The sequence below is a fragment of the Marinobacter alkaliphilus genome, from assembly GCF_055394375.1.
Map to the genome: position 1 here is coordinate 1661839 of NZ_AP043751.1, position 57671 is coordinate 1719509.

Here is a 57671-nt window from a genome sequence, read left to right on the forward strand (position 1 = left end):
GGCCTCATTGGTAATATCCCGGCCTTCCAGGATAACCCGCCCGGCGCTGGCCTGGGGGTTGCCGCAAACGGTCATCAACAGGGTGGTTTTGCCCGCGCCGTTGGCGCCGATCAGCGAGACGATCTCGCCTTTGTTCACTTCAACCGATACCCCGTGCAAGGCCTCGATCTTGCCGTAGTGGGTGTGCACGTTTTCCAGTACTAGCATGGTGTTTCCTCAGGCCTCGCCCAGATAAGCTTTGATAACGTCATCGTTCTGGCGCACTTCGTCCGGTGTGCCTGCAGCCAGGGGGCGGCCCTGATTGATCACGGTAATCCGGTCGGAGATGTCCATCACCAGGCTCATGTCGTGCTCGATCAACAGTACCGAGACGTTGTAGTCCTCTTTGAGGCTGACAATCAGTTGATTGAGGTCTTTGGTTTCTGCCGGGTTCAGGCCGGCGGCCGGTTCATCCAGCATCAGCAGTTTGGGCTCGGTCACCATGCAGCGGGCAATCTCCAGGCGCCGTTGCTGGCCGTAGGCCAGATTGCCGGCATCCCGGTTGGCAAGATCAAGCAGACCCACCCGCTCCAGCCAGTAGGCCGCCCGGTCCAGGGATTTCTGCTCCCGTGAACGGTAGTTGGGGGTTTTAATCAGTCCGGACAGCAGGTTGGTGTTCAGATGCCGATGCTGGGCCACCAGCAGGTTTTCCACCACGGTCATTTTGTTGAACAAGCGAACGTGCTGAAAGGTCCGCACCATGCCCAGCCGCGAGATTTTGTAGTCGGGCTTGCCTTGCACCTCTTTGCCTTCGAACAAGATCTTGCCACCACTGGGCTTGTAGAACCCGCTGATGCAGTTAAATACCGTGGTTTTGCCGGCACCGTTTGGCCCGATGATGGAAACGATTTCGTGTTCCTGCACATCCAGGCTCACCTGATCGACGGCCAGCAGGCCGCCGAAGCGCATGGACAGATTTTTTACATCCAGCATGTCTGTCACTCCTGCCGTTTCAGTTCAATGTGAATCCGCCGCATGGGCATCAGGCCCTGTGGTCGCCACACCATCATCAACACCATGGCTGCACCGAACACCAGCATGCGGTAGTCGGCAAACTCACGGGCGAGCTCCGGCAGTATGGTGACCGCAATGGCGGCGAGTATGACGCCGATTTGCGAGCCCATGCCGCCGAGCACAACAATGGCCAGAATGATGGCGGATTCAAGGAACACGAACGACTCCGGGCTGATAAAGCCCTGCTTGGAGGCAAACACGGTGCCGGCAAAGCCGGCAAAGAACGCGCCGATGGTGAACGCTGAAAGCTTCACCGCGGTGCGGCTGAGGCCCAGTGAGCGGGCGGCAATTTCATCTTCCCGCAGGGCTTCCCAGGCCCGGCCCACTGGCATGCGCATCAGTCGGCGAATCACCAGAGCGGTGATCACCGCCAGTACCAGGGCTATCAGGTACAGGAAAATCACTTTGTGCTCGCCGCTGTAGGCAATACCAAAGGTTTCGTGGAACGAGGTATTGCCTTCTTCCTTAACGCGCCGGCCGAATTCCATTCCGAACAAGGTGGGTTCGGGAATGCCGCCGATGCCGTTGGGGCCGCCGGTAATGGAGGTCCAGTTATTCAGCAGAATCCGGATAATCTCCCCGAAACCAAGGGTCACGATGGCCAGGTAATCGCCCCGCAATCGCAGTACGGGAAAACCCAGTACCAGACCGAACAGGGCGGCGAGCAGGGCACCGATGGGCAGGGCCATCCAGAACGAAATGCCCATGTACTGGGACAGCAGGGCAAAGGTATAGGCGCCCACGGCATAGAAGGCGACGTAGCCAAGATCGAGCAGGCCGGCAAGACCAACCACCACGTTCAAGCCCAGCGCCAGCATGACGTAGATCAGCACCAGAGTCGCCAGATCCACCGAGCCCCTGGACACGAAAAACGGCCAGAACAGGGCCAGCACAATGATGCCGGTCAGTGCCCAGGACTCCAGTTTTACCCGCTTGGCCTGGGGCATGGGTTCACGGCCTGCCAGTGGGTTCAGCGCTGGCAGTTTGCCGAGATTTCCCATGATGGTGTCGCGATACAGCTGGAAGAAAAACACTATGGCGGCGGCTACGAACACCGAGATAATGGTGCTGGCATCGGCGCCTTCCAGGCCGACCCGGGTGCCCCGGGCAACCAGGTTAAGGCCCAGGATGGGGAAGGCGATGACCATGGTGACCACCGCGCAGAACAAGGCATGTTTGAAGTTGTGTGCTGCCATCAGATCTTCTCAACCTCCGGTTTGCCCAGCAGTCCGGTGGGTTTGAACAGCAGAATCAGAATCAGAAGGCTGAACGACACCACGTCTTTGTACTCTCCGCTCAGATAGCCGGAGGTCATGCTTTCGGCAACGCCCAGAATCAGCCCGCCCAGCATGGCGCCGGGGATGCTGCCGATGCCGCCGAGCACCGCCGCAGTAAAGGCTTTCAGGCCGGCGATAAAACCGAACAAGGGGTCCACCGAGCCGTAGTACATGCCCAACAGCAGGCCGGCCACCGCAGCCAGCGCGGCGCCAATCACGAAGGTGGCGGAGATGATGCGGTTGGTATCAATACCCAGCAGGTTGGCCATGCCCAGATCCTGGGACACGGCCCGGCAGGCGCGGCCGATGCGCGAACGGGAAATAAACAGCGAAAGGATGGTCATGCAGACCAGGGTGGTGATGAAGATGGTGATCTGCATATAGGAAATCGACAGCTGGAAACCTTCGCCCGTACCAAAACGGAAGCTGCCATCAATCAACGCCGGGAAGCCAACGTTGCGTGAGCCCTGCGCCAGGTGCACGTAGTTTTGCAGGAAAATAGACATACCGATAGCGGAGATCAGTGGAATCAGTCTGTGCCGGCCGCGCACTGGCCGGTAGGCTACCCTTTCCACAGCCCAGCCCATGGAGCTTGAAACAATCATGGCGCAGATCAGCGCGACGATCAGCACCAGCGGTAACCAGGCAATGCCCAGGGTGGCGAGGCCGGTGATGGCGATCAGCGCGGTGTAGGCACCGATCATGTAGATCTCACCATGGGCGAAGTTGATCATGCCGATGATGCCGTAAACCATCGTATAGCCGATGGCGATCAGGGCATAGGTGCTGCCGATCGTCAGCCCGTTGATGAGCTGCTGCGAGAAATAAAGGAGGTCTTGCATCTGTGTGGAACTCCGAATGCCTGCTGCCCGCACTCCTTGTCCCTTTGACGGGGTGTCCGTCAGGTAGCCAAGCGGGTCAGCAGAAGCCCAGAAAAACACCTTCCCCCGGGTTACGGCGAGAAGGTGTTCTCATAATGACCGTCTGTAAACGATGTTGGCTCAGTTGACCGGAGTCTTGCTGCCGTCGGAGTGCCATTCGTAGACGACAAACTCGAAGGACTCCATATCGCCCGCCTGGTTGTACTGAACGGTACCGATGGGCGTTTCGAAAGTGCCGGCGCGCAGGGCCTTGGCTACTTCAAACGGATCTTTGGTACCAGCCTGCTCGATGCCATCGGCAACCAGCTGAACAGCTGTATAGGAGGTGAGAACAAATGGGCCGGATGGGTCTTCACCCTTGTCAGCGAAGGCGGCTACCAGATCCTGGTTCTCTTCTTTCTCGTCAAAGCTGGGTGGCAGGGTAACCAGCAGGCCTTCGGCGGCTTCGCCGGCAATGGTGTTGATGTCTTTGTTGCCAACGCCTTCAGGCCCCATGAACTTCGCGTTCACGTCCGCCTGGCGTGCCTGGCGAAGGATCAAGCCAAGCTCCGGGTGGTAGCCGCCGTAGTAGACGAAATCCACGTTGGCCTGCTTGATTTTGGTAACCAGTGACGAGAAGTCTTTGTCACCGGCGGTGATGCCTTCAAACATGGCCACTTCCACGCCGGCATTGCGCAGGGTGTCACGCACCGCCGTGGCAATGCCTTCACCGTACTGCTGTTTGTCGTGGATGACAGCGACCTTATTCGGGTTCTGGCTGACGATGTACTCACCGGCGACCGGGCCCTGCATGCTGTCCAGGCCGATGGTGCGGAATACCAGCTCATAACCACGCTGGGTAATTTCCGGGCTGGTTGATGCCGGGGTAATCATCAGAATGCCTTCGTCTTCATAGATATCAGACGCCGGCTGGGTGGAGCTGGAACACAGGTGGCCCACCACGTATTGAACACCTTGGTTGACCAGGCGGTTGGCAACGGTGACGGCCTGCTTGGGGTCGCACACGTCATCCACTTCCACGCCTACCAGTTGTTCGCCCATGACGCCGCCGGCAGCATTGATGCGTTCAATGGCCATGCGTGCGCCAGAAAACTGCATATCACCATACTGGGCAACGGGGCCGGTCATCGGGCCGGCAATACCAATTCGGATTTCAGCGGCGGCCTGGCCGGCGGCCATCAGAGCAACAGAAGCGCCTACAGCGGTAGCGAGTTTCTTAACGGACATGTTCATCGTGATGTTCCTGTTTGTTCAGGGTTATTGTTATGTTCTCAGAGACTTAAACAAACACCACAGCCAGCTGCTTGTCAAGCAGATCGGGCCAGGGTTTGCTCTGGAACACAGCGTCGCTTTCCAGAGTGGGATTAGCAAGCTCTGTGCCGGTATCTTCGATGCTATGCGTCTGTGCTGTCGTCCTGATCGCTGAAGACCAGAGTCCTGTAACTTTCGTGATCGTGCAGTGGCTCGAAACTGGGGTCGACGGAGGCATCGTCCCGGTAGGCTTCAGAGATGTCGATGGCCTTCTCCAGGGTGCTGACGGCGTCTTCCCAGCGGCCAATCTCCGCGTAGGCGCAGGCCAGCTGGTAATGGGCGTGGCCGTTATCCGGGGCCAGCTTCAGTGCCCGTTGGCACAAGCTGATGGCCCACAGGGGTTCACGCATTTCCAGCACGGCGTCGGCTTTGTAGCTCAGGGCTTCCACATCATCAGGGCGTAGATCCAGAATCTGGTCGTAGGCGGAGATCTTGTTTTGCTGGGAGGTCTCCTGGCTTGCCTTCAACCAGAGCGCGTGCACCTCGTTAGTGCGTTCAATTTCTGCCTGGTTCTGGTGAATAATCTCGGATTTCTGCTGCAGCTGCTCTTCGATGGACTTCAGGCGCTTCTCGTACTCCACCACCAGTTCATTCACCCGTTTCTCTGCCAGGCTGGTGAGCTGGTTGCGCATGTCGCGGATCGAGTTCCAGCCAATCACCACCAGAATGGAGGTGGCGCCGGCGATCAGATAGAAGAAGTAGGTAACAGTGTCGGTGGCGTACGACATGGTCTTATCGGCAACCGACAATTCCTTTTCGACCACCTTTTCGATCAACTCGGCCCGGGTGTCCTGCATTTCCTTTCGCAAGGCTTTGGATTCGTCCAGTAGGTACAGCTCCACAAACGGGGTGTACATGGGTTTTTCAAGGGTTCTGATGCTTTCCTCGACATCTTCTGCTGTCAGTTCCTTATCCGGCCCAAGTTGTTCCTGCTGGGCCTGAGTGGCGCTGGCGAATGTAATGGCAAGAGCGAATGCGAGGTAGAACCTGATCATCAACCGTTTCCGTATTGTGTGTGAGTTGCAAGCTGCTGACCATAGCATAGTGGCTGGCGGAAATAATGCTGCATTGGTGGTTGGTGCGTGAGCGTCCGCCTCGGAAGCAAGCTAGGTAATACTGCCCACTTGCAATCGGCAGTGCAAAGACCTCTAATATTTAGAGGCATAAATAACGGGCACATTCTGGAGCAGTCGTGTGAATAATTACGAGCAGGTGTTGGTAGCGCTTCGGCGGGTTATCCGGGCGACGGATCTTCATTCCAAGCGGTTAAGCAAGCACGCCGGGCTGACCGGCCCGCAGCTGCTGATCATGCGCACCATCCGGGATATGGGGGAAGTGACTATCGGCACCATCGCCGAAAATGTCAGCCTCAGCCAGGCTACCGTAACCACCATCCTGGACCGCCTTGAACTTCGCAAGCTGGTATACCGCGTGCGCAGCACTCAGGACAAACGCAAAGTACACGCGCACCTGACCGAAGAAGGCGCCGAGATACTCGCCCGCGCCCCCAACCCGCTGCAGGAAGACTTCATCGCCAAGTTCCAGAGCCTGGCCGAATGGGAGCAGACCATGATCCTGGCCTCATTGCAGCGAGTAGCGAACATGATGGATGCCGACGACATTGATGCGTCGCCGGTGCTGACCGTTGGCTCTGTGCTCAAGGATGATGGCTGGAAGGAAAAAGCCTGACTGGGGCTTGTCCTAAGGGTCTGTCCCCGAATGGGGACTGACCCATTTTGGACCCATGGGTTTGAGTTTGGCTAGGGGTCTGTCCCCGAATGGGGACTGACCCATCTTGGAACCAATGGGTTCTAGTTTGGCGGCATGGACGGGCAAAAGTGGGTCAGTCCCCTTTGGGGACAGACCCCTGAGACAGCCCAAAAACCTAATGCACACTAGACCCCTGCCTCGGCTTATTCCCAAAACACACCTGAAACACATCGTTGTAGTGCTTGGCAAAATTCACCGATATCCCTTCCTTCAGGTACTCCGGCAATTCCTCATAATCCCCGCGGTTTGCTTCCGGCAGTATCAGGTTATTGATCTTCTGCCGCCGCGCCGCGATCACCTTCTCCCGAATGCCACCCACCGGCAACACCTGCCCGGTTAGTGTCAGCTCTCCGGTCATGGCGATGTTCTGCTGCGGGGCTTCTTTGCGGGCGATGGAGAGCAGGGCGGTGGCCATGGTGACGCCGGCGCTCGGGCCGTCTTTCGGGGTGGCGCCCTCCGGTACGTGCAGGTGCACGAAGGATTTATCGAAGAAGGTCGGGTCTCCCTTGAAACGCTTCAGGTTGGAAGACACAAAGCTGTAAGCAATCTCTGCCGATTCCTTCATCACATCCCCCAATTGCCCGGTGAGCTTGAAGCCCCGTTGGCTGGTGTGAATGCGGGAGGCTTCGATACTCAGTGTGGCGCCGCCCATGGCGGTCCAGGCCAGGCCGGTGACCACGCCGGTGCCTTTCAGAGATTTCTCTTTCTTGAACGCCGGTTGTCCCAGGTAACTCACCAGATCAGACACCCCTACTTTCACTGGCTCATCCGGGTTTTCCAGCAGCCTCACAATGCCCTTGCGGATAATCTTATGCAGCAGTTTTTCCAGGTTCCGCACACCGGCTTCCCGGGCGTAACCTTCAATCACCTGGCGGATCGCCGCATCGGTAATGTTCAGCTGTTTTTTCAGCAGCCCGGCCCGTTTCAGCAGGCGTGGCAGCAAGTGATGCTTGGCGATGGCCAGCTTCTCTTCACCGATGTAGCCAGACAGGCGAATCACATCCATCCGGTCCAGCAGGGGCCGGGGAATGGTGTCCAACTGGTTGGCGGTGCACACGAACAGCACCTTGGACAGGTCCATGCGCACGTCCAGGTAATGGTCCAGGAATTCCCTGTTCTGTTCCGGGTCCAGTGTTTCCAGCAGGGCAGAGGCCGGGTCGCCTTGATAGGAACTGCCGATCTTGTCGATCTCATCCAGCATGATGACCGGGTTGGCCACCTTGCTGTCTTTCAGGGCCTGAACGAACTTGCCGGGCATGGCGCCGATGTAGGTGCGGCGGTGGCCCTTGATCTCGGCTTCATCGCGCATGCCGCCTACACTGAACCGGTAAAACTCCCGGCCCAGGGCGTCTGCCACCGAATGGCCAATGGAGGTTTTGCCTACGCCCGGCGGGCCTACCAACAACAGTATGGAACCACTCACTTCACCCTTGAAGGTGCCTTCGGCCAGGAACTCAATGATGCGATCCTTAACATCGTCCAGACCATCGTGGTCTCGGTCCAAAATGCGGCGGGCTTCGGCCAGGTCAAAATGGTCTTCGGAATGCACACCCCAGGGCACCTGGGTAATCCAGTCCAGATAATTGCGGGTAACGCCGTATTCCGGGGAGCCCTGTTCCAGTACCTGCAGTTTCTGGATTTCATCCTTGAACCGCTCTTGCACCGCCTCCGGTGGATTCAGCTTGGCCATGCGCTCTTCAAAACGCTCCACGTCCGCGGTCTTATCGTCCTTGGCGATGCCCAGCTCCCGCTGGATGACCTTCAGCTGCTCCCGCAGGAAGAATTCCCGCTGGTGCTTCTGCACCTTCTCGTTCACTTCTTCGTTGATCTCGGATTGCAGGCGGGCCACTTCCTGCTCCTTGCGCATCAGTAAAAGAACCTTCTCCATGCGCCGGAGCAGGGGGACGGTATCCAGCACATCCTGCAATTCGCGACCCGGGGCGCTGGTCATGGAGGCGCCGAAATCCGCCAGGGGTGAACTGTCTTCCGGGCCAAAGCGGGACAGGTACTGCTTCACTTCCTCACCATACAGAGGGTTGGTGCGCAGCAGCTCCTTGATGGCCGCAATGATGGCCAGAGTGTAGGCCTTGAGCTCATCCGCCGGCTCCTCTGGCTCTTCAGGGTATTCCACTTCCACCAGGTAGGGTGGGCGGCGGCGCAGCCACTGAACAATCCTGAACCGCTGCATGCCCTGGGCAATAAACTGCACCTTGCCACCTTCGCTCTGGGCGTGGTGAACCTTCACCGCACACCCCATGGTCTCAAGGTCATCGCTGGCGGGAATGCCGGTGTCGGACTCCGGATCTTCCACAAAGCAGATGCCCAGAACCTTGTGGTCGGTTTCACCCACCCGCTTCAGGGTTTCCTGCCCGGGGGTCCTGGTTCACCACCACGGGCTGTACCTGGGCTGGAAAGAACGGCCGGTTCGACACCGGCAACACATACATACGCCGCGGCCTGGCCTGTTGAGGCAAGACCAGGCTTTTGCTGTTCTCGTCTTTGCCGATGTACTCGGTCACATCTTCTTCAAATTCTTCCAGGGAGTCTGTGCGGTTCTCGTCATTCATACCGTGCTGCTCTCAAGGCTGAGTGGTTAAAGACCTATGTGACGACGAAAGCCAGGTTTTCAAGCTTTCAGGCGTTGCTAGAAAGCTTGGAATGTAATTACAATGTAGTTATCCATGGAGGGTGAATATGAATTTTGAATGGGACGAAAGGAAGGCGCTGATCAACCAGGATAAGCATGGCGTCAGTTTTCAGGAGGCGCGTACTGTTTTCTATGATGAGTATGGCTTGATTATTCCTGATCCTGACCACTCTGAGTTGGAGGATCGGTTTCTGATTCTGGGGCGCAGTGAGTCGCTCCGGTTGCTTGTGGATTGTCATTGTTATCGACAGGATGATCAAACCATCAGGTTGATTTCTGCACGCAAAGCGACGAAGCATGAGTCTGGCTATTACAGGGCCGGGAGGCGAGGACTATGAGAGACGAATACGACTTTTCAGAGGCGAAAAGAAAGGTTCATCGCGGGTTAGCGTGAAAAAGTAGGAGACGGCGGTCAAACCGGTTAGTTTTGAGTTCGCCAAAACAACAAACCTGACCGACTCACCGCCGTCCCTATGAATGCTAATCCTCTTGCCCTGTTCTGGGAAGGATTCACGATAGAATCGTATGCCCAGATTGACGCTCAATCTCTGCTCATCCGACTGCAACCTGCCGACGATTACTTGCCATGCTGCAGTGGTTGTAATCAGCACACGCTTGCCATCCATGACATCAGCACCCGACGAGTCCGAGAACGCGACCTGTTCCAATACCGCGTCTGGCTGGACGTGCCAGTTCGCCGAGTTCGTTGTACGACCTGTGGCCCCAAGCTTGAACAGATTCGCTGGTTACCAGGGCGACAGCGTCTGACGGCAGGCATGGTCAGTTGGATTGAATCCCTGGTACGACTGATGCCGATCCAACATGTGGCAACGCTGCTAGGGTTGCATTGGCATACGGTCAAGGCCATCGACCATCGGCGCCTCAAACGAGAAGTGACTGAGCCAGATAAACGCCGGATTCGTCGACTGATCATGGATGAGTTCGCCTTGTTCAAGGGACACCGCTACGCCACCGTGGCGATTGATGCGGATACTCAACAAGTCCTCTGGGTTGGAGAAGGCCGCAGTCGAGCAGCGGTACGCCCCTTCTTTGAATGGCTGGGGCCGGAAACCTGTGGCCAGATCGAAGCCGTGGCGATGGATATGAATACCGCCATGGACCTGGAAGTTCAGCACCACTGCCCACAAGCACGGGTGGTCTATGACCTGTTCCACGTTGTAGCAAAGTTCGGACGGGAAGTGATTGACCGTGTCCGGGTCGATCAGGCCAATCAGCTTCGACACGACAAGCCGGCTCGCAAAGTAGTGAAACGAAGTCGCTGGCTGTTGCTCAGAAACCGAGGCAACCTCAAGGACGAGCAGGCTCTGAAGCTCGAAGAACTGCTGCAAGCCAACCAGCCCCTGATGACTGTCTACGTCCTGAAAGACCAGCTCAAAGAGCTCTGGTACGCTCCCTCAGAGGCCGATGCCAGACAACGCTGGCAAGACTGGCTAAATCTGGCTATGAGTAGTGGGCTGGCCCCCGTGCAGCAGTTTGCCAGGCGCCTCAAGGGCTACGTCGACGGCATTATCGCCAGCGCGGTCTACCGGTTGAACACCAGTGTGTTGGAGGGAATGAACAACAAGATCAAGGTGATCAAGCGGGTGGCCTACGGCTACCGGGATAACGACTACTTCTTTCTGAAGATAAAAGCAGCATTTCCCGGTAAAGCGCGATGAACCAAAAGAAACCCCTACGCCAAGGCGTTGAAAAAGCAGATCACAATTCGGGTGGACGAAGATGCGTTGGGATACTTCAAGGCATTGGCCGAAGAATTGGGCGTGCCTTATCAGAGCCTGATCAATCTTTATCTGCGGGACTGCGCGCAGGCTCGAAGGAAGCCGGATCTGCACTGGAAATGAAGCTGGTGACTTGATTTTGTGCTCCTCGCCCCAATACCGGACGTATCAAATTCATTTCAGCTTCGGGTAACTGTATGACCGCTTCGCCGTACATCTTCGACGCCACCGCCGACAACTTTCAGCAGAAAGTAATGGAAGCCTCCGCCACCACCCCAATCCTGGTGGACGTATGGGCCGAATGGTGCGCGCCTTGTAAGCAGCTGATGCCGATTCTGCAGAAGCTGGCGGAGGAGTATCAGGGGAATTTCCAGCTGGCCAAGGTGAATGCAGACGAACAGCAGGAGCTGACGGCTTCCCTGGGTGTGCGCAGCCTGCCCACGGTGATTCTGGTGAAGAATGGCCAGGCGGTGGATGGTTTTAACGGTGCCCTGCCGGAAAGTGAGATCCGCAAGGTGCTGGAAAAGCACATCGACGCGCCGTCTGAAGACCCCTACGAGAAAGCCCACGCCCTGTGGGAAGCCGGTGATGTAGACGGTGCCCTGGCCATCCTCACCGAGATGAACCAGAAAGACCCGGAAAACCTGGATGTGCTGATCGACCTGGCCCAGCTGAAAGCCGAGCAGGGCGATCTCGACACCGCCGAGCAGGTGCTCAACAGCCTGCCGCCGGAAGAGAAGCTGCAGCACAAGGCCAAACAGCTGGCGGCCAGGGTGAAGTTTTTGAAGCAGTCCGGTGAACTGCCGGCGCAGTCGGAACTGGAGGCAAAGCTGGAAGCCAATCCGAAAGACCCGGAAGCCCTGCACCAATTGTCCCTGCACAAGGTACTGCAGGACAAAAACGCCGAAGCCATGGATCTGCTGATTCGCCTGATGCAGTCAGACAGCACCTACAAAGACGGTATCGCCAAGACTACGCTGGTGGAACTGTTCGAGAAGCTGGGGAACAACAATCCGGATGTGCGTACCTACCGCCGTAAACTCTACACCCTGATGCACTGACAAAGGATGGCTGGCCTGGCTGTCAAGGTCAGGCCAGCAACGCCACCGATTTGATCAGCGCGTACACCTGCTTGCCCGTTGCCAGCCCCAGTTGCTGGACCGCCCGGGCGGTGATTTCCGCCAACAGCAATTGACCGTCCGCCGTTCGGCAGGCCACCACGCAACGGTTGTCCCTGGGCGGGTCTATGCGTTCGATGGTCACCGGCAGGTGGTTCTGAATGCTGATGTGTTGAGGGTCTACCAGAGACAAACTGACGTCCCGGGCAAGAATGCTAATCCGGGTTCTGTCCATCCCGGCTGCCGGCGCAGAACTTGTTAACCACAGCCGAGCCTCCGGCGGGCCAAAAGGCCGGGCGTTGTCTTCCCCCGCCTCACCTAGAGTTCCCTCCAGCACTGAAGCCGCACCCGCATCATCGAACAACGGGGAGTCTGGCCGGGCCAGGGCCTCCCGCAAGGTTTCCACGTTTTGAATCTGGCCGTTCTGCATGAACACCACCCGGTCTGCCAGCCGGGTGACCTCATCCGGGGAATGGCTGACCATGATAATCGGCACCCCGGATTCCGCCGCCATGCGAGACAGAAACGGCATGATTTCCCGTTTGGTCTGGGTATCCAGCGCCGCCATAGGTTCGTCCAGTAGCAGCAACTGGGGGCTGATCAACAACGCACGGCCAAGGGAAAACCGCTGGCGCTGGCCCCCGGAGAGCTGATCAATCCGCCGGTCCAGCAGGTGCTCAATTCCCAGCATGGCGGTTACTTCATCCGGGTGAAGCCGACGTTGCTCCGTCGGTGTTCGTTGGTATCCGTAAAGCAGGTTTTCCCGAGCGGACAGGTGAGGGAGCAAGCTGTGTTCCTGAAACACCAGGCCAATCCTGCGCTTGTGCAGGGGAAGAAACTGCCGGCCCCGTTGCCAGTGCTGCCCGCCAAAGCGCACCACCGCACCCCGTGGCCGTTCCAGGCCGGCGATAATGCGCAGCAGGGTGGTTTTGCCACAACCGGAGCGGCCAAACAGCGCGGTGACACCCTCCAGCGGTAGCTCATGGTTAACCTTGAGCTCAAAGTCCTTGCCGTGGCGAAGGTGTCCCTGCAGGTACAGGGTCATAGCTTGGCGACCTCGAACCGGCGGTTAATGCTGTACACCACAAACAAAGTGGCAAAGGCGAAGATTAATAACATCAGCGACAGGCTGTGGGCGGCATCGTAGTTCATGGCCTCGGCGTGATCGTAGATCAAAACCGACAGCACCTTGGTTTCACCCGGAATGCTGCCGCCGAGCATCAAAATAACGCCGAACTCTCCCAGGGTGTGGGCGAAGGTCAGGGTGGCTGCCACCACAAAACCGCCCCGACTGAGGGGGAAGATCACCGTTCGGAACCGGTCCCAGGCGCCGGCGCCCAGGCTGCTGGCCACCTCGACCGGGCGCCGGCCCAGGTTGCGAAAGGCTTCGGTCAGCGGTTGCACGGCAAAGGGCATGGAATAGATAACCGAGGCAATCAGAATCCCCTCAAACGAAAACGCCAGGTGCTGAAAACCCAAGTCCTGAAGGGTTTGACCCACTACGCCCCGGGGCCCAAGAGTGATCAGCAGATAGAACCCCAGCACGGTGGGCGGCAGCACCAATGGCAGCGCCACAATGGCCTGCACAACGGTACGAAATTGAGTGCGCCCCTGCGCCAGCCACCAGGACAAAGGTGTGGCCAGCAATAACAGAATGATGGTGGTGTACAGGCAGAGCTTGAAGGTGACTTCAATGGCCTGCCACTCTGCGGGGCCGAGTTGAAACATTGGGGTCCTTTCAGGTGAAGATGCCGGTTGGCCGTGCGCCGGTCAGGGCATCACAAATCCGTATTGCTCCATTATAGAGTGTGCCTGCTCGGTGGCCATGAAATCAGCAAAGTGCATGGCCTCTGGCTTATTGCCGCCACGCCGGGTAACCACATAGCCCTGGGTCAGTGGGTTGTGCAGGTTGTCGTCGATCAGGTAGTGGTTGTGGGTGGCCAGTTCCGGAAACTTCGCCAGAGACAGTGCAATCACACCCACCTGAGCGGCACCGGACGCGGCCATCTGCGCCGCGTGGGCAATGTTCTCACCAAACACCAGCTTGGGTTGCACCACCTCCCATACGCCGGCCGCCTGCATGGCTTCCCTGGCACGCAGCCCGTAAGGTGCATGGGCCGGCTGGGCGATGGCGATGCGGGTAATGGAATCTGAAGTCAGGTCGTTGAGGGTCAGGCTGCCGGCGTCCAGGGTGTTGCTCCAGAGCACAATCCGGCCAATGGCGTAGACCGCTGGCGGGGTAGCCGTCAGCCCCTCTTGCTCAAGCCGCTTGGGAAACGCAATGTCGGCCGAAAAGAAAATGTCGTAGGGCGCACCGTTAATGATCTGCGTAGTCATTTTGCCGGAGGAACCATACACCACCTGCACATTGGCGGCCGGGTTGGCTTCGCGATACAGCTCAATGATGTCGTCCAGGGCATACCGCAAATCTGAAGCCGCCGCGATACGCACCAGTTCGCCCGCCTGGAGACTGGACGTAAACAGCAAAGCGGCCAGCAGGGCCAGCATTCGCCACGCTTTGAACCATTGATACATCCCGAATCCCCCAAACAACGTATTCTGGTTTAGAGCAGCGCAACCGTTTTACCGCAGCGAACCAAGTGACATGCTAAAACTCCCGCCCCAACCTGACAACTGTGAACTCTGCGAACGCGCCGTACCCAAGCTCACCCGCCACCACCTTATACCCAAACACCTGCACCGCAAAAAGCGGTTTCAGAAGCTGTTCAGTAAAGAGGAGCTGATCACCCGCACCTTGTGGGTGTGCCGGCCATGCCATAACGCGATTCATCGGGCGCGTTCGGAGTACGAGCTGGGGTTGCGTTACAACACGAGGGACCGGTTGCTGGAACTGGAGGAGGTGAAGGCGTTTGTGGCGTGGATTCGGGATAAGCCGGCGGGGTTTGTGCCGAAGAAGGGGAGATGAACAGGCCCGCCGCAGCGGGCCTGTTGCCAGGGGGCTACGCCTTCCCCTGCTTCATCGCCTCAAACTCATCCTCAAAGAAGAACTTCTCTTCCCCGAAGGCGGGCTCCAGCTCATGCAGCCAGGTGGCGGTTTCGCTGTACTTGGCAAAGAACGGGCGCTGCACCCAGTCCGGGTTGCGGCCTTGCAGGAAGCGCAGCACGAACACCTTTTCGCCTTTGACCTCGGTGATGCCCTGGATCTCTACTTTGCCGGGGCCTGCGCTCATGCTGGGACCGCGGGCGGTTCGGGCAAGGCCGCTGACCTGCTTCATGGCTTCGCGGTAGATGTGGTAAGCCTCGGCCAGGGGCACCTCGAAGTAGTTCTTGGCACCGGTGTCCCGCTCTACGAACATGTAGTAGGGGATGATGCCCAGCTTCACTTCTTTCTTCCACAGCTTGGCCCAGGCATCGGCATCGTCGTTCACGTGTTTGATCAGTGGGCCCTGGGCGCGGATCTCGGCACCGGTGGCACGGATGCGGCGGATGGCTTCTTCCGCGATGTCGGTGGTGATTTCCTGCCAGTGGTTGTAGTGGGCCATGATGGCCACGTGCTTGCCGCCATCAACCAGTTTGGCGAACAGTTCGATCAGCTCGTCGGCATCCTTGTCGGTCACGAAACGGTACGGCCAGAAGGTGAGGGCCTTGGTGCCAATGCGGATGGTCTGGATGTGATCGAACTCCGGCTGCAGCAGGGGTTCCAGGTACTGCACCAGGTTCTTGGTCTTCATCACCATGGGGTCGCCACCGGTGACCAGCAGGTCGGTCACTTCGGTGTGCTCCTGCAGGTAGCCGTGCAGCTTCTCGGCATCAGTGCTGGCCATTTTCAGGTCTTTGTCGCCCACAAACTGCGCCCAGCGGAAGCAGAAGGTGCAGTAGCTGTGGCAGGTCTGGCCCTGGGACGGGAAGAACAGCACGGTTTCGCGGTACTTGTGCTGCACGCCGTCCAGCACTTCGCCGTCCAGCTCCGGCATGTTCATTTCCATCTGGCCCGCCGGGTGTGGGTTCAGTTCGTCCCGAATTTCCTTGGCCACAGCCTGAATGTCCTTCTTGTCGGCACCCTCGCGGTGCAGCTTCGCCATCTGTTCGTAATGTTCGTCCTTGAGCATACCCTTTTGAGGGAATACGAGCTGATAGATGGGGTCGTTCGGTACCTTGTCCCAGTTGATCAGTTCGTTGATCACATATTCGTTGACCCGGAATGGCAGCACGCTGGCCACCACTTTCATTTCGAACAGGGTCTCTTCGGGGAGATTCTGGATCGCCTCAATTTTATCGAGCTGGCGGTCGGTAAAAACCTTGAACCGGCGTTCCTCGAATTCCTGAACCGGGATGCGGTTCGGAAAGGTGACGATGGAGTTCATAGATCGCCCTCTGATTAGGTGCCAAAGATAAAAGGAGGGTTAGTAACCTCCTTCACTGGTTAAAAAACGGGCAGGCAAGTATACATAAATCGAAATTCATTTTCAGGTCTAATTAATAATTCAGTGCTTGTGGGTTGAGTTCATCGTCTAAGTTCTCCGAACGTCGCTAATTTAAGGCGAAATAGTCCGAAAATCTCAGATTTGTTTAAGGTTCAGGTGTTTAGCATGGCGATGCAATTCGTAAGTACCAATGCGTTCATACATTGGTCTGATGCCTGGTTGTGAAAGTCATCGAAACCGGACATTATTGCGTAACTAATCTAAATAAATGGCGTGGTTCAGCATTTCAAACGGCTGTTTGTTTGTTTTTCTGGCTTATTTTGTAGTAAAAGTACGAAAGTTTTGGCGTGCGGCGCGCTCAGTGCCGCCGGTGTCGGGAAGTTCGGGGCCAAAAGCTCCGCCCGCAGCCGGCCTGCGCGGCAGGAAAAATGTGAAAGCTGTTCTATGCTTGAGAGAGGTCAAACGCGCTATTAAGCATTTCTCGCAAGCTGATGTATCCACAATAAAACTGCAGGTTATCGCAGCATTTCAAGTTTGCACCGTGACAGGCTGCTGATCGTGGCCCACGAGGCACCTTTTGAGTCCAAGGGGAGGGTTTGATGTACCAGGATGATGATCCCATTGAAACCAGTGAATGGCTTGATGCGCTGGAATCTCTGATCGAGAACGAAGGCGTTGATCGGGCCAAATACATTCTGGAGCGCCTGTCTGAGCGCGCCAGCCGCGATGGCACCGCTCTGCCGTATTCCATCACCACGCCATTCCGCAACAGCATTCCAGTGGCCAAGCAGGCGCAGATGCCGGGCGACCTGTTCATGGAGCGGCGCATCCGCTCACTGATCCGCTGGAACGCCATGGCCATGGTGGTGCGGGCCAACAAGCGCCCGGGCGATCTGGGTGGCCACATTTCCACCTTCTCTTCTGCCGCCACATTGTATGACGTGGGCTTCAACTATTTCTTCCACGGTGGCGACGACAAGCGGGAATCTGACCTGGTGTACTTCCAGGGCCACGCAGCGCCGGGTATCTATGCGCGCTCCTTCCTGGAAGGCCGCTTTAGCGAAGAACAGCTCGACAAGTACCGGGAAGAGGTGGACGGCGAAGGCCTGTCCTCCTACCCGCACCCCTGGCTGATGCCGGATTACTGGCAGTTCCCCACGGTTTCCATGGGCCTGGGGCCGATTCAGGCCATCTACCAGGCCCACGTGATGAAGTACCTGCACAGCCGTGAGCTGACCGATATGGACAACCGCAAGGTTTGGGCGTTCATCGGTGACGGCGAGTGCGATGAGCCGGAAACCCTTGGCTCCATTTCCAAGGCCGGCCGCGAGAACCTGGATAACCTGATCTTCGTGGTTAACTGTAACCTGCAGCGCCTGGACGGCCCGGTGCGTGGTAACGGCAAGATCATCCAGGAACTCGAAGGCGTGTTCCGTGGTGCTGGCTGGAACGTGATCAAAGTCGTATGGGGCCGTCACTGGGACCCGCTCTACGCCAAAGACGAAAACGGCGCCATGCAGCGTGCCATGGATGAAATCTGCGACGGTGACCTGCAGAACTTCAGCTTCAAGGGCCCGGCTTACACCCGAAAGGAATTCTTCGGTCGTTACCCGGAACTGGCGAAGCTGGTTGAGGACATGTCTGATGAAGAGATCAGCAAACTCAACCGTGGCGGCCACGATCCCTACAAAGTCTATGCCGCTTACCACAAGGCGGTGAACCAGGCCAACGGCAAGCCGACGGTCATTCTGGCTCACACCATCAAAGGTTACGGTTTTGGCGCGGCGGGCGAAGCCCAGAACACCGCGCACTCCCTGAAGAAGCTGGATATCGACACCCTGAAGGAATTCCGGGACCGTTTCGGCGTGCCCCTGAAAGACGACGAACTGGAAGAGGTGCCTTACTACCGCCCGGCGCCAGACAGCCCGGAACTGGTGTACATGAAAAAGCGCCGGCAGGATCTCGGTGGCTTCTATCCGAAGCGCAACAAGGACTGCCAGCCCCTGCAGATTCCGGAACTGGATATCTTCAAGCAGGTGCTGGAAGGCTCAGACGGCCGAGCCATCTCCACCACCATGGCGTTTGTGCGGATTCTGAGCGCACTGGTGAAAGACAAGCGCATCGGCAAACGCGTGGTGCCCATTGTGCCGGACGAAGCCCGTACCTTTGGTATGGAAGGCATGTTCCGTCAACTCGGTATCTACACCTCCGAAGGCCAGAAGTACGTGCCCCAGGATCGTGACCAGATCATGTACTACCGGGAAGACAAGAAAGGCCAGATCATGCAGGAGGGCATCAACGAAGCCGGTGCCATGGCTACCTGGATGGCCGCTGCCACGTCCTACAGCACCAACAGCTACCCGCTGATTCCGTTCTATGTGTTCTATTCCATGTTCGGCTTCCAGCGTGTGGGCGACCTGGCCTGGGCCTCCGGCGACATGCAGGCCCGCGGCTTCCTGATTGGCGGTACCGCCGGCCGTACCACCCTGAACGGTGAAGGCCTGCAGCACCAGGATGGCCACAGCCACGTACTGGCCAACACCATTCCGAACTGCAAGGCCTACGACCCGGCCTACGGTTACGAAATGGCCGTGGTGATTCGCCATGGTATGAAAGAAATGTTCGAAGACAACAAAAATGTCTTCTACTACCTGACCATCGAAAACGAAAACTACGAACAGCCTGCCATGCCGAAAGACTGCGAAGACGGCATTATCAAAGGCATGTACAAGTATGAATCGGTGGAAACCAAGGGCCGCAAGAAGAGCCCGAGGGTTCAACTGCTGGGTGCCGGCGCGATCATGAACGAAGTGCGCGAAGCCGCCCAGATGCTGAAAGACGACTGGGGCGTAGCCTCCGACGTGTGGAGTGTCACCAGCTTTAACGAACTGGCCCGTGACGGTCAGCACGTAGAGCGCTGGAACCACCTGCACCCGGACGACAAGCCGCGCCAAGCCTATGTTACCCAGTGCCTGGAGAAAGCCCAGGGGCCGGTCGTGTCTGCCACCGACTACATCAAGCTGCACTCCGAGCAGTTGCGGGCCTTTATCCCGAAAACCTTTATGACCCTGGGCACAGACGGTTTCGGCCGCAGCGACACCCGCGAGAAGCTGCGTAGCTTCTTTGAGGTGGATCGCTACTACATCACCGTCACCGCCCTGTCTGCCCTGGCCAAAGATGGTGAGATCAAGCTTGAACAGGTTCTCGAAGCCATGCGCAAGTACGGAATCGATCGCAACAAAACGAACCCGGTGCTGAGCTAAGGAGACCGCCATGAGTGAACAGGAAATCAAGGTTCCCGATCTCGGCGGTGCTGATGAAGTCGAGGTCATCGAAATCATCGTCAGTGCAGGGGACTCCGTTGAAGAAGAAGATCCGATTCTGACCGTAGAATCCGACAAAGCCTCCGTGGAACTGCCGGCGCCCGCCGCCGGCAAGATCACCAAAATCACCGTGAAGGTGGGTGACAAGGTCAAGGAAGGCGATGTGATCGGCATGATGGAAGGTGGTGCCGGCGGCTCTGACGACGCAGGCAGTGACAAAGCCGACGAGCTCGAGCCGAAGGCAGAAAGTAAAAGCGAGGCCAAATCCGAAGACAGCAAACCGGCGCCCAGGAAAAAATCCGGCGGCTCCCGCACCGAAGTGGTGAAGGTTCCGTCGCTGGATGGTTTTGATGACGTGCCGGTGATTGAAATCAACGTGGCGGAAGGCGACACCGTTGGCGAGGATGATCCGCTGGTCACCGTGGAGTCCGACAAGGCCACCATGGAAATTCCGTCACCCTATGCCGGCAAGATCGGCAAGATTCTGGTGAAGGAAGGTGACAAGCTTTCTGAAGGCGTTGACCTGTTGGAAATGACCATCGAAGAGGATGGTGGTGAGGAGGAAGAAACGTCAGATTCCGGTGAAAGCGCCAAGGCCGACAGCCAGGGCAGCAAGCCCGAAGTAAAAGCCGACAAACAGGAAGCCGCGCCCCAGCCCCAGGGTTCCACCTACGAGCCACCGGCGCCGGGCACCAAGGTGCATGCCGGCCCCGCCGTGCGCAAACTGGCGCGGGAGCTGGGTGCAGACCTCACACGGGTGAAGGGTTCCGGCCCGAAAAGCCGCATCCTGAAAGACGACGTGCACGCCTATGTGAAGAGTCAGCTTCAGCAGGCCCAGCAGGGCACGGGTGTGGCGACAGGTTCCGGCATTCCCGGTGTGAAGCTGCCGGACTTCAGCCAGTTTGGTGAAGTGGAGCGCGAAGGCATGTCCCGCATGATGGCGGCTACCGCCACCAACATGCAGCGCAGCTGGTTGAACGTACCCCACGTCACCCAGTTCGACGATGCCGACATCACCGAAATGGAAGACTTCCGCAAGGCCCAGAAAGCGGCCGGCGAAAAGCGTGGCGTGAAAATGACCCCGCTGCCGTTCCTGCTCAAGGCCTGCGCCGCCGCGTTGGCGGAACTGCCTCAGTTCAACGTGTCCCTGGACATGGAGCGCAAAGAGGTGGTGCGCAAGAAGTACATCCACATCGGTATTGCGGTGGACACACCCCATGGCCTGATGGTGCCGGTGATCCGGGACGTTGATCAGAAAGGCCTGTGGGAACTGGCCGCCGAGAGCGCCGAACTGGCCCAGAAGGCGAGAGACAAGCAGCTGAAGCCGGCAGAAATGCAGGGCGCCTGTTTTACCATCACCAGCCTGGGTGGCATTGGCGGCACCGCGTTCACGCCCATCGTGAACACGCCGGAAGTGGCCATCTTGGGTGTCTCCAAGGCATCCATGAAGCCCGTGTGGGACGGCAAGGCATTCCAGCCACGGCTGATGCTGCCGCTGTCGTTGTCTTACGACCACCGGGCGGTGAACGGGGCGGACGCAGCCCGGTTTACCAACCTGCTGGCGCAGCTGCTGGGGGATATTCGTACCCTGTTGCTGTAGTCCTGAATTAGGAGCCGCTCTGTAGCTTTTCAGTTGCGGGGCGGCTCTCTTGTCTTTGCGTTGAGCCTGGCCAAATCCCTACCAATTTGCAGCATCAGGCTCGTTCTGACTTTCGGCCTCCGACGGATGCCCCTGTCGGGTCGCCGTTAATGGCTGGCGTAAGGTATCTACTCTGCTGAAGCCCTACGTTGCCGGCGTGTCCTTGGTGAGTACGCCCAACTATTCCGCATGATATCGAGCCGCCCCGGGGTGTTCAGCCGCAGCACCTGAAGCGCCATCTCGTCGTTTTTCTGTTTCCAGGTGTCGTTGTCCATATCCCGCCAGTAACGGGGCGGGCGATTGGTTTGCCGGTCGTGTTCGGCGGTGACCGGGTCATTGGCGCGATGCTCTTCCCACAGGGGAATGTCCGGCAGTGGCCGGCTGGTGTCCATGAAGTTCTGGAACATGTCCCAAAGGGCGTAGCACTCCTCGGGGTTGGTTTTGCCGATCAGGGTGCCGATGGGGATCAGGATGTTGCGGTACCGGTGGGCCAGGTACAGGGTGTGCACCACCCCACCGCCGTGGATCAATTCGTTGGAGGTATAGGCGTCGAATTCGTAAAACGGTGCTGACTCTTCTTCTGGCTGGCCGGTTTTGCCCCAGGTGCCGTTTTTATCGTAGTGATACACCGTCACCAGGCCAGTGCGACGATTGAGTTCCCACAGCGGGCCCTTGTCCGGCTTGATGAGCTGCCGGGGGAAGAGTTTGAACAGGGCAGTGGGGATGAGGTTGCAGGCGATAAGGGGGCCAAATACCCATGCCGCGAAATAGGCCCAGTCCGCTAGATAATTAAGATGGCCCACACTTGCTGGCTTATCGTAGTAATAAACTCCCAAAGTGAAGAGCATGGGTATGGCTACGAAACCAATGATTACAGGATTGCCAAAAGCATTGATGAATAACAGAATTCGAGTTCTCACGGCAGCATTGGCAGCTCGGTAGCATTCATGGTCAATGCGCTGATGGCTCTGCAGGTCTCCGAACGGGGTCGGGTTTTTCTCGAACTGCCGGAGCACTTCGGGACGATTTCGCCGCCTAATGATTTGCGGCACGACATCTTCTGTGTGACCCCAGGGCAGTTTCCGGTCCGCTTTTTGGTTAAACCAGGGCTGTGCCGGATTAGCGCCCGGTGCCGGGCGCTTTTGCAGAGGAAGCTGTTCGGAATCATAGGCCTTCGGATCGTAGTATCCCGATGCAGGTTTATCGGTTGTCATGCCGTGGCTCCATACTCTTCACTCAGTGGCCTGCCTTGAGGCAACGGGCCGCTGTCGCCGAGGCCTTGGTGAGGACACCCAACTATTCCTCATGATATCCAGCCGCCCTGGGGTGTTCAGCCGCAGTACCTGAAGTCCCATCTCCTCATTCTTTTCTTTCCAGGTGTCGTTGTCCATGTCCCGCCAGTAACGGGGCGGGCGATTGGTTCGTCGGTCGTGTTCGGTGGTAACCGGGTCATTGGCGCGATGCTCTTCCCACAGGGGAATGTCCGGCAGGGGCCGGCTGGTGTCCATGAAGTTCTGGAACATGTCCCACAGGGCGTAGCACTCCTCGGGGTTGGTTTTACCGATGAGGGTGCCAATGGGGATCAGAATGTTGCGGTACCGGTGGGCCAGGTACAGGGTGTGCACCACCCCGCCGCCGTGGATCAGTTCGTTGGAGGTGTAGGCGTCAAACTGGTAAAACGGCGCGGTTTCTTCTTCCGGTTGGCCGGTTTTGCCCCAGACTCCTTTTTTATCGTAGTGAAACACCGTTACCAGGCCCGTGCGACGATTGAGTTCCCACAGCGGGCCCTTGTCGGGCTTGATGAGCTGCCGGGGGAAGAGTTTGAACAGGGCGGTGGGGATGAGGTTGCAGGCGATTAAGGGCCCTAAGAACGTTGCGAGTATTGGGAGAAATGCAAGAAGAGTCGCCCCGAACGGCTCACTCTTTGGCCGAATATGGATATGGCCTGCGAACCCTAAGGCGAGTGGGAACATCATAAAGGCGATGACGACAGGATTACCGAATGCATTGAAAAACAGAAGAATACGGGTTCTCAGTGCCGCCGTCGCATGGCGATAGCGCTCATGGTCAATACGCTGGTGGAAATCAATGTTGGCGAAATTATTTGGTTCTCTCTCGAAACGTCTGAGCATCGCTGGAGAATAATCCGTCCGATAAGACTGAGGGGCCACATCCTCTGTGTGCCCCCAGGGCAGCTTCCGATCGGCTTTTCGGTTAAACCAGGGCAGTGCCGGGTTGGCGCCCGGTGCCGGGCGCTTTTGCTGGGGGAGGTGTTCGGAGTTATAGGCTTCCGGGCCGTAGTATCCCGATGCAGGTTTATCCGTTATCATCCCGTGGCTCCAGGGTTGCTGAATTCATTGATCCAGAAAAGCTGCTTCTTGTCGCTGAAGTCCGGCTCCGTATGCTCATTGTCTCTGGCGTCGTAAAGGGTTGAATCTTTGGGTGGCGGTGCGGGGAACGCGAGTTCCCGGATGCCCGTTTCCACACGGATTTGGGCTTTTGGTTGCCAGGAGTAGCTCACATTGCGGCTGCTGAAAGGGATGCCAAGGAACTTGGTCGTTTCCGCATGGCTGGCAGGTGTTCTGACAATGTATTCGTAGCCGTCTGGGGTGGCACCTTTCCGAATAATATGACTTTGTAATTCGCTTTCCGGAACTGGCTGGGTGGGCAGGCGAACAGAGTGATTGCCATCTTGTCTGATCGGGTGGCGAAGCAGTTGAAGCTTGAACGTCATTTGTTGTTCCGTGAAGCCGGTCAAGCCTGGCAGATTACTCTCAAGGCGGATGAGATGTGTTGCCTGGGCAAGATCATGATTGGCCAACCCCTGGCGTTTCAGCGTTACGCGGGTGATTTCCGGAATCGGGTATATTGAAACCCGAACCTGAGAGAGCAAGTAGACCAGCCGGTACCAAGCTTCCAGTGCGTTGTTGTCGCCTTGCAGATGCGGTAGTCCGTCATGCTCGCCGAAAGGGCCGTTTTTGAGCCAGTTCTCTATGGGTTCGTCTTCATAGTGAGCAACAAGTACCGCACCCCCAAGGATCAGGCAGAGACCGGCCCAGCCCAGAGGACCCATGCCAAGTAGCGTGAGTTGGGCGGGTACCAATGCGGAAAGGGTTGTCACGACACTGCCGACTGTCACGATGCCGTGGCCGAGAGCTGCCTGATCACCAGTGTTTATGGTGTAAATAGTGTCAGAAAAGCTGATGCCGGTTAGGGCTAGTCCTCCTATGCCGCCAAGCAGCATTTTGACCGTGAGAGCTTCTGCCCTGAAGACTCTTGCGATGAATTTTGCGCCCTCGCCTCTGAATTGATACTGGAGTGCGGAGGCGATCCTGTTTCTGGTTGCCTCGTTAGCAAAGCGCTCAGACAAAAGAATTGCCGCTAACGCTCCGCCGTATCCAGAAGACAATAGTCCAGAAATAGCTCGATAACCGCTGCGTTCACGGGATGTTCTCTTTAGAGAACCAAACGCATTCGCCACATTAACCGCCTCAATAGCCAACACCACCAACGGCAACGCCGGTGTATTCAGCACCCGGTGCAACCGGCCTCGCTCGGCAGCGTTGAGGTCCACCCTGTGCGCCTTCGCTTCGCCCTCCAGCTTGCGAATCTCCGCGTTGATATCCCGAATCCGGCTGCCGGTCTGTTTCAGTTCGTCGACCACCTGATTGTACCGGCTCTGGGCCGCCTGCAACTTCGCCTTGAGTTCTTCATGGTTGCCATTGGCTTCGGCCAGGGCCCGGCGTGCCAGGGTCAGCTGATTCTCGGCCCGGGTCAGTGCCTGGATAGCCTGGGTGGTGGGCTTGTCCCGGCTCAGAACCCAAACCAGGGCCTTGCCTGCGGCGGGTGTTTCCGGGTTATAGCGTGCGCCATCTGGCCCCAGGTCTTCCAGACCGAGTACGTATTTGCCTTGGGCAATGGCGTCGCTCAGTGTCATTTGCCTCAAATCGGGTAACAGTTCAGGCATGGCCTGGCGTATACCTTCCATCGGGTTCGCCATGGCGGCAATGCGCTGGGCCATCAGGCGCTGCTGGATAGTCTGCCGGGTTTGGACGTGTTGCTGTTCCAACCGCGCACTGGCGTCATCGAAGTCTTTGAGGGCTTTGGCGGCGGCCTGTTCTTTCCTGAATGCTTGGTCGCTGTTGCGCTTCATCCATTCCCGGCTGGCCGCGTCGTGTTCGGCTTTCAGGGCTGCGCGTCGTTGAGCCAGACGGGTTTGTTCGTCGGTCAGGTTCTGTAGCTGTCGGTCGTTGTTCTCCAGTGCGGCCATGGCGGAACGGATGGACTGGTGCAGTTCACTGTGCGAGCTGTCCAATGCCTTCATGCCGGAATTCATGCCTGCGAGCATCAGTGTGGTCAGTGCGCCGCTTTGAATGTCATCCGCTAAACGCAGTCCTTCCACCGTCAGTATTTCGCTCAAATCCTCCGGCAAATCCAGCTTTTCCAGGGCGGCGAGGGCGGAGCCCCGGAATACACCCGTGCCATCGTTGGGTTCGGGCGTTTCCGGGGGCTGGTAGGGTTCGGTTTGGCTGTCTGGTGTGGTTTGCGGCCACAACATGCGGGCGAGAGAGACTTCCTCTCGCGAGGCACTGGCGGCGGCCTGCTCGGTACAAAGCGACCTTACCCAGGCCTTGCCGTCGCTGTCCGGGCTGGGCTGGCTGTGTTCCGGGTCCAGTGGGTCCTGCTTGCAGGCGGGCTCCAGGGTGTCGCTGATAAAATGCCCGGCGCAACGGAAAGCACCGGCATAGTCGAAACCTTTGGTGCTGAACAGGTCCGCCAGGGCTTGTTGATAGGGCTGGCGTTTCAGGCATTGCAGCAGTTCGGCCTGGGCCAGGGTCAGGTAGTGTTGGCCCAGGGTGCGCTCTTCGGTCATCAGCACCCGGCGAATCTTTTGCCGGCCGCTGGAGGGCAACGCCAGGCTGTATTTGAACAGCGGGTTCTTCTGGCGACCGATCCGGCCCGGCAGGATGATCTGGTTTACCAGGAGGGCGTTTTCCAGTTGCGGATTTTTACGGGCTTTTTCGGCACACAGTTCCAGCAGATGGCGCGCCGTGTTGATGCGTGCTTGCTGGTGCCGCATCTCGTAAAAATGATCTTCAATGCGCAGGCCGCACACGCCCCGGTTTCTCAAATCCTCAAGGGCGTCTGTCTGGCAATCGCTGGTTCGCCACTCATCGTAGCTGAATGGTCGCTTCGCTGGGGTTTCGCTAGCGCGGTCCAGATCTTTTTGAATCGCAATGCCGAGCGCGGCCGGCTCGGGGTGTTCGAAGGGGGCCAGGGGCCCGGTGCGCTCACCGGCATTCCACTCTTCATAAAGGCTGGCCGCCATATCCAGTGCTTTGCCGGCGTAGGTTCCGGTGGTATCGGCCAGGTATTCCCAGGGCCGCTCAAACTGCCATTCTTTAGCGGGTGCCCTGGGCCTTTGTGCTTCAACTTTGTCTAATCGGAATACGGTTCGTTTAGCGGCATCTGGCCAGCGGGCAAAGCCCATCTGGGGCTGGTCGGCGGGGTACAGGTCCCGGAACTGGCTGCACCGGTAATGTCGAAGCCCGGAATCGCTCTGCAGGCCATTCAGCCGTGCCGCAGAGAGGGGAGATTCGCTGAAGGCGGCTTCAAGGGACTGATCCTGGCGGTCAAGGCGCACGGGTACCCACACATCAGCCAGCGGTTTACCCACGGCGGGGCGGCGGTCTTCGGTAAATTGTCCGTCTTCCGTGCGATGGTCCGCGAGCCTTACGTCGCGGAATTGCGGCCGGTTGCCTTCCCAGGCGATTTGCAGCTCTCGCCAGAGCATGCCGTTGCGGAACAGATACAGAAACCCGGGGCGGGCGAGAGCCGGCCAGGTCAGGTGCTTGCCTTCATGATTCATTCCCCGCACCCAGGCCATGGGCACGGTGGGCATGAGGATGTTGGCGGTGGTTTCGGAATGGCTGCTTTCGGGCGCCGGGGCATCTGTGAGCGGAAGGTGAATCGGCGCGCCGGATTCTGCATCCACCTCCAGCACCGCCCGGCTGCCAGGCTGATTGCGCCAGGGCCAGATGTGCAGGGCGGATTCCGCGTTGCTGACCTCGCGCAGATAACTTTTCTGGATACCATCCGGCAGGCGCCGTGCAACCCCGGGGAACGGGGCTTCTGCCGTCTGAAAAACCACCGGGCGCTGCTCCTGGCTGTGCTTGGTGCCAACCACAGCAACGATGAAATCACAGAAGGTGCAGGGAGGGCCGTCGGAAAGGCGGCTATGGGCCAGATTGCTCATGGTGACGTTCCTTATCAATGGCTGAGAGAAGCTTCTTGCTTCAATGCTTAGGAATTTTATATGCCCCGGATGGTGATGTCACATTGCTGCGCCTGTCGGTTCCGGAATTTGTGATTTGTTGCGGGCCTTCCGGCAGCTTGAAACCGGGCCGGGCTAAAGCGATAGTGGGCGTAACAATACCGTTAAAGTGACAATACCCATGGCCAACAAACCAAGCTTCAACTGGGAAGACCCCCTGCTGCTCGACCAGCAGCTCTCTGAAGACGAACGCATGGTGCGCAACAGCGCCCGGCAGTTCGCTGACAAGAAACTCCGCCCCCGTGTGGTGGAGGCCTTCCGTAACGAGCACACCGATCCTGCCATCTTCCGCGAAATGGGCGAGAACGGCCTGCTGGGTGCCACCTTGCCGGAGCAGTATGGCGGCAGTGGCCTCAATTATGTGAGTTATGGTTTGATCGCCCGTGAGATCGAGCGTGTGGATTCTGGTTATCGCTCCATGATGAGTGTGCAGTCCTCACTGGTGATGGTGCCCATCTACGAATTCGGTAACGAAGCAACCCGCCAGAAATACCTGCCCAGGCTGGCCTCCGGTGAATGGATTGGCTGCTTCGGCCTCACCGAGCCGGACTATGGTTCAGATCCCGGTGCCATGATGACCCGTGCCCGAAAAGTGGACGGCGGCTATCGCCTGACCGGCAGCAAGATGTGGATCACCAACAGCCCCATTGCGGATGTGTTTGTGGTCTGGGCCAAGGACGATGACGACAAGATTCGGGGCTTTGTGCTGGAGAAAGGCTGGCAGGGGCTGAGCGCCCCGGTCATTCATGGCAAGGTGGGGCTGAGGGCGTCCATCACCGGTGAAATCGTGATGGATAACGTCTTCGTGCCGGAAGAAAATGCCTTCCCCGATGTGCGAGGTCTCAAAGGCCCGTTCACCTGCCTGGACTCCGCCCGCTACGGCATCTCCTGGGGTGCCTTGGGTGCCGCAGAAGACTGCTGGCACACCGCTCGCCGCTATGTGCTGGACCGCCAACAATTCGGCCGACCGCTGGCCGCCAACCAGCTGATCCAGAAAAAACTGGCGGACATGCAAACGGACATCACCCTGGCCCTGCAGGGCAGCCTGCGCCTGGGCCGGATGAAAGACGAAGGCACGGCGGCGGTGGAGATAACCTCCATCATGAAGCGCAACTCCTGCGGCAAGGCGCTGGACGTGGCGCGCCTGGCCCGCGACATGCTCGGTGGTAACGGCATCAGTGACGAGTTCGGTGTTGCCCGCCACCTGGTGAACCTGGAAGTGGTGAACACCTACGAGGGCACCCACGACGTACACGCGCTGATTCTTGGCCGGGCCCAGACTGGCATCCAGGCCTTTTTCTGAGCGCGGTAGCACACCATAAACGGGGCCATTGCCGGTAAGGTCTGGTCCCGCTATTCCGCTGAAAGGCTGTCTCCTCGGCCAATGTCTGCGGGGTGCGAGCCATCCACTATCAGCCCCATGAACATCCAGAACAATGACATGAGGCTCCCATGAATCCCGCGAAACTGCTCTCCACCCCGCTTAAGCTGCGAAACGGCTCCGTCATCCCCAACCGCTTTGCCAAGTCCGCCATGAGCGAGACCCTGGGTACCATTGATAACCACCCCACCAAAGAGCTGGCAACCCTGTATCGAGCGTGGGCAGAAGGTGGCACCGGGCTGTCGATTACAGGCAACGTGATGATCGACCGCCGGCACATCGGCGAGCCCCAGAATGTGGTTGTCGAGGATGAAAGCGATCTCGAGCTTCTGACCGCCTGGGCCAAGGCCGGGCAGCAGGGTGGCAAGCAGATCTGGATGCAGCTGAACCATCCCGGCAAGCAAAGCCCCAAAATGCTCAACAAAGACCCGGTCTCGCCCAGCGCGATTCCGTTCAAAAAAGAACTCCGCAGCATGTTCGCCACACCCCGCGCCCTGACCGGCCCGGAAATAGAAGACATCATCCAGCGCTTTGCCCGCAGTGCGGCCGTTGCCCAGAAGGCAGGCTTCGATGGTGTGCAGATTCACGGCGCCCACGGCTACCTGGTGAGCCAGTTCCTGTCGCCCCATCACAACCAGCGCACAGACGAGTGGGGTGGCTCTGCCGAGAAACGCCGCCGCTTTGTGCTGGCAGTGTACCGGGCTATCCGGAAAGCCTGCGGTGAAGCGTTCAATATCGGCATCAAACTGAACTCCGCAGACTTCCAGCGTGGCGGTTTTACCGAGGACGAATCGTTGGCGGTGATTAAGGCACTGGTGGCGGAGGGAATTGACCTGGTGGAAATCTCCGGCGGCAACTACGAGAACCCGGCCATGGCCAAGGGTGCGGAAGACGGCGAGGTAAAAGCCAGCACCCTGGCGCGGGAGGCTTACTTCCTGGAATTCGCAGAGAAAGTGCGTGAGCTGACCGACGTACCGCTGATGGTAACCGGTGGCTTCCGCACCGAAACCGGCATGGCCCAGGCCATCGCCTCCGGCGCGACGGACCTGGTGGGCCTGGCCCGGCCGTTAGTGGTTGAGCCGGATCTGCCGAATCGGATTATGGCCGGCAATCAGGTCACCAGCGCCGTGAAACCCATTAAAACCGGTATCCGCCTGATCGACGATATGGCCCTGATGGAAGTGAGCTGGTACACACGGCAGATCGGCCGCATTGCCCGTGGCAAGGCGCCGAAACAGCATGACCGGGGGATTCTGTCGTTAATGGAAGTGCTGGGTGTGATGACCACCCGTGGGGTACGCACCCGATTACGGGCTGGCTAATAGAGTTCCTCAGCAGCAGGTCAGGGCCTTGGCCGCTGGCCTGCTGCTGGTTTGATCAGTTAGCAAAGAACATCCAATCGAAATAGTCGTGCAGATCCTGCATGGCAATGGCTTCAGAAGGCTGGGTAAGCTCGAACAGAACAGACTGGTTTTGCGCTATTTTCATGGTGTCACCTCATGGGGTTGCGACAGTAGAGGCCGGGCAGCGTTGCGGAGGCCGGCTTTGCAATCAGAACTTTGCATCAGTCGTGCCAACGAATCAGGAGCGGCTAACATCTTGAATTATTTGGGTTGGTGTAAGGCGTCGTTCGGGGCGGGTTAGCTTGGTGATACACGGCGGTGCAAACTGCACCAACCTGGAACGAAAAACCCCGGCCGAAGCCGGGGTAATTCTGAGTTAACTTCTAACAGGAAGGGTTAGAAGTTGTACTGCGCAGCGAACAGGATGCGGCTGGCATCACCGTCGGTACCGTCCACGTTTTCACGCTTCAGGAACTGGTACTCAACGCCCATCATGACGTTTTTGATCGGAGTCCACTGGTAATTAGCCATTACAGCCTGGTTCTTTTCACTTTCGTCAGCGACATCAATGCCATCATCGACAGCGTCGTCCCAATCAACTTCAACGTAGCCGTAGCCAATGTTGATGCTGCGGCCGCCGCCAAGGTTCAGGCCGGCGCCAACGGAACCACCATAGCCAGAGATGGTCTCAAGGCTGTTACCGTTAACATAAGCGCTGGCTGCACCGAAATTCTCACCGGAGCGATACAGGTAGCTGTTCGCGCCATCCGTATAGCTCAGGGTACCCTGGATAGTGATCATGTCGGTCAGAGCCATTTTGGCCGCAACGAAGGTTGCGAAGCCGAAGGCGGTGTCGTCGTTGGTCCCATCATCAAATCCGACTTGGTGTGCAAGTACTGCTGCAGAGTATGACAGGCCACCGGCGGAATCTTGCATTCTGGCTGTTAAAGCGGGAAGGCTCTCTTTCTGGGTACTTGCTGTAGCTCGTCCAGCGAAAATGGGATCGCCATTTCCATCAACGCCAACCTGAACACCCGGAGCTGATACCGCAGTAGCACCAATCAGAGACGCTTGAGGATCTTCCAGAGACACCGACAGCGGACCAGTGGTATAGCGAGCCTGGGCCACACGGCCTTGCAGACCTGCCAAACCGGGCAGAGAATCAAAATCCAGAGTTGAGGTGTTACCTACGAAGCTGTTGAAGTTAGACCAGGTCTGGCCCATCAAGACGCCATTGTACTCACCATAAGCGTGACGCAGCCGCAAGGAGCCGCCACCGCCACCGCGGAAGTCACCCTCTACGTTCACCTTGACGCCCTCTGGTGAGACGGTCGTCAAACCGATTCGGCTTTGGAAGGCGTCCGCGCCGAAGTGACCATCCGCCGCATCGTCGTTTCCTGCGAGGCCAGCGTATGAGCCTGAACGCGTGCTCAGTGCCTGGTTGCTGTCAACGTCGTAAGACGCATTCAGGCGGCCATAGCCATACAGCGATAAATCGTAATCCCCCGCCTTGAAGTTGACCGCGCTGGCCTGGGCGCTCATGCCGATCGCAGCCACTGCCGCCGTTGCACGGATTGCCATTCTTAACTTGTTGCTTTGCATCGTTGTTGTCTCCACACGTTTATTGTTGTTGGACCCAAAAACAAGGTAGTTACGAATCTGTGACAATTCAAACATAATTGGTGGTTATTTAGACGAATGTCTATAGCTCGATGGTGCGGCAATGCTGGCATCCGGCCCTGCCAAATGGTCGTAATACTCCAGATGACAAAGAAACCTGCGCTTCTCAGTAACGAAACATTTGCTTTCCTTGATATTGAAACCACCGGCGGCAATCCGCAGCGGGACAGGATCACCGAAATTGGCATCCGGTTCTGGCGGGCCGGTGAGGTGGTGGGGGAATGGCAAACCCTGTTGAACCCTGAAATGCGGATCTCGGGTTTTATCGAACGCCTGACCGGTATCAGCAACGAGCTGGTGGCCGATGCTCCTCGATTCTCAGACATTGCCGATGAGCTGGAACAGCAGTTGGCTGGCGTGATCTTCGTGGCCCATAACGCCCGCTTCGATTACGGCTTTATCAAATCTGAATTCCGAAAACTGGGGCGGGCGTTCAGTGCCCGGGTATTGTGCACGGTCAGGCTGTCCCGTGCGCTTTACCCGGAACACAGCCGCCACAATATGGATGCCCTGATTGCCCGCCATAGTCTGCCGCAGGTAGAGCGCCACCGGGCCATGGGCGATGTTTCCGCCATGCTGGCGTTCTTTGAGCATACTCTGGTTGAACATAACGCCGAGGCAGTGAACCAGGCTATCCAGCGGCTGCTGCAGCGCCAGAGCACGCCCTCTAACGTGCCGCCAGAGATCTTCGCGGAGTTGCCGCAGGGGCCGGGTGTTTACCGGTTCTACGGTGACAACGATGTGCTGCTGTACGTGGGCAAAAGCACCAACATTGCCCAGCGGGTGGCGTCGCATTTCGCCAGTGATCACCAGTCTCCCCGGGGATTGCGCATGTCCGAAAGCCTGCGCCGGGTAGAGTTCACCGAAACCGCGGGCGAGCTGGGTGCCCTGCTGCTGGAGCTGAAGCAGATCAAAAGCCTGAACCCACTCTATAACCGCCGCTCCCGAGCCGCCAAGAACCTGGTCAGTATTGCACTGAGAACCAACGGCGAGGGTTATCTGCAGGCGGAACTGGCGCGAAAAGTGGTGCCGGACCAGCTCGGTGATTACTTCGGCTTGTTCCGCAGCAAACGCGATGCGCTGGGCGCCATCCGCGGCATCGCTGGCAAGAACGACCTGTGCGGCAAACTGCTCGGGTTGGAACCTGCTGGTGCAGGTCCATGCTTCCAACGCAGCCTTGGGCGATGCAAAGGCGCCTGTGAAGGCGCGGAAGACACCACCCGCTACAACCTGAGAATGCAGATCGCCTTCCACAACCTGCGCCTGAAAACCTGGCCCTGGCCCGGGCCCGTCGCCCTGGTGGAAGAGAACCTCGACACCGACCGCACCGATATTCTGGTTGTGTACAACTGGGTGCATATCGCCACTCTGCACAGCGAGGAGGAACTGAACGACTTTGAACCGGGGTCTGACCCCGTCACCTTTGATCTCGACTCCTACAAACTGCTGGTCAAAGCCCTGCTGGGCCGTGACAAAAAGCCGTATCGAATCATCGAACTACCACCTTTGACGCAACCGGCTGTTCTTATGCCGTGAGTGGCGTATTATGGGGGCATTCACCCTGTCACTTAGCAATGAGTCACTGAGAGAGATCCATGAACAGAGAACCTGTCTCCCGCGAACTGTTTGATGAAGTAATGGTGCCCAACTACGCCCCCGGTAACATCATCCCGGTACGAGGCGAGGGCTCCCGCGTGTGGGACCAGGAAGGGCGAGAGTTTGTGGACCTGCAGGGCGGCATTGCCGTCACCAGCCTCGGCCATTGCCACCCGGGCCTCGTGGGCGTGTTGCAAGAACAGGCCGAAAAAATCTGGCACCTGTCCAACGTCATGACCAACGAACCCGCGTTGCGCCTGGCCAAAACCCTGTGCGACCAGACCTTCGCAGAACGGGTGTTCTTCGCCAACTCCGGCGCCGAAGCCAACGAAGCCGCCTTCAAACTGGCCCGTCGCTACGCCTGGGAACACTACGGCCCGGAGAAAAACGAAATCATCTCCTTCACCAACTCCTTCCACGGCCGCACCCTGTTCACCGTCAGCGTCGGTGGCCAGCCGAAATACCTGGAAGGCTTCGAACCGGCCCCGGGAGGTATCCACCACGCCGAATTCAACAACCTGGATTCGGTGAAAGCGCTGGTCTTCAAAGAAAAAACCTGCGCCATCGTCGTCGAACCCATCCAGGGCGAAGGCGGCGTCATGCCTGCAGACCCTGAATTCCTCAAAGGCCTTCGCCAGCTCTGCGACGACAACAACGCCCTGCTGGTGTTTGACGAAGTACAAAGCGGCGTCGGCAGAACCGGCCACCTCTACGCCTACGAAATGTACAACGTAGTGCCCGACATCCTCACCAGCGCCAAGGGCCTGGGCGGTGGCTTCCCGGTAGCCGCCATGCTCACCACCGCCGAAGCCGCCAAAAGCCTCGGCGTAGGCACCCACGGCAGCACCTACGGCGGCAACGCCCTGGCCTGCGCCGTCGCCCAGAAAGTCATCGACACCGTCAGCCAGCCGGAAATCCTCAAAGGCGTCAAAGCCCGTTCCGACAAACTTCGCAAAGGCATGATGGACATCGGCGAACGCTACGGCGTGTTTTCCGAAGTACGCGGCGCTGGTCTACTCTTGGGGTGTGTATTGACCGAGAAGTGGCAGGGCAAAGCCAAAGACTTTCTCAACGCTGGCCTGGATGAGGGCGTGATGGTATTGGTCGCCGGCGCGAACGTGGTGCGTTTGGCGCCTTCACTAATTATTCCGGAATCGGATATTGATGAAGCGCTGGAGCGTTTTGAGGCGGCCGTGAAAAAACTGACGGCGTAACAGGACGGCATAGCCCGAAGTAGGGGGCGGGCTATTCACTCCTTCCGGGAATCTTGGAGGCCATGGATGGCCGGAACGAAGCGCACAGGGATGTGCTCGTAGCGTTTCCCGGAAGGAGTGAATAGCTCGCCCCCGGCCGGCAAATCAAAAGTCGCGATCAGACCCCGGGAGTAATGACCATGTGGCGAGTCAGACCAGCCAAACTGGATGACCTGCAACAGATTCTGGCCCTGACCAACGCCCAGAGCGGCCGGCTGTCGTCCACCCTGCCCAATACCCAAGCCGCCCTGACCAAAAAACTCCAACAGTCCCAGGCCAGCTTCGCCAACAAAACCGACACCAGCACCCCGCGCCGCCTGCTCTTCGTACTGGAAGACACAGACACCGGCCAACTCGTCGGCACCGCCGGCATAGACACCCGGGCAGGCAACGGCCAACCGTTCTACAACTACCGCCGCGATTACCTTATCCACGCCTCCCACGAACTCAACGTCTCCCGGCGTGTCGAAGTGCTGTACCCCAGCCATGCCCTCACCGACCTTACCCTGCTGTGCGCCTTCACCCTCAAACCGGAACTGCGAAACACCCCGGCCTTTGAGCTGCTTTCCCGCGCCCGCATGATGTTCATCGCCAGCCACCGGGAATGGTTCACCAATCGCACCGTAGTGGAAATCCAGGGCATACAGCATGAGAGCGGCGAAGTGCCCTTCTGGGACAGCCTTGGTCGCCACTTTTTTAACATGGATTTCGAAACCGCCGACCAGCACTCCGGCCAGCTTAGCAAAACCTTCATTGCCGAACTCATGCCCCCGAACCCAATATACGTGACCTTACTCAGCGAAGCCGCGCAAGAGGCATTGGGTGAGCCGCACCCGCTTACCCGGCCCAATTTCGACCTGTTGCAACGGGAAGGTTTCCTGCCCGGTTGCTACGTGGATATCTTCGATGGCGGCCCGGTGCTGGAAGCCCGAACCGACACACTTAAAACCGTTGTGACCAGCCAACCGAAAACGCTTCACGGTAGCGAGGGTCTCGATGGGGAAACCTGCCTGATCTCGGCGGGAGAAGGGCAAGACTTCCGCTGCCTGCTGACTCAGGTGTCTGAGACCCTGGCGGACGACGTAAAGGTACCGGTCAGCACCTGGCATGCATTGGACCGGAGCGCCGGCGACCGGGTAAGGATCTCGCCATTATGATCAATCCAGCTCAGGGGAGGGCGTAACATGCTTTTGATTCGCCCGTTGCAGGAAAACGATCTTGATGATCTTTATGGCATGGCCCAGAACGCCGGCAAAGGGCTGACCACCCTGCCGGCAGACCGGGAACTGCTGCAACGCAAGATCGAGCGTACCCGGGAATCCTTCAACCAGCGCTGTGCCCCGGAGGCCGGGCTGTACCTGTTTGCCCTGGAAGAGACCCAAAGCCGAAAAACGGTTGGCATCAGCGGCATCGAAGCCTGCGTGGGGCTGGAAGAGGTGTTCTACAATTACCGGCTGAGCGTTACGGTGAATGCCTCGCGGGAGCTGGGCGTGCATGTACGCACCCCCACCTTGCACCTGTCCAACGATATGACGGACACCACCGAAATCTGTTCGCTGTTATTGGATGGCAACTATCAAGGCGGTGGTAATGGTTTACTGTTATCCCGCTGCCGGTTCATGTTCCTTGATGACTTCCGCAAGCACTTCTCGGAAAAGGTCTTTGCCGAAATGCGAGGCGTGTCTGACAAAGAGGGCCGGAGCCCGCTGTGGGATGCCCTTGGCAGCAAGTTCTTCGACATGGAATTCAGCCAGGCGGACATGCTCTCGGGCCTTGGCAATAAGTCCTTTATTGCCGAGCTGATGCCCAAGTACCCGATCTACCTGCCGATGCTGCCGGAAGAGGCCCGGTCGGTCATCGGCATGGTGCATGATAATACCCGGCCGGCATTGAAAATGTTGCAGGCAGAGGGCTTCAACTTTAACGGCATGGTTGACATCTTTGATGGCGGGCCGGCGGTGGAGGCGTTCGTGAACAACATCCGAACGGTTCGGGAATCCATCAATCGCCACGCCATGGTCGTCAATAAGTCGATCAATCTGAATGTGCCGCCGGAACAGCGAGTGATGATTTCAAACCGAGCGTTTCGGGACTTCAGGGTAACCACCTTGCCCATGGCATGTATCGGGCCGGATACCGTGAGTATTCCCCGCGATGTAGCGAAAGCACTGCTGATCGAGTCCGGCGATCCGGTTCGCCTTGCGCCCTTGAAGGAAAGCGCTTTGTCACCCATTCATACACTCAAGGGGCAGGAAAGCGAGGACGAAAAAGTTCTCGACCGGGTGCGCCATTATCGTAACCGGCATGGTCAGGATTAGCGCTGAAGCCGCTGACAAATTCCCTAATTGGAGGTGAGGAACAATGGCAAACCTGTCAGGCAATCTTTTTATAGACGGGCTGTGGATTCAGGGCCACGGGCAGCCATTTGAATCGTTACAGCCGGTCACGGGTGAGACTGTCTGGGACGGCAACGGCGCTAACCTCGAAGATGTGGACGCCGCCGTTCGCGAGGCTCGGGCTGCATTTGCACCCTGGCGGCGGAAGAGTTTTGCCGAGCGCCAGGCGGTGGTGGAGGCGTTTGCCCAGCAGCTGGAGGCCAACAAAGAGGCCCTGGCCCACCAGATTGGCCTGGAGACCGGCAAGCCGCTGTGGGAATCCCGCACCGAGGTGGCGGCCATGATCGGCAAGGTGCCCATTTCCATCAGGGCGTACAACGAACGTACCGGGCACTCAGAGTCGGATGTGGCCGGAGGACATGCGGTGCTGCGGCATCGGCCCCATGGCGTGGTGGCGGTGTTCGGCCCTTACAACTTTCCTGGCCATTTGCCGAACGGCCATATTGTGCCGGCCCTGCTGGCGGGCAACACCGTGGTGTTCAAACCCAGTGAGCTGACACCGGGCGTTGCCGAAATGACCGTGCGTTTCTGGGAAAAGGCGGGCCTGCCGGATGGTGTGATCAACCTGGTCCAGGGCGGCGCTGATACCGGCATATGCCTGGCCCGCCACCCGATGATCGACGGTCTGTTCTTCACCGGCAGTTCCAATGTTGGTCATCTGTTGCACGAACAGTTTGGCGGCCAGCCGGAGAAAATCCTGGCGCTGGAAATGGGCGGGAACAATCCGTTGATCGTTCAGAACGTGGCGGATGTAGACGGTGCAGTACATCACACCATCCAGTCTGCGTTTTTGTCGGCCGGCCAGCGCTGCACCTGTGCACGCCGGCTGCTGGTTCCCAAAGGCAAGAAAGGGGATGAGTTCCTGGCCCGGCTTGTAGACGTTGCCTCCCGTATTCAGGTGGGCGATTTTGATGCGGAGCCCCAGCCGTTCATGGGCTCGGTCATCTCTGCACAGGCGGCTGAGATGCTGCTGCAGGCCCAGGCCGATATGCTGGAGAAAGGCGCCCGTTCCCTGTTGGAGATGAAACAGCTCAAGCCGGGCACAGGCTTGTTGTCACCGGGCATTGTCGATGCCACGGAGGTGGAGCTGAAAGATCAGGAATTCTTTGGCCCGCTATTGACCGTTTACCGCTACAAGAGTTTTGACGATGCCCTGGAACTGGCCAACAACACCCGTTTCGGGCTGTCGGCGGGCATTTTGAGTGACGACCGCAAGCTGTATAACCGGCTGGTGGAAGAAGTGCGCGCCGGCATTGTGAACTGGAACAGGCCTCTTACCGGTGCCAGCAGTGCGGCACCGTTTGGTGGTGTGGGAGCCAGCGGCAACCATCGCGCCAGTGCCTATTACGCGGCGGACTACTGCGCCTGGCCCATGGCCTCGCTGGAGGCTGGCAAGAGTGAAATGCCAGATACCCTGGCGCCCGGCCTGACATTTGACTGACAGGAAGCCTGCTATGGTGAAACACGCGGTTGAAGCGAATTTTGACGGGCTGGTGGGCCCCACCCATAACTACGCAGGGTTGTCCTGGGGGAATGTGGCGTCGAAATCCAACGTGAACTCGGTGGCCAATCCCAGAGAGGCCGCCTTGCAAGGGTTGGCCAAGATGAAGCAGTTGGCTGACCGGGGCTACGTTCAGGGCGTCTTGCCGCCCCATGAGCGGCCACACCTGCCAACACTGCGCGCCCTCGGGTTTACCGGTAATGACCGGCAGGTGCTGGAGCAGGCCGCGAGTACAGACCCCTCCATTCTGGCCGCGGTGTCGTCCGCATCTGCCATGTGGACCGCCAATGCGGCGACGGTGTCCCCCAGTGCCGATACCAAAGACCATCGGGTACATTTCACTCCGGCGAATCTCTCCGCCAAGTTTCACCGGTCCATCGAGCACCGGGTGACCGGCCGCGCCCTGAAAGCCATTTTTACGGACGAAAGCTACTTTGCCCACCATCCGGCCTTGCCCTCGGTTAGCCACTTCGGGGATGAGGGCGCGGCCAACCATACCCGGTTGTGCAGCCGTTATGGTGAACCCGGTGTGGAACTGTTTGTGTATGGCCAGATAGCCTTCAACGAGCAGGCCCCGGCGCCGGTCAAATACCCGGCCCGGCAAACCCTGGAAGCCTCCAGGGCCATCGCCCGGCTGCATGGGCTGAGCGACCGCCACGCGGTGTTTGCACAGCAGAACCCTGCCGCCATTGATGCCGGCGTGTTCCACAACGATGTGATTGCGGTGGGCAACGGCAACTGCCTGTTCTACCACGAACTGGCGTTTCTGGAGGAAGACCGGGTGCTGGCGGAACTGAGCGAACGGCTGACTGGGGCTGCGCTTGAGGCCGTTCGGGTGTCTGCCAATGAGGTGCCCATCGAAGACGCGGTAGCCTCGTACCTGTTCAACAGCCAAATACTGAATACCCCGGACGGCATGTTGCTGGCGGTGCCCGGTGAGTGCCGGGAAGTGCCATCCGTAAGCCGTTACCTGGATCAGCTGGTCAAAGGCGATAGCCCCATCACTAGCGTCGAAGTGTTCGATGTGAAGCAGTCCATGAGAAACGGAGGTGGGCCCGCCTGCCTGCGTTTGCGGGTGGTGTTGAACGATGAGGAGCTACACGCCATCAACCGGGGCGTGATTCTGACCGATGCACTCTACGACCGCCTGGTAACCTGGGTGAACGCCCATTACCGGAGTGAGCTCGACCAACAGGACCTGGCAGACCCGATGCTGCTGGAGGAAGTCCGCAAGGCCCTGGACGAACTCACCGGTATTCTGGGGCTGGGTTCTATTTACGATTTCCAGTTGTAGCGAGCGGCGCTACTGGCTGGCGATGGAGCGGGTCAGCATATCCATGGTGTGGCGAATCAGGGCATCGGCGGGAAAGCTGCCGGCCTGAGTGGCTTCTGATTGGCACAGCATGATGACGCCGTGCAGGGCGCCCCGCAGGTACAGCGCCGTTTGGCCGGGGGAGCTGATGCGCTCCCGGCTCATGGTGCCGTCTTCCAGGCCAGTGTGAATAGCGGCGGTCATTAACTGCATCAGCTCGTTCTTGGAGCAGAGCATTTCCCGGGTCTGTTCTTCGTCGGCGTCGGCGATGGCGGTAGACGCCGTGGTGAGCGCAGAGAAATAATCCGGTTCCTCCAGGTAAAAGCGATAGTAGGCTTCCCCCATGGCGCGGATCTGCGCCAGACCTGTCTCGGCTGAACCAAGCGCGTTCTCGAAACGCGTCACCAGGCTTTGCCCTGCCCGCAGCATGATCCCGCGCTGAATGGCCGCCTTGTCCTTGAAATAGACGTACAGCAGTGCCCGGCTCAGGCTTGCCGTGCGCGCGATGTCGTCCATGGAGGTGCGTTCATAACCCTTCTCGGAGAACACCAGCTCAGCGGCATTCAGAATGGCGTCGTACCTTGCCTGTTTTTCCCGTTCCCGTCGTGACTTCAGGGGTTCGTTCATGGTGTTCCCGGCTTCCTGTGCGATGGCTGCATGATACCTGAAAGTGAATGGAAACCGATTATTGACAATTTGTCAAAGAATGACATGATGTCGGAAAACAACCGGCGGTTTCCGAAGGAATGGGAACCAACAATCAATCTTTTCAGGGAAAGGGGCTGAACATCATGTCTCTCATTAAGCGCGGTGCGCCATTGTCCTTTGCCAGCCTGGCGCTGGTGGTTCTGGTTCTTTCGGGTTGCCGAGGTGGCACGGCCGATGCCTCGCCGGAGGCCGCGGTGTCTGTGCGGGTGGCGGAGGTCACCGGCGGGCAGGTGGAAGAAATCCCCCTCCGGTTCTCTGGTATTGTCCGGGCTGCCCAGCGCGCCACCCTCACGTTTCAGCTCAGCGGTACCCTCAGGGAACGCCCGGTAGAGCTGGGGCAGAATGTGAAGCCGGGGGATGTCCTGGCGCGCCTCTACAATCCCGCCCTGGAACCGGCTCGTGATTCCGCCGCTGCAAGGTTGGATGAGCTGAAAACCCAGTTTGATCAGGCCCAGAGGGAATGGGAGCGTTCCAGCCGGCTGCACCAGCGTGGCGTGGTGTCGGAACAGAACCTGGAACAGATCGCCGCCCGTCGGGATTCCCTGAGAGCCAGTATGGCCACGGCAGAAGCATCCCTGGCGGAAGCCACCCGCTTGCTGGAAGAAAGCGTATTGAAAGCGCCGTTTGCCGGTCAGGTGGAAGCCCTGCTGGTAGAGCGTGATGAATTTGTGTCTGCTGGCCAGCCGGTGATTCGATTGTCGTCGCCGCTGGGGCGGGAAGTAGAAGTGCGTGTGCCCGCCCATCTGCTCAGCCATGTCAGGGTAGGGCAGGAGTTGCCGGTCTGGTCTGTGCAGGATCGCAACCGGGACGCAGAAACCGGTACCGTGATCGAGATTGCCCAGGGCAGTTCCATTCGGGGTGAGCTGCACCCGGTATTGGTGAGCCTGCCTCCCCAGTCCCTGGGTTCCGGCGAACCGGTCGAGGTGGGTATCACACCGGTGCGGGCCTCTGCCATAACGGTGCCTTTGCTGGCGGTGGTGCGAAATGACTCGGGCACCAGCGTGTTCCGGGTGGATGACGCCATTGCGCGGCAGGTGCCGGTTAAAATCGACCGAGTGATTGGTGAGCGGGTGATGGTGCACCCGGGCGAATTGCAGGCGGGTGACCAGGTAGTTTACGCCGGCACCACCCGGCTGGTAGACGGTGACCGGGTGGAGATCCGCTGATGGCCCGCCAACTGCTGAACTATCAACGCCTGCTGGGCATGGTGGTGACCATGCTGTGCCTGCTGGGCATCGCGGCCTACAGCACCATGCCCCGGCAGGAAGACCCCTCGTTTCCCTATCGTGCCGGCATGATTACGGTCAGCTACCCCGGTGCCAGTGCCGAGGCGGTTGAGCGCCTGGTATTGCGGCCATTGACCGATGAACTGCGCCAGGTGGAAGAGCTGGATTTCAGCTTCGGTACCGCTCGCACCGGCGTGGCGCTTTCCCGCCTCAAACTCCGGGACCATATTTACGATACCGACCCCGCCTGGGATCGGGTACGCCAGGCCATGGAGCGGGCCCGGCAGGACTTTCCGGACGATGTTGGCCAGATGACCCTGGATGATCGGCTGATTGATATTCCCGCCGTGGTGATTGCCGTGGGTGGCTCGCCCTCGGTAACCGAACTTTCGAAAGTGGCCGAACGCCTGAAACAGAACCTGTCGGATATTCCCGGCATTTCCCGCATTGAGCTTGAGGGGGATGCCGACGAACAGATCACCCTGGCCCTGGACGACGCCGCACTGTTCCGCCTGGGCATTTCTCCGAAACGGGTGCTGGATACCCTGGCGCAGCGTAACCAGACCATACCCGGCGGCTTTGTGGTGGTGGACGGCAAGCGGCTGTCTGTGCTGCCGAATACCGAGTTTGCGGACATTGATGATATTCGCGCTACCCCTATCGAACTGCCGGACGGCTCCCAGGTGCCTCTGGCCGCCGCTGCCGAGGTGTGGCGGGGCCCGGCGGAACCCCGGCAACCGGAAACCTGGTTTGATGGTGAGCGAGTGGTGCTGCTGTCCATCATCATGGAAGAGGGCAGTACCGACGCGATTCGCTTTGGCGAGCGCATCCGCGAGCGGGTGGAGCAGGTGCGGAGTGATTTCGAACCCTATGAAATCCGGGAGATGTTCTTCCAGCCAGACAAGGTCGCCGAACGCCTGGTGAACCTGGCCTGGAGCCTGGTGTTGTCGGTGCTCATCATCGTTGCTGTGGTCTTCACTGGTATGGGCATCCGCATGGGCCTTTTGGTGGCCTCGATACTGCCGATGGTGGCGCTGATCAGCGTGGGCCTGTATGACCTGGGCGGTGGAGTGCTGCACCAGATTGCGGTGATCGGGATGGTGATTTCCCTGGGCATCCTGATCGACAACGCGATTGTTATTGTCGAAAACATTCAGGGGCACCTGGACGAAGGCATGCGGCGCCTTGATGCCCTGAAACAAGCGGTGAGCGAATTGGCGGGCCCGCTGGGTGCGTCCACGGGTACCACACTGGCGGCTTTTGCACCGCTGCTGATGGCCAAGGGTGGCGCGGCAGACTTCACACGGGGTGTGCCGGTGATGATCATGCTTACCCTGTCGGTCAGCTACCTTCTGGCCATTTCGGCGGTGCCACTGCTGGCGGCCCGTTTCCTCAAACCCCGAAGAAACGTGCAGGGCGATCGCCTGATCGGGTTGGCGCGCTTTCTGGGCGGGCTGGTGTTCCGGTATCCCGGTCGCCTGATTATCCTCGGCGCAGGGCTGGTGACCATCAGTCTTTCCATGACCCCGTTCATGGCGCAACAGTTCTTCCCCAATGCGGACCGGCCCCGGGTGATCGTGGAGCTGTACATGCCGGAGGGCACCGACCAGGCCCGCACGGCGGAAGTCGCCGAACGCCTGGAGCGGGCTATTCGCACCCAGCCAGAAACCTTGGAAGTTCATCGCTTTGTCGGCTTCGCTGGCCCGGCTTTCTACTACAACCTCCAGCGCTCGCCCCAGTCCCCTAATCGGGCCCGCCTGGTGGTGCGCACACCCACCCTTGCCAATACCACCGATCTGATCCATTGGGTCAGGAATGAAGTAGCGGTGTCCATGCCAGAGGTGGATATCTCTGCGGGCATCCTCGGCCAGGGGCCGCCCCGGACCGCACCGGTGGAAGTCCGGGTTTACCATGCCGACGACGCCACCCGCACCCGGGCGACGGAGCAGGTGTTCTCCGCGCTGAGGCGTATTGAAGGTACCGTGGACGTGCGTAACGACCTGGATATCGGTGTGCCCAGCATCGCCATCAACGTGGACGACGCCACTGCCGCCCGTTATGGCCTGAGCCGGGCGGATGTCGCCCAGAGCCTCTACGGCCAGAGTTTCGGTGCGGTGGCCGAACGCTATCGCCAGGAAGACGACCCGATTCCCATGGTCCTGCGTTCCCGCGAGGGTACCTCCCTGTCGCTGTCCCGGCTGTTGTCCGTCAACACCTACAACGACCGGGGCGATGCCGTACCGTTATCCGCTGTCGCCACCGTGGAAACCACCTGGGAGCCGGCTGCCAGATACCTGCGCAATGGTGTTCGGGTGAACACCGTGACGGCTAACCTGGAAGACGGCTACAGCTTTAGCCAGGCGCTGGATGGCTTGAATGCCGCTCTGGAGCAGCAGCCGTTGCCCGCCGGCACCCGGCTGGAAATGGGGGGCGATGCCGAAGGCTCCAACGATGCGAACACAGCGCTTTTGAAAGCCGCGCCGATCGGCATGTTGTTGCTGTTGTTCTTTCTGCTGTTGCAGTTCAACTCGTTCCGCCGGGTGGGTGTTATCCTGCTGACCGTGCCGCTGGCGACGGTGGGAATATTCCCCGGGCTTGTGTTGTCCGGCTCGCCGTTCGGGTTTCAGTCGCTGCTGGGGGTGATTGCGCTGGTTGGTATTGTGGTGAACAACGCCATCGTGCTGCTGGATGTGATGGACCGGGAACTGGAGCGGGGCCGGGCCATCCGCGATGCGGTTCGTACCGCCGTGGAACGACGAACCCGGCCTATCCTGCTGACCACGGCCACCACGGTTGCCGGCTTGCTGCCCCTGGCGTTCTCCAGTTCCACCCTGTGGCCGCCCATGGCCTGGGCCATCATTTCCGGCCTGCTGGCCTCAACGGTACTGACCCTGCTGGTGATCCCCTCGGTGTGCACCAAGCTGATCAAACTGCCAGTGGCCGAACCGGAAAACGCCCCGGCCTGAGCCTGACCGGGGCCGGGTGGCGAACTACCCGGCCCCGAAACTGCCCTTGGCCCGGATCATCAAACCCACCCGCTGGCCAACCGGCACTGCCCGGTTCGGAAACACAATGGCCTCCGGCGCCGTACCCACCTGATAACGGGTTTCGTCGTCTTCCCAGATCACCGTGCCCGGCTGGTATTCGGTAAAATTCGCCACATCATCCGGCACATGAAACCGGAAAGCTGGCCCGGTATTCAGGATCTCGTGCACCACCTCGAACACTGTCAGATGATCAAATGGCGGCTGAACCGCAGGCGCCGGCTGGCCACTAAACCGCCGCCGAAGCGCCCGCTCAATTCCCCTGAACCGCCGCAAATCATTCTTGCCAAACGGCTCCACCTTGCCCAGTTCAACGGTAAAACTCTCCGCGTTCAGCAGGCTGGCAGTGAACGACGAAAACACCGTCGACTCCCGGTGCTGTAACAAAAGCGTTTCCACCTCCGCCTCCATCAAAAACTCACATTGCGCCCTTGGTACCGACCGACCCTCAACAAACGGATACAGCGCAAACCGCTCCCGCTTCGACGGTCGGATCGCCGTGTGCAAATCGTAGTGACTCAACGCCAGCCCCTGATGCGCCATCGCAAACTGCCGACACATCTCCTCCAGAAACCGAGCCCGAGCCGCCTCCGGCAGGCCTTTGTACTCCGGCCTGCCGTGGGCCCCGTTGAACAGCCGGTTCATGTTCACATCCACAAACCGCTCCCCGGCCACCATCGCCACCGGATTCCCCAACATCAACAACGCCGGACAAGCCAACTGCCACTGCCCAGCCATCAACTCCGACACCAAACCGTTCAACACCTCAATCGGCGCCGTCTCATTACCGTGCACCCCGGCCGAGACAATCAACGCCTCCTGGTTGGGGTTCTCCCGCCCCGCTGGCGGTGTGAGCCACAACACACCATTGGCCTTACGGGAAACCTGCGTGCCGTCAGGGAGTTGGTGTTTGGTTTCGGGTAGATCATAGGATGCACTGGCAAGGGTATGGGCCAGCCAGTCGGGGTGGAAGTCAAAGAGGTGGTTCGAAACGTTCATAGATTCCCCTTAGAAAAGAGCTTTGCGAAAGCCCTCTCAGAGTTCGGGGACAGATGGCAGGGTCTGCTTTCCGGGAATCTTGAAGGCCAGGGACGGCCTGAAAGAAGCGCACATGGATGTGCTCGTAGCGTTTCCCGGAAAGCAGATCCTGCCAGCTGGCCTGGCACCAATCTTTAGAATAAACGCAGCCAGCTGGCCCTGCACCAAGAGCCAGGGTTCAGGAGTTAGCCGGCCGCTGATGCCGCAACAGATAGTTCTCGAGTTTGCGGAAAGCAAACACCAGCATAAACGTCAGCGCCATATACAACAGCGCCACAAAAATAAACGCCTCAAAAGGAGCATAAAACCGCGAATAAATATTCCGCGCCGCCCCCGTCAAATCCACAATGGTCACCACACTGGCAATCGCACTCGCATGAAGCATAAAAATCACCTCATTCGAGTAAGCCTGCACCGCCCGCCGCGCCGCATTGGGCAGAATAATCCGCCGCATCCGCAACAGCCAGTTCATGCCATAGGCCTTGGCCGCCTCAATCTCGCCATTGGGCGTCGCCACAATCGCTCCTCGGATAATCTCCGTGGTATAGGCCGCCGTATTCAGCGTAAAGGCCAACAGGGCTGGGTAGAAAGGCTCCCGGAAAATCGTCCACCAGAACGTCTCATGAATGCCCGGAATCTGCGCGACGCCGTAATAGATAATGTATAGCTGAATCAGCAGCGGCGTGCCCCGGAACAGGTAGGTGTACAGCCAGATTGGGCCAGACACAAACGGATTGCGAACCGTACGCAGAATCGCCAGGGGAACCGCAACCACCAGGCCAATCACCAGCGACAGAAACACCAGCTGCACGGTGGTCACCATGCCATCCCAGTATTCCATCATGGTCATGGCATTGAAGATATCGTTCGTGTTCAACCATTCGGCAATGAAATCAGGCATCCTCAATTCCCCCGAACCACGCCGACATTGGCCCGCTTGTCGAGCCACTTGATGAACAACTCAGAGCCAGCCGTCAGTGCCAGATAAACCGCCGCCACCGGGATAAAGAAGTGGAACGGCATACGCTCGGCCTTGGCGGCTTCTTCCGCCACCCGCACCATATCGGTCAGGCCGATGATCGACACCAGAGCGGTGGTCTTCAGCAGCACCTGCCAGTTATTGCCGATGCCAGGCAGGGCATGGCGCAGCATCTGCGGAATCATCACCCGGCGGAAGGTGTGCCAGCGGGAAAAGCCGTAGGCCTTGGCGGCCTCGATCTGGCCGGTATCCACCGCCAGAAAAGCGCCCCGGAAGGTTTCCGTCATATAGGCACCAAAGATCAGCCCGATGGTCACCACGCCAGAGATGAACGGATCGAACTGGAAGAAAAAGTCGATTTGCCGGGTTTCCCATAAATAATCGGATAGCGCGTTCACCGCCACCTGGCCGCCGTAGTAGAACAACAGCATCATCACCAGATCGGGCACGCCGCGAATCAGGGTGGTGTAAGCGGTTGCCACGCCGGTCAGTACCCGGTTGCCAGAGAGTTTGGCCGAGGCGCCAAGCAACCCCAGGGTGAGGGCGAGAGCGAGCGAGAGGAAGGCCAGCTCAATGGTGACCACCGCCCCCTCTGCGAGGGCCGGGCCGTAGCCTTTCAGATCAAGCATGGGAAGTTCCGGAAAGCGGGGAGCAGCCAGCAGGCTGCTCCCGGGGTCTTGTTAAATCTTGATGTCGTAGCTGAAGTACTTCTCCATGATGGCATCATAAGTACCATCTTCTTTCAGCTTCTTGAGCGCGGCGTTGATGTCTTCGGCCAGTTGGGTATCGCGCTTGCGCATGGCAACGCCCACACCGTCACCGAGTTTTACTGACTCGCCGACTTCCTTGTAACCTTCGCGGTTAAGGATGGTCTGCTCACCCACCGGGTAATCAACAAAGACCGCGTCCAGACGATTGCCTTCCAGGTCCAGAACCATGTCTTCAGCGGTGGTGTAACGCTTGATGGAAACCACGCCGCCCATGTTCTCGGTTACGTAGGTGTCCATGGTGGTGCCACGCTGCACACCGATGTTTTTGCCCTTCATGGCGTCCATGTCGGTTACGTCGGTGTTGAAGGAGTCAGGGCCGAACCAGCCGCCCGGAGTGATGTAGTACGGCTCGGAGAACAGCACACGCTCGGCGCGTTCAGGGGTGATTGACATGGATGACATGATCAGGTCGAACTTGCGAGCCAGCAGGCCCGGGATCATGCCGTCCCACGCCTGGATGACGAACTCACAGTTGGCGTTCAGTTCTTCACACATGGCGGTAGCCAGTTCCACTTCGAAACCGGTCAGCTCGCCGTTCTCGTCGCGGTATTCGAACGGCTCGTAGGGGATATCGAATGCGATGCGCAGGTTCCGGTCCTGAGCCTGGGCAGTGCCGGCGATCATGGCCAGGGCACAGCTTGCTGCAACAATCAGTTTTTTCATGTGTCACTTCTCCAGTAAGTTGCCGTTATGGCTTTATTCTTTATGGAAGTTTCTATTCCGTTTCCGGTTTCAAGATAGCACCGGAGTTCAGAACTTGGGAGCAAGAAATTGCTTCATGCGTTCGGATTCCGGGTGGTCAAAGACCTTGTCCGGTGAACCCTGCTCCTCAATCACGCCCTGATGCAAGAACAGGACCTGAGTGGACACATCCCTTGCAAACGCCATCTCGTGGGTGACCACAATCATGGTACGGCCTTCCTCGGCCAGACTCTGCATAACCTTCAAAACCTCACCCACCAACTCCGGATCGAGAGCAGACGTGGGCTCATCAAACAGCATGACCTCCGGCTCCATAGCCAGGGCGCGGGCGATGGCTGCACGCTGCTGCTGGCCGCCAGACATCTGGGCCGGGTAGTAATCCTTGCGTTCGTAGATGCCCACCTTATTAAGGTAGGCCTCAGCCCGCTCAATGGCCTCTTTTTTCGGGATTTTGAGGACGTTGATCGGCGCTTCAATGATGTTTTCCAGCACCGTCATGTGGGACCACAGGTTGAAGCTTTGGAAAACCATGGACAGCCGCGCCCGGATCAGCTCCACCTGGCGATTGTCTGCCGGAATTCGCTCGCCCTTGCGGTTGTTTTTGAACCGGATTGGGTCACCGTGCACGATAATGTCGCCGGATGTCGGGGTTTCGAGCAGGTTGATGCAACGCAGAAAGGTACTCTTGCCGGAGCCGGAACTGCCGATCAGCGAGACCACGTCGCCTTTGCGGGTTTCCAGAGAAATGCCCTTGAGGACTTCGAGTTTGTCAAAGGTCTTGTGGATGTCCCTGCAAATCAGAGGCGCTGATTCCGCCATGGGGTGACTCCTGGGGCTGTCATACAAAGGCGCATGTTTTACGGACTGTTGCCGTGGAAATCAATACCGCTTTGTTGGATTTTGGTGAAAATCGAAGCACTTGCCTGTAGGTCATTCTGGCCTAATCAATGATCAATGCAAACAATTTTACACCTCACGGTGAGCCTGAATCGTTCAGCAGATCGGCGAGATCTTCCGGGGCGGGGATGCGCAGCAATTCATCGCCTTCTTTCTCCATTTCTTTCATGGTTTGCCGCACAAAACGAACGTGGGCGGTGGCCACTTTGCGTGCCTGGTCAGGTTTACCGGCCATGATGGCCTCGTAGAGCTGCCGGTGCTGGCCCATGATTTTCCGGCGCATGTCTTCTTTCGGGTTCAGGTTAGAAACCGAGGCCTGAACGGTCAGCAGCATCATGTTTTTCAAGCCGCTCAGGATGTGCACCAGGATCGGGTTGTGGGAGGCCTCCACAATAGCATGGTGAAAGCCGTGGTCCGGTCGGGCGTTGCTCAGCGGGTCTGTGCTTTCCAGCGCGCGGAACGCCCGGGTAAGCCGGTGCCGGTCCAGATTGGTGGCCCGCTGTGCCGCCAGAAAAGCGGCCTGGCCTTCCAGTTGCTCCCGCACTTCCAGCAGGTCATAGAGGGTGCGGGTATGGCCCTGATAGAGGTACATCAACGGGCTGTTCGCGCCCTGTGCGCCGGACTCCGGCACGATGCTGGCAACAAACGAGCCCTTTCCGTGGCGGGTTTCAATGACGCCCCGGGCCTGCAGCTCATGCAGTGCCTCGCGCACCACCGATCGGGATACCCCAAGTTTGGTTGAGAGCTGCCGTTCCGACGGGATCCTCTGCCCTGGCGCCAGGCCGCCTTCCAGAATCAGGTGCTCAAGCTTGTAGGAAATTTCTTTGGATATGCCCATGATCTTATTGCTGGTCTGACCAGTTTCGGGTTGTACGGATCCGTTTTTGCTGAGGCTGCCTGTACCGCCAAACTTCATGAATGGCGGGAGGTTACGAATTATTCCATGTTTCGGGATTTAACAAACTGGTAGGACCAGTTGCTAAAACGATAGACGATCTCTGCGCTGATGGCGAGTATTCTGAGGTTTGTAGATTCTGAAACTGTACGTCAGCGAGGTTGAAGCCATGTTAACCATCCATCGCCTGGATCTTGAAGATGCCCGGCTCCTGATCAAAGGCGCTAGCGAAAAGGCCCGCGACATCGGTGTTCCCATGTGTATAGCGGTGGTGGACGAATCCGGCAACCTGGTGGCGTTTGAACGCATGGACGGTGGCAAAACCACCAGTGTCATTATCGCCCAGGACAAAGCCTTTACGGCCGCCGCCGCCCGCAAAGCCACCCACGAATACAACGCGGCCAACGTGCCGGGCAATCTGGCCTTCGGTATTCATACCGAAGTGGGTGGCCGTTTAAGCACGGTGGGCGGGGGCTTGCCAGTGCTGGTGAATGGCGAGGTGGTTGGCGGGATTGGTCTGAGTTCAGGCACCCCGCAACAGGACATGGATTGTGCCCAGGCGGGTATCGACTACTTTGAACAACAGCGCCAATAACAATCAGAGAACGTTATGACAACCACATCACATGCCACCAAATCGGGGTTAACTAAAACGGAATTGGCTGAACAGTTCCGGGCCTTTATCGACCCGGAGTTTGTCATTACCGATGACGAAACCCTCAAACCCTATGAGTGCGATGGCCTGGCCATGTACCGGGAAATGCCCATGCTGGTGGTGCTGCCAGAGACCGTTCAGCAGGTGCAGCGGGTCATGCGAATTTGCCACGAACAGGGCGTGCCCGTGGTGGCCCGCGGCGCCGGTACAGGTTTGTGCGCAGGGGCCATGCCCCACAAAGAGGGCGTGGTGCTGTCGCTGGCCAAGTTTAACCGTATTCTGGAAATTGACCCGCTGGCCCGGACGGCCCGGCTGCAACCGGGCGTGCGGAACCTGGCCATCAGCGAAGAGGCCGCCCATTTCGGCCTGTATTATGGGCCGGACCCGTCATCCCAGATTGCCTGCACCATTGGCGGTAATGTGGCGGAGAACTCTGGCGGCGTGCACTGCCTGAAGTACGGGCTGACCGTCCATAACCTGCTGAGTGTCGAAATCGTCACGGCCGAAGGTGACCAGGTAACAGTGGGCAGCGACGGGCTCGATAGCTGTGGTATGGACTTGCTGGCACTGCTGACCGGCTCCGAAGGGCTTCTGGGTGTGGTCACGGAGGTGAAGGTCAAACTGTTACCCAAGCCGGAAGTGGCGCAGGTGATCATGGCCGGTTTCGACAGTGTTGAGAAAGCTGGCGATGCGGTCGGTGGTGTCATCGCCCATGGCATCATTCCCGGTGGTCTGGAAATGATGGATGGCCACGCCATTATTGCCGCTGATGATTTTTGCCAGGCGGGCTACCCGAGAGACGCCAAGGCCTTGCTGCTGTGCGAGGTGGATGGCACCGAAGAAGAAGTGCACGAACACATTGCCGAGGCAGAAGCGGTGTTCCGGAAACTGGGCGCCACGTCTATCCGCACGTCCTCCAGCGAGGCTGAGCGTGCGCTGTTGTGGAAAGGCCGTAAATCGGCATTCCCGGCGGTTGGTCGAATCTCACCTGACTACTATTGCATGGACGGCACCATTCCGCGCCGACACCTGGCCAAGGTGCTTCTGGAAATGGAGAGCATGTCCGAGCGGTTTGGCCTGCGGGTGGCCAATGTGTTCCACGCCGGCGACGGCAACCTGCACCCGTTGATTCTGTTTGATGCCAATGTGCCCGGTGAGTTCGAGAGTGCCGAGGCTTTCGGCAGCGCCATCCTGTCTCTGTGTGTGGAAGTGGGCGGCTGCATAACCGGCGAACATGGCGTGGGTGTGGAGAAAATCCGCCAGATGGCCGTGCAGTTCAACGACGAAGAATTGCAGCAGTTCCACGATGTAAAAGCCGCCTTCGACCCCACCGGCATCCTGAATCCCGGCAAGGGCGTGCCGACGCTGCGGTTCTGTCAGGAATATCGCTCTATCGAACATAAGCAACACAACCACGAACAGGCGGGTGCCAGCCATGGCTGATCAGATTCAACAACTGCAGGAGCAGGTGCTTCAGGCCCGGCAGAACGGAAACAAGCTGAATATTGTTGGCGGTGGCAGCAAGGCGTTCATGGGCCGTGAGCCAAGCGCAGACGCCGACACCCTGAGCCTGGCCGGCCACACGGGCATTGTGGAGTATCACCCGGTTGAGCTGGTGCTGACGGTGCGGGCCGGCACACCCCTTAAAGATATTGAAGAAGCGCTGGCGGCAGAAGGCCAATGTCTGCACTTTGAACCGCCTCGTTTCACTGAGTCATCCACCATTGGCGGCACGCTTGCCTGTAACCTGTCTGGCCCCGCCCGCCCCTGGACAGGATCGGTGAGGGATCAGGTGCTGGGCATTCGGCTGCTGAACGGCAAGGGTGAACACCTCCGTTTTGGTGGCCAGGTGATGAAGAACGTGGCCGGTTATGATGTGTCCCGGTTGCAGGCTGGCGCAATGGGCACCCTGGGCTTAATCACCGAGATCAGCCTGAAAGTGATGCCGAAACCGGCGGCGTCCGTCACCCTGGTTCAGGATATGGCCATGGATGAGGTGATCGACTACATGAACCGCCGGGCCGGCGAGCCTAAGCCCATCACCGGCGCCTGCTGGGTGGATGGCAAGGTGTATCTGCGTTTGTCTGGCGCACGTTCGGCTGTTGAGGCCACCGCCGACAAATGGTCTGGCGATGTATTGGACGACGGTGACCGCTTCTGGCAGCAGATCCGGGATATGCAGCATGGGTTCTTCTCCGATGCCGAGGCACCCCTCTGGCGTTTTTCAGTGGGATCAACTGCGCCCGCCGCTGATCTGCCCGGCCCCTGGCTGATGGACTGGGTGGGTGGCCAGCGCTGGTATCGGGGTGACGCCTCGCTTGCCGACATGGAAAAGCTGGCGCGGTCAGCGGGTGGCCAGGTCAGCCTGTTCCGCGGCGGCGACCGCCAGGGTGAGGTGATGCAATCGCCACCAGAAGCGCTGAAAACCATCCAGCGCCGCGTAAAAAACTCGTTTGACCCCGACGGCCTGTTTAATCCCGGCCGCCTTTATAGTTGGTTGTAATCATGCAAACGAATCTGGTTCAGCAATTTGCCAATACATCCGAAGGCCAGGAGGCGGAAGAGATCCTCCGGGCCTGTGTGCACTGCGGTTTTTGCACCGCAACCTGCCCCACCTATCAGGAACTGAACGACGAGCGAGACGGCCCCCGTGGCCGGATCTATCTGATGAAGATGTTTCTGGAAGGCGGGGAAGTGACAGAGAAGACCCGGGAGCACCTGGACCGCTGCCTGACTTGCCGCAGCTGCGAGACGACGTGCCCCTCAGGTGTCCAGTATGGTCGTCTGGTGGATATCAGCCGTGGCTTGCTGGAAGAGGAGCTGCCCCGCAAGCCGAAAGAAAAATGGCTGCGCTGGGCGCTCACCCGGGTGTTACCCCATCGCCGGTTGTTCGGCTTGCTGCTGAGGGCCGGGCAGGCATTCCGGCCGATGCTGCCGGAAAAGCTCCGCACCAAGGTGCCGCCGCGCCGGCAGGCCAGCCCCTGGCCAGCTTCAAGCCACAACCGCATTGTGCTGGGGCTTGCCGGATGCGTGCAGCCCTCGGCGGCACCCAATACCAATGCGGCCACTGCCCGGGTGCTGGATAAACTCGGCATTACGCTGGTGGAAGCGCCCCAGGCTGGTTGTTGTGGCGCGGTAAACTACCACCTCTCTGAGCACGAGCGTGGCCTGGAGCAGATGCGCCGAAACATCGATGCCTGGTGGCCGGCCATTGAGGCGGGGGCGGAAGCCATCGTGATGACAGCGTCCGGCTGCGGAGCCATGGTACAGGATTACGGCCATCTGCTCAGGGACGACCCGGTCTACGCCAACAAGGCCCGGAAAGTGAGCGAACTGTGCACCGATCTGGGCGCCTTTATGCTGAAGGAGGATCTGGAGCCCCTGAAAGCCAGTACCCAGGCGGGAAAAGTGGCCTTCCATTGCCCGTGTACCCTGCAGCACGCCATGAAGCAGAACGGCGTGGTGGAGCAGGTGCTGACCCGTGCCGGCATTGACCTGGCCGCCACGAAAGACAAGCACCTGTGCTGTGGTTCGGCGGGAACCTATTCGATCACCCAGCCGGAGATGAGCCAGAAACTGCTGAGTAACAAGCTGGAAGCGTTGACCATTGATGATCCAGTACGAATTGTAACCGCCAATATCGGTTGCCAGCTGCATCTGGAGTCCCGCTCAGACGTGCCCGTTCAGCATTGGATCGAGCTGCTGGACCGGTGACACGGTTCCTGCAAAACCGTTCGTCATCGGTTATAGTCTGACCCGGTGTCAGGTTTCTGCCTGGCACCGGCACACTCGAGCACCAACAACTTCACAGGATGTGAACCTATGCCAAGGATCAAGGCCCTGCCGTTTTGCCTATGTCTTTTCCTCTCGCTGCCGGCTCAGGCGGAAATCTATCGCTGGACCGATGCCAACGGCTCCATTCACTTTTCCGATACGCCGCCGATGCTGGACGAGCACCATCGGGTGCAGGTGCGGCCGACCACCACCATGCCGATGGCAGAGAATATCCGGCAGTCTGACCGGGTAACCCGGAACCGCAAAGAGCTGGACCAGCTACTCTCGCCTAACAGCAAGAATCGTTACGCCAAATCTCAGCAGGCGGAGGAAGCCCGTACTCGGCAGTGCGAGCAGTACCGCAAGCAACTGGACCGTTTACAGGCGAGACTTCGCGCCGGTTACGGCAACGATCGGGGCAACAGTCTGCGGCAGCGGCGCCGGGAACTGAGCCAGACCTATAGCCATGAGTGTGTGCTGAATTAAGCGGCTTTCGGAAAGCGCTGATTGCCAGGCGGCCATAAATATTGTTAGCTATCTACCTTGTCTCTGGAGGTAGATCTTGTCGCATTTTCAGCTTGCACTTCTGCTTGGTATGACTGTCGCACTTGGGCCCCTGGCCCTGGATGCCTACCTGCCCGCGTTCCCGGCCATTGCCCGGGATTTTGCCATTCCCCATGCCGATGTAGGCCTAACGCTGAGCGCCTATGTGGCAACTCTGGGCATGGCCCAACTGGTGGGCGGGCCGTTGTCTGACCGTTATGGCCGCCGCAACATCCTGTTTATCGGGCTGGCGGTGTTTGCTCTGGCCAGCCTGATGATAGCGCTGGCGGATAACCTGTCCGGCATGATTGCCTGGCGGGTGGTCCAGGGTATTGGCGGCGCATTCTGTGCGGTGTCGGTGCCCGCGATTGTGAGAGATCAGGTGGGTGGCCAGGAAGCAGCCAGACTGTTTGGATTGATCGGGCTGATCATGTTTATTGCCCCTGCGGCGGCTCCGTCTCTTGGCGCCCTGATGCTTGCGCTGGGTGACTGGCACTGGATCTACGTATTTCTGGCGGCCTACGCGTTCTTCCTGGCCGTGGTCCTGCAACTGGCTTTGTTTCCCCGGCTCAAACCCCGGCCACGGGCAACCACGCCGGTCAAAACCCTGGTGACCAACTATGTGCTGGTGCTCAAGCATCGCACGACCATGCGTTTTGTCGGCATCCAGGTGATGTGTTTCAGCAGCATGATGCTGTTTATCACCCATTCTTCGTTTATCTATCAGGAGTGGTTCGGGCTGTCGAACAGCACGTTCTCCGTTCTGTTTGCCGCCAATATCGGAGTGATGGCAGCGCTCAACCTGATTAACCGGCCTCTGCTGCGCACCTTTTCTTCCGTGGTGCTGTTAAGGGTGCAGGTCATCATCCAGTTCGTGATGCTGGTGGGTCTGGTGTCGGTGGTGTTGCTGGATGGGCCCTTGTGGGCGGTAGCCGGATTTATTATCGCGGCGGTAGGTTGCCAGGGTGGGATTGTGCCGAACAATATGGCCAACGCCCTTGAATTCTTTCCCCACATGGGGGGGACGGCCGCGGCCATGCTGGGGGCGTCCCAGTTCACTCTGGCCGGTGCGATCAGTGCCTTGTCGTCGGCCTATGGTGGCGAGGCTCTGCTGCCTATTACCCTGAGTATGCTGGCCTGTTCGGTGGGTGCGGTTTTGTTGTCATTAGGAGCGCCGGCAGCCGTAGCCCGGGAAAAGGCCGCAGAACAAGCGGCCTGAGCATCAGGCGAGCTGGCGGTTGTTGCGCCGGACATTGACCAGCAGCGGGCTGCCTGTGGCCGGGTCGTGCAGCAGCTCGCAGCTTACACCGTAGAGTTCCTGAACCAGCTCCGGCGAGACAATCTCTGCCGCGCTGCCCTCCTCGATAATCTTGCCGTCTTTCATGGCGACCATGTGGTCGGCATAACGACAGGCACTGGCCAGGTCATGGACCACCATGGCGATGGTTTTACCCTGCTCCCTCAGGTTCCGGATAAGCTCGAACACTTCAATCTGGTGCCCCAGATCCAGTGCCGAGGTGGGTTCGTCCAGCAGCAGAAGCGGCGTTTGCTGGGCCACCGCCATGGCAATCCAGGCTCGTTGGCGTTGGCCTCCAGAGAGGGTATCCAGCGCCCGGTTGACCAGGCCCTTTACGTCAGCCGCCTGCACCGCCCGGTCAAAGGCTTGCTGATCTTCCTGTGACCACTGCTTCATCCAACCCTGGTGAGGCTGGCGGCCAAAGCGCACCAGATCTCCGACGGTCAGGCCTTCTGGCGCGGTATTCTCCTGGGGCAGCAGGGCCAGTTTGCGGGCAACGTCTTTCGAGGGGAGCTGGTGAATGTCTTTGCCGTCCAGCAGTACCGCGCCGGCCGCCGGGGCGTGGATTCGGGCCAGGCCGTTAAGCAGGGTGGATTTGCCGCAGCCATTCGGGCCGACAATGGCAGTGACTCTGGCGGATGGCAGCGTCAGGCTCAGATTCTCTGCCACGGTAAAACGCCGGTGCGCCAGGGTTATCCGGTCGGCGGCCAGGGTGGCCGTGTTGGAATGGCTCATGTCAGGCTCCGTGTTGAAGGTCTCAGCAGAATCCAGAGAAGGTAAGGGCTGCCGACAATGGCGGTAATAATGCCCACCGGAATCTCCAGGGGCGAGAACAGCGTTCGGCCAAGCAAGTCGGCGATCACCATAAAAGCGGCTCCGGCCAGGGCGGCAGCCGTCAGTGGGATCTTGCCTGGCCGGCAAACGGTGCGGGCCAGTTCCGGTGCTAACAGTGCCACCAGGCCAACCGGACCGCACACCGACACGGCCAGCCCGGTCAGCAAGACCGACAGGCCCAGGCCAACTACTCGGGTGCGGCGCAGGCGGGTGCCCAGGGCAATGGCGACGGGGTCTGAGAACTGAAGGGTGTTCAGTGCACGGACAATGGCCACCATTACCAGGCAGCTGGCGGACAGCCCCAGGGCCAGAACCTGAACACTGGCACCGGAGCGGGCATTCAGGCTGCCCACCGTCCAGGGGTAGGCGG

Annotated in this window: 47 protein-coding genes and 1 pseudogene (2 of these 48 only partly in view); 24 read left to right on the forward strand and 24 right to left on the reverse strand. The window is 58.8% G+C overall.

The genetic code is table 11. The features are described from left to right. The 6 genes from ACZ5Q2_RS07480 to ACZ5Q2_RS07505 all read right to left on the reverse strand — a co-directional run. Positions 1 to 207, reverse strand: the start of a protein-coding gene (locus ACZ5Q2_RS07480; RefSeq protein ID WP_138435758.1) for an ABC transporter ATP-binding protein. 495 nt of this gene lie to the left of the window's left edge; the window shows 207 of its 702 coding nt (coding positions 1–207); the start codon lies at positions 205 to 207; its stop codon lies off the left edge, out of view. A gap of 9 nt (positions 208 to 216) precedes the next feature. After that, entirely contained in the window at positions 217 to 972 is a 756-nt protein-coding gene (gene livG, locus ACZ5Q2_RS07485) for a high-affinity branched-chain amino acid ABC transporter ATP-binding protein LivG (protein ID WP_061330626.1), read from the reverse strand. A 5-nt stretch (positions 973 to 977) separates the two neighbouring features. Next, positions 978 to 2249 carry a high-affinity branched-chain amino acid ABC transporter permease LivM gene (locus tag ACZ5Q2_RS07490; RefSeq protein WP_058092563.1) on the reverse strand — a complete coding sequence of 424 codons (1272 nt, stop codon included), beginning with the start codon at positions 2247 to 2249 and terminating at the stop codon, positions 978 to 980. After that, entirely contained in the window at positions 2249 to 3172 is a 924-nt protein-coding gene (livH, locus tag ACZ5Q2_RS07495; RefSeq protein ID WP_106694138.1) for a high-affinity branched-chain amino acid ABC transporter permease LivH, read from the reverse strand. Before livH ends, ACZ5Q2_RS07490 begins: the two co-directional genes overlap by 1 nt. 159 nt (positions 3173 to 3331) lie before the next feature. After that, positions 3332 to 4444, reverse strand: coding sequence for a branched-chain amino acid ABC transporter substrate-binding protein (locus ACZ5Q2_RS07500; protein WP_061330624.1), 1113 nt, complete (start codon positions 4442 to 4444; stop codon positions 3332 to 3334). 161 nt (positions 4445 to 4605) lie between these two features. Next, the gene (locus ACZ5Q2_RS07505; protein WP_061330623.1) at positions 4606 to 5517 is read right to left on the reverse strand and encodes a TPR end-of-group domain-containing protein; all 912 of its coding nucleotides are present in this window, start codon (positions 5515 to 5517) and stop codon (positions 4606 to 4608) included. Between the two features lie 199 nt (positions 5518 to 5716). Between ACZ5Q2_RS07505 and ACZ5Q2_RS07510 the strand changes: the two genes are divergently transcribed. Then, a complete protein-coding gene (locus ACZ5Q2_RS07510) occupies positions 5717 to 6211 on the forward strand; it encodes a MarR family winged helix-turn-helix transcriptional regulator (protein ID WP_061330622.1) in 495 nt (164 codons plus the stop codon). Between the two features lie 196 nt (positions 6212 to 6407). On the opposite strand, the pseudogene lon reads toward ACZ5Q2_RS07510, so the two are convergent. Continuing rightward, positions 6408 to 8859, reverse strand: a pseudogene (lon, locus tag ACZ5Q2_RS07515) (endopeptidase La). A gap of 127 nt (positions 8860 to 8986) precedes the next feature. Here lon and ACZ5Q2_RS07520 point away from each other — a divergent pair. From ACZ5Q2_RS07520 to trxA, 4 genes are all read left to right on the forward strand, one after another. Beyond that, positions 8987 to 9277 (forward strand): BrnT family toxin, encoded by a 291-nt coding sequence (locus ACZ5Q2_RS07520; RefSeq protein ID WP_230715464.1) that lies wholly within the window; start codon positions 8987 to 8989, stop codon positions 9275 to 9277. Between the two features lie 135 nt (positions 9278 to 9412). Continuing rightward, the gene (locus ACZ5Q2_RS07525; protein WP_011785425.1) at positions 9413 to 10618 is read left to right on the forward strand and encodes an ISL3 family transposase; all 1206 of its coding nucleotides are present in this window, start codon (positions 9413 to 9415) and stop codon (positions 10616 to 10618) included. A 27-nt stretch (positions 10619 to 10645) separates the two neighbouring features. Then, complete coding sequence (locus ACZ5Q2_RS07530) at positions 10646 to 10801, forward strand: BrnA antitoxin family protein (protein WP_432210294.1); 156 nt, start codon at positions 10646 to 10648, stop codon at positions 10799 to 10801. A 74-nt stretch (positions 10802 to 10875) separates the two neighbouring features. Then, entirely contained in the window at positions 10876 to 11739 is an 864-nt protein-coding gene (gene trxA / locus ACZ5Q2_RS07535; RefSeq protein WP_072676310.1) for a thioredoxin, read from the forward strand. Between the two features lie 28 nt (positions 11740 to 11767). Here trxA and modC read toward each other — a convergent pair whose 3' ends face one another. The 3 genes from modC to modA are packed head-to-tail and all read right to left on the reverse strand — an operon-like array spanning position 11768 to position 14331. Beyond that, a complete protein-coding gene (gene modC, locus ACZ5Q2_RS07540; protein ID WP_058092569.1) occupies positions 11768 to 12841 on the reverse strand; it encodes a molybdenum ABC transporter ATP-binding protein in 1074 nt (357 codons plus the stop codon). Then, positions 12838 to 13524 (reverse strand): molybdate ABC transporter permease subunit, encoded by a 687-nt coding sequence (gene modB / locus ACZ5Q2_RS07545; RefSeq protein ID WP_058092570.1) that lies wholly within the window; start codon positions 13522 to 13524, stop codon positions 12838 to 12840. Before modB ends, modC begins: the two co-directional genes overlap by 4 nt. 42 nt (positions 13525 to 13566) lie before the next feature. Continuing rightward, positions 13567 to 14331: a molybdate ABC transporter substrate-binding protein gene (modA, locus tag ACZ5Q2_RS07550; RefSeq protein WP_061330617.1), complete on the reverse strand. Its 765-nt coding sequence runs from the start codon at positions 14329 to 14331 to the stop codon at positions 13567 to 13569. 70 nt (positions 14332 to 14401) lie between these two features. Between modA and ACZ5Q2_RS07555 the strand changes: the two genes are divergently transcribed. Beyond that, positions 14402 to 14722, forward strand: coding sequence for a hypothetical protein (locus ACZ5Q2_RS07555; protein WP_061330616.1), 321 nt, complete (start codon positions 14402 to 14404; stop codon positions 14720 to 14722). Between the two features lie 34 nt (positions 14723 to 14756). On the opposite strand, the gene ACZ5Q2_RS07560 is transcribed toward ACZ5Q2_RS07555, so the two are convergent. Next, positions 14757 to 16121 carry a KamA family radical SAM protein gene (locus tag ACZ5Q2_RS07560; RefSeq protein WP_432210293.1) on the reverse strand — a complete coding sequence of 455 codons (1365 nt, stop codon included), beginning with the start codon at positions 16119 to 16121 and terminating at the stop codon, positions 14757 to 14759. 659 nt (positions 16122 to 16780) lie between these two features. Here ACZ5Q2_RS07560 and aceE point away from each other — a divergent pair. Next, the gene (gene aceE, locus ACZ5Q2_RS07565) at positions 16781 to 19444 is read left to right on the forward strand and encodes a pyruvate dehydrogenase (acetyl-transferring), homodimeric type (RefSeq protein WP_061330614.1); all 2664 of its coding nucleotides are present in this window, start codon (positions 16781 to 16783) and stop codon (positions 19442 to 19444) included. Between the two features lie 10 nt (positions 19445 to 19454). Next, complete coding sequence (gene aceF / locus ACZ5Q2_RS07570) at positions 19455 to 21104, forward strand: dihydrolipoyllysine-residue acetyltransferase (protein WP_061330613.1); 1650 nt, start codon at positions 19455 to 19457, stop codon at positions 21102 to 21104. A 167-nt stretch (positions 21105 to 21271) separates the two neighbouring features. On the opposite strand, the gene ACZ5Q2_RS07575 is transcribed toward aceF, so the two are convergent. From ACZ5Q2_RS07575 to ACZ5Q2_RS07585, 3 genes are read right to left on the reverse strand one after another with little or no spacing between them, the layout of a single operon-like run. After that, positions 21272 to 22357 carry a hypothetical protein gene (locus ACZ5Q2_RS07575; protein WP_061330612.1) on the reverse strand — a complete coding sequence of 362 codons (1086 nt, stop codon included), beginning with the start codon at positions 22355 to 22357 and terminating at the stop codon, positions 21272 to 21274. A gap of 18 nt (positions 22358 to 22375) precedes the next feature. Continuing rightward, positions 22376 to 23473: a hypothetical protein gene (locus ACZ5Q2_RS07580; protein WP_061330609.1), complete on the reverse strand. Its 1098-nt coding sequence runs from the start codon at positions 23471 to 23473 to the stop codon at positions 22376 to 22378. Further along, on the reverse strand, positions 23470 to 27399 hold the full coding sequence (locus ACZ5Q2_RS07585) for an ABC transporter permease (protein ID WP_432210292.1): 3930 nt from the start codon (positions 27397 to 27399) through the stop codon (positions 23470 to 23472). The genes ACZ5Q2_RS07580 and ACZ5Q2_RS07585 overlap by 4 nt, the downstream gene beginning before the upstream one ends. Before the next feature lie 199 nt (positions 27400 to 27598). Here ACZ5Q2_RS07585 and ACZ5Q2_RS07590 point away from each other — a divergent pair, with 199 nt between their 5' ends. Both ACZ5Q2_RS07590 and ACZ5Q2_RS07595 read left to right on the forward strand, forming a co-directional pair. Further along, positions 27599 to 28780, forward strand: coding sequence for an acyl-CoA dehydrogenase (locus tag ACZ5Q2_RS07590; protein ID WP_432210291.1), 1182 nt, complete (start codon positions 27599 to 27601; stop codon positions 28778 to 28780). Positions 28781 to 28929: 149 nt separating this feature from the next. Further along, positions 28930 to 30180 (forward strand): NADH:flavin oxidoreductase/NADH oxidase family protein, encoded by a 1251-nt coding sequence (locus ACZ5Q2_RS07595; protein ID WP_432210290.1) that lies wholly within the window; start codon positions 28930 to 28932, stop codon positions 30178 to 30180. Positions 30181 to 30597: 417 nt separating this feature from the next. Here ACZ5Q2_RS07595 and ACZ5Q2_RS07600 read toward each other — a convergent pair whose 3' ends face one another. After that, a complete protein-coding gene (locus ACZ5Q2_RS07600) occupies positions 30598 to 31803 on the reverse strand; it encodes a DcaP family trimeric outer membrane transporter (RefSeq protein ID WP_432210289.1) in 1206 nt (401 codons plus the stop codon). A 162-nt stretch (positions 31804 to 31965) separates the two neighbouring features. Between ACZ5Q2_RS07600 and ACZ5Q2_RS07605 the strand changes: the two genes are divergently transcribed. From ACZ5Q2_RS07605 to astB, 6 genes are all read left to right on the forward strand, one after another. Further along, complete coding sequence (locus ACZ5Q2_RS07605) at positions 31966 to 33417, forward strand: exonuclease domain-containing protein (RefSeq protein WP_432210288.1); 1452 nt, start codon at positions 31966 to 31968, stop codon at positions 33415 to 33417. A 59-nt stretch (positions 33418 to 33476) separates the two neighbouring features. Continuing rightward, complete coding sequence (locus ACZ5Q2_RS07610; RefSeq protein WP_374813686.1) at positions 33477 to 34691, forward strand: aspartate aminotransferase family protein; 1215 nt, start codon at positions 33477 to 33479, stop codon at positions 34689 to 34691. A gap of 179 nt (positions 34692 to 34870) precedes the next feature. Then, positions 34871 to 35887 (forward strand): arginine N-succinyltransferase, encoded by a 1017-nt coding sequence (locus ACZ5Q2_RS07615; protein WP_061330602.1) that lies wholly within the window; start codon positions 34871 to 34873, stop codon positions 35885 to 35887. A 27-nt stretch (positions 35888 to 35914) separates the two neighbouring features. Beyond that, positions 35915 to 37048, forward strand: coding sequence for an arginine N-succinyltransferase (gene astA / locus ACZ5Q2_RS07620; RefSeq protein ID WP_432210287.1), 1134 nt, complete (start codon positions 35915 to 35917; stop codon positions 37046 to 37048). A gap of 43 nt (positions 37049 to 37091) precedes the next feature. Further along, the gene (gene astD / locus ACZ5Q2_RS07625; RefSeq protein WP_061330601.1) at positions 37092 to 38567 is read left to right on the forward strand and encodes a succinylglutamate-semialdehyde dehydrogenase; all 1476 of its coding nucleotides are present in this window, start codon (positions 37092 to 37094) and stop codon (positions 38565 to 38567) included. 13 nt (positions 38568 to 38580) lie between these two features. Next, complete coding sequence (gene astB, locus ACZ5Q2_RS07630; protein WP_374786889.1) at positions 38581 to 39921, forward strand: N-succinylarginine dihydrolase; 1341 nt, start codon at positions 38581 to 38583, stop codon at positions 39919 to 39921. A gap of 9 nt (positions 39922 to 39930) precedes the next feature. Here the strand turns inward: astB and ACZ5Q2_RS07635 are convergent, their stop codons facing one another. Further along, positions 39931 to 40566 (reverse strand): TetR/AcrR family transcriptional regulator, encoded by a 636-nt coding sequence (locus tag ACZ5Q2_RS07635; protein ID WP_374786888.1) that lies wholly within the window; start codon positions 40564 to 40566, stop codon positions 39931 to 39933. Positions 40567 to 40730: 164 nt separating this feature from the next. Between ACZ5Q2_RS07635 and ACZ5Q2_RS07640 the strand changes: the two genes are divergently transcribed. Both ACZ5Q2_RS07640 and ACZ5Q2_RS07645 read left to right on the forward strand, forming a co-directional pair. Then, positions 40731 to 41813, forward strand: coding sequence for an efflux RND transporter periplasmic adaptor subunit (locus ACZ5Q2_RS07640; protein ID WP_432210286.1), 1083 nt, complete (start codon positions 40731 to 40733; stop codon positions 41811 to 41813). Continuing rightward, positions 41813 to 44839, forward strand: a complete 3027-nt coding sequence (locus ACZ5Q2_RS07645) for an efflux RND transporter permease subunit (protein ID WP_432210285.1) — start codon at positions 41813 to 41815, stop codon at positions 44837 to 44839. The genes ACZ5Q2_RS07640 and ACZ5Q2_RS07645 overlap by 1 nt, the downstream gene beginning before the upstream one ends. A gap of 24 nt (positions 44840 to 44863) precedes the next feature. Here the strand turns inward: ACZ5Q2_RS07645 and ACZ5Q2_RS07650 are convergent, their stop codons facing one another. The 6 genes from ACZ5Q2_RS07650 to ACZ5Q2_RS07675 form a co-directional block, all read right to left on the reverse strand. Further along, positions 44864 to 45916 (reverse strand): succinylglutamate desuccinylase, encoded by a 1053-nt coding sequence (locus ACZ5Q2_RS07650; RefSeq protein ID WP_374786885.1) that lies wholly within the window; start codon positions 45914 to 45916, stop codon positions 44864 to 44866. Positions 45917 to 46133: 217 nt separating this feature from the next. Further along, positions 46134 to 46856 carry an ABC transporter permease gene (locus ACZ5Q2_RS07655; protein ID WP_374786884.1) on the reverse strand — a complete coding sequence of 241 codons (723 nt, stop codon included), beginning with the start codon at positions 46854 to 46856 and terminating at the stop codon, positions 46134 to 46136. 2 nt (positions 46857 to 46858) lie between these two features. Continuing rightward, positions 46859 to 47563 (reverse strand): ABC transporter permease, encoded by a 705-nt coding sequence (locus tag ACZ5Q2_RS07660; RefSeq protein ID WP_072676328.1) that lies wholly within the window; start codon positions 47561 to 47563, stop codon positions 46859 to 46861. Between the two features lie 51 nt (positions 47564 to 47614). Then, complete coding sequence (locus ACZ5Q2_RS07665; RefSeq protein ID WP_138435733.1) at positions 47615 to 48367, reverse strand: transporter substrate-binding domain-containing protein; 753 nt, start codon at positions 48365 to 48367, stop codon at positions 47615 to 47617. A gap of 87 nt (positions 48368 to 48454) precedes the next feature. Further along, complete coding sequence (locus ACZ5Q2_RS07670) at positions 48455 to 49225, reverse strand: ABC transporter ATP-binding protein (RefSeq protein ID WP_061330594.1); 771 nt, start codon at positions 49223 to 49225, stop codon at positions 48455 to 48457. Positions 49226 to 49379: 154 nt separating this feature from the next. Then, on the reverse strand, positions 49380 to 50141 hold the full coding sequence (locus ACZ5Q2_RS07675; protein ID WP_432210284.1) for an FCD domain-containing protein: 762 nt from the start codon (positions 50139 to 50141) through the stop codon (positions 49380 to 49382). 226 nt (positions 50142 to 50367) lie between these two features. On the opposite strand from ACZ5Q2_RS07675, the gene ACZ5Q2_RS07680 reads away from it, so the two are divergent. The 6 genes from ACZ5Q2_RS07680 to ACZ5Q2_RS07705 all read left to right on the forward strand — a co-directional run bounded on the left by ACZ5Q2_RS07680 (position 50368) and on the right by ACZ5Q2_RS07705 (position 56389). After that, positions 50368 to 50793, forward strand: a complete 426-nt coding sequence (locus tag ACZ5Q2_RS07680) for a GlcG/HbpS family heme-binding protein (protein ID WP_058090460.1) — start codon at positions 50368 to 50370, stop codon at positions 50791 to 50793. A gap of 15 nt (positions 50794 to 50808) precedes the next feature. Next, positions 50809 to 52296 (forward strand): FAD-linked oxidase C-terminal domain-containing protein, encoded by a 1488-nt coding sequence (locus ACZ5Q2_RS07685; protein ID WP_432210283.1) that lies wholly within the window; start codon positions 50809 to 50811, stop codon positions 52294 to 52296. Then, the gene (gene glcE, locus ACZ5Q2_RS07690) at positions 52289 to 53356 is read left to right on the forward strand and encodes a glycolate oxidase subunit GlcE (protein ID WP_286251829.1); all 1068 of its coding nucleotides are present in this window, start codon (positions 52289 to 52291) and stop codon (positions 53354 to 53356) included. Before ACZ5Q2_RS07685 ends, glcE begins: the two co-directional genes overlap by 8 nt. A gap of 2 nt (positions 53357 to 53358) precedes the next feature. Further along, a complete protein-coding gene (gene glcF / locus ACZ5Q2_RS07695) occupies positions 53359 to 54567 on the forward strand; it encodes a glycolate oxidase subunit GlcF (protein WP_286251827.1) in 1209 nt (402 codons plus the stop codon). Positions 54568 to 54675: 108 nt separating this feature from the next. Next, a complete protein-coding gene (locus ACZ5Q2_RS07700; protein ID WP_208622803.1) occupies positions 54676 to 55113 on the forward strand; it encodes a DUF4124 domain-containing protein in 438 nt (145 codons plus the stop codon). Positions 55114 to 55189: 76 nt separating this feature from the next. Next, positions 55190 to 56389, forward strand: a complete 1200-nt coding sequence (locus ACZ5Q2_RS07705; RefSeq protein WP_432210282.1) for a multidrug effflux MFS transporter — start codon at positions 55190 to 55192, stop codon at positions 56387 to 56389. A gap of 3 nt (positions 56390 to 56392) precedes the next feature. Here the strand turns inward: ACZ5Q2_RS07705 and ACZ5Q2_RS07710 are convergent, their stop codons facing one another. Beyond that, positions 56393 to 57202, reverse strand: coding sequence for an ABC transporter ATP-binding protein (locus ACZ5Q2_RS07710; protein WP_432210281.1), 810 nt, complete (start codon positions 57200 to 57202; stop codon positions 56393 to 56395). Then, positions 57199 to 57671, reverse strand: the 3' portion of a protein-coding gene (locus ACZ5Q2_RS07715; protein WP_432210719.1) for a FecCD family ABC transporter permease. 541 nt of this gene lie beyond the right edge of the window; the window shows 473 of its 1014 coding nt (coding positions 542–1014); its start codon lies off the right edge, out of view; the stop codon is at positions 57199 to 57201. Before ACZ5Q2_RS07715 ends, ACZ5Q2_RS07710 begins: the two co-directional genes overlap by 4 nt.

Excerpts from the sequence above, each read along its gene's own strand:
- aceE (WP_061330614.1), top strand. The coding sequence starts at position 16,781 with ATGTACCAGGATGATGATCCCATTGAAACCAGTGAATGGCTTGATGCG.
- ACZ5Q2_RS07700 (WP_208622803.1), top strand. The coding sequence starts at position 54,676 with ATGCCAAGGATCAAGGCCCTGCCGTTTTGCCTATGTCTTTTCCTCTCG.
- ACZ5Q2_RS07505 (WP_061330623.1), bottom strand. The coding sequence starts at position 5,517 with ATGATCAGGTTCTACCTCGCATTCGCTCTTGCCATTACATTCGCCAGC.
- glcF (WP_286251827.1), top strand. The coding sequence starts at position 53,359 with ATGCAAACGAATCTGGTTCAGCAATTTGCCAATACATCCGAAGGCCAG.
- ACZ5Q2_RS07600 (WP_432210289.1), bottom strand. The coding sequence starts at position 31,803 with ATGCAAAGCAACAAGTTAAGAATGGCAATCCGTGCAACGGCGGCAGTG.
- ACZ5Q2_RS07500 (WP_061330624.1), bottom strand. The coding sequence starts at position 4,444 with ATGAACATGTCCGTTAAGAAACTCGCTACCGCTGTAGGCGCTTCTGTT.
- ACZ5Q2_RS07555 (WP_061330616.1), top strand. The coding sequence starts at position 14,402 with ATGCTAAAACTCCCGCCCCAACCTGACAACTGTGAACTCTGCGAACGC.
- ACZ5Q2_RS07710 (WP_432210281.1), bottom strand. The coding sequence starts at position 57,202 with ATGAGCCATTCCAACACGGCCACCCTGGCCGCCGACCGGATAACCCTG.
- ACZ5Q2_RS07560 (WP_432210293.1), bottom strand. The coding sequence starts at position 16,121 with ATGAACTCCATCGTCACCTTTCCGAACCGCATCCCGGTTCAGGAATTC.
- ACZ5Q2_RS07675 (WP_432210284.1), bottom strand. The coding sequence starts at position 50,141 with ATGGGCATATCCAAAGAAATTTCCTACAAGCTTGAGCACCTGATTCTG.
- ACZ5Q2_RS07490 (WP_058092563.1), bottom strand. The coding sequence starts at position 2,249 with ATGGCAGCACACAACTTCAAACATGCCTTGTTCTGCGCGGTGGTCACC.
- ACZ5Q2_RS07615 (WP_061330602.1), top strand. The coding sequence starts at position 34,871 with ATGTGGCGAGTCAGACCAGCCAAACTGGATGACCTGCAACAGATTCTG.
- ACZ5Q2_RS07585 (WP_432210292.1), bottom strand. The coding sequence starts at position 27,399 with ATGAGCAATCTGGCCCATAGCCGCCTTTCCGACGGCCCTCCCTGCACC.
- ACZ5Q2_RS07670 (WP_061330594.1), bottom strand. The coding sequence starts at position 49,225 with ATGGCGGAATCAGCGCCTCTGATTTGCAGGGACATCCACAAGACCTTT.
- ACZ5Q2_RS07525 (WP_011785425.1), top strand. The coding sequence starts at position 9,413 with ATGAATGCTAATCCTCTTGCCCTGTTCTGGGAAGGATTCACGATAGAA.
- ACZ5Q2_RS07685 (WP_432210283.1), top strand. The coding sequence starts at position 50,809 with ATGACAACCACATCACATGCCACCAAATCGGGGTTAACTAAAACGGAA.
- glcE (WP_286251829.1), top strand. The coding sequence starts at position 52,289 with ATGGCTGATCAGATTCAACAACTGCAGGAGCAGGTGCTTCAGGCCCGG.
- ACZ5Q2_RS07580 (WP_061330609.1), bottom strand. The coding sequence starts at position 23,473 with ATGATAACGGATAAACCTGCATCGGGATACTACGGCCCGGAAGCCTAT.
- ACZ5Q2_RS07660 (WP_072676328.1), bottom strand. The coding sequence starts at position 47,563 with ATGCTTGATCTGAAAGGCTACGGCCCGGCCCTCGCAGAGGGGGCGGTG.
- modC (WP_058092569.1), bottom strand. The coding sequence starts at position 12,841 with ATGACCCTGTACCTGCAGGGACACCTTCGCCACGGCAAGGACTTTGAG.
- livH (WP_106694138.1), bottom strand. The coding sequence starts at position 3,172 with ATGCAAGACCTCCTTTATTTCTCGCAGCAGCTCATCAACGGGCTGACG.
- ACZ5Q2_RS07575 (WP_061330612.1), bottom strand. The coding sequence starts at position 22,357 with ATGACAACCGATAAACCTGCATCGGGATACTACGATCCGAAGGCCTAT.
- ACZ5Q2_RS07595 (WP_432210290.1), top strand. The coding sequence starts at position 28,930 with ATGAATCCCGCGAAACTGCTCTCCACCCCGCTTAAGCTGCGAAACGGC.
- ACZ5Q2_RS07590 (WP_432210291.1), top strand. The coding sequence starts at position 27,599 with ATGGCCAACAAACCAAGCTTCAACTGGGAAGACCCCCTGCTGCTCGAC.
- ACZ5Q2_RS07635 (WP_374786888.1), bottom strand. The coding sequence starts at position 40,566 with ATGAACGAACCCCTGAAGTCACGACGGGAACGGGAAAAACAGGCAAGG.
- ACZ5Q2_RS07650 (WP_374786885.1), bottom strand. The coding sequence starts at position 45,916 with ATGAACGTTTCGAACCACCTCTTTGACTTCCACCCCGACTGGCTGGCC.
- ACZ5Q2_RS07520 (WP_230715464.1), top strand. The coding sequence starts at position 8,987 with ATGAATTTTGAATGGGACGAAAGGAAGGCGCTGATCAACCAGGATAAG.
- astA (WP_432210287.1), top strand. The coding sequence starts at position 35,915 with ATGCTTTTGATTCGCCCGTTGCAGGAAAACGATCTTGATGATCTTTAT.
- aceF (WP_061330613.1), top strand. The coding sequence starts at position 19,455 with ATGAGTGAACAGGAAATCAAGGTTCCCGATCTCGGCGGTGCTGATGAA.
- ACZ5Q2_RS07640 (WP_432210286.1), top strand. The coding sequence starts at position 40,731 with ATGTCTCTCATTAAGCGCGGTGCGCCATTGTCCTTTGCCAGCCTGGCG.
- ACZ5Q2_RS07645 (WP_432210285.1), top strand. The coding sequence starts at position 41,813 with ATGGCCCGCCAACTGCTGAACTATCAACGCCTGCTGGGCATGGTGGTG.
- ACZ5Q2_RS07610 (WP_374813686.1), top strand. The coding sequence starts at position 33,477 with ATGAACAGAGAACCTGTCTCCCGCGAACTGTTTGATGAAGTAATGGTG.
- ACZ5Q2_RS07605 (WP_432210288.1), top strand. The coding sequence starts at position 31,966 with ATGACAAAGAAACCTGCGCTTCTCAGTAACGAAACATTTGCTTTCCTT.
- modB (WP_058092570.1), bottom strand. The coding sequence starts at position 13,524 with ATGTTTCAACTCGGCCCCGCAGAGTGGCAGGCCATTGAAGTCACCTTC.
- ACZ5Q2_RS07665 (WP_138435733.1), bottom strand. The coding sequence starts at position 48,367 with ATGAAAAAACTGATTGTTGCAGCAAGCTGTGCCCTGGCCATGATCGCC.
- ACZ5Q2_RS07680 (WP_058090460.1), top strand. The coding sequence starts at position 50,368 with ATGTTAACCATCCATCGCCTGGATCTTGAAGATGCCCGGCTCCTGATC.
- trxA (WP_072676310.1), top strand. The coding sequence starts at position 10,876 with ATGACCGCTTCGCCGTACATCTTCGACGCCACCGCCGACAACTTTCAG.
- ACZ5Q2_RS07655 (WP_374786884.1), bottom strand. The coding sequence starts at position 46,856 with ATGCCTGATTTCATTGCCGAATGGTTGAACACGAACGATATCTTCAAT.
- livG (WP_061330626.1), bottom strand. The coding sequence starts at position 972 with ATGCTGGATGTAAAAAATCTGTCCATGCGCTTCGGCGGCCTGCTGGCC.
- modA (WP_061330617.1), bottom strand. The coding sequence starts at position 14,331 with ATGTATCAATGGTTCAAAGCGTGGCGAATGCTGGCCCTGCTGGCCGCT.
- astD (WP_061330601.1), top strand. The coding sequence starts at position 37,092 with ATGGCAAACCTGTCAGGCAATCTTTTTATAGACGGGCTGTGGATTCAG.
- astB (WP_374786889.1), top strand. The coding sequence starts at position 38,581 with ATGGTGAAACACGCGGTTGAAGCGAATTTTGACGGGCTGGTGGGCCCC.